Annotated in this window: 58 protein-coding genes, 1 tRNA gene and 2 riboswitches (2 of these 61 running past the window's edge); of the genes, 43 read left to right on the top strand and 16 right to left on the bottom strand. The window is 49.1% G+C overall.

The features are described 5' to 3' along the window. The 3 genes in view from ACO0K4_RS08065 to ACO0K4_RS08055 are tightly spaced (at most 39 nt apart) and all read left to right on the top strand, a layout consistent with a single transcriptional unit that may run on beyond the window. Positions 1-175, top strand: the final stretch of a protein-coding gene (locus ACO0K4_RS08065) for a Spy/CpxP family protein refolding chaperone (RefSeq protein ID WP_422956106.1). Its footprint begins 341 nt before the window's first position; 175 of the gene's 516 nt are visible here — the last part of the coding sequence; its start codon lies beyond the left edge, outside the window; its stop codon occupies positions 173-175. A gap of 39 nt (positions 176-214) precedes the next feature. Next, positions 215-961 carry a response regulator gene (locus ACO0K4_RS08060; protein WP_422956105.1) on the top strand — a complete coding sequence of 249 codons (747 nt, stop codon included), beginning with the start codon at positions 215-217 and terminating at the stop codon, positions 959-961. Beyond that, entirely contained in the window at positions 958-1,911 is a 954-nt protein-coding gene (locus tag ACO0K4_RS08055; RefSeq protein WP_422956104.1) for a sensor histidine kinase, read from the top strand. Before ACO0K4_RS08060 ends, ACO0K4_RS08055 begins: the two co-directional genes overlap by 4 nt. Before the next feature lie 93 nt (positions 1,912-2,004). Here the strand turns inward: ACO0K4_RS08055 and ACO0K4_RS08050 are convergent, their stop codons facing one another. Continuing rightward, complete coding sequence (locus ACO0K4_RS08050; RefSeq protein ID WP_422956103.1) at positions 2,005-2,781, bottom strand: IclR family transcriptional regulator; 777 nt, start codon at positions 2,779-2,781, stop codon at positions 2,005-2,007. Between the two features lie 210 nt (positions 2,782-2,991). After that, positions 2,992-3,555, bottom strand: a complete 564-nt coding sequence (locus ACO0K4_RS08045) for a DUF922 domain-containing Zn-dependent protease (protein WP_422956102.1) — start codon at positions 3,553-3,555, stop codon at positions 2,992-2,994. 293 nt (positions 3,556-3,848) lie between these two features. Here ACO0K4_RS08045 and ACO0K4_RS08040 point away from each other — a divergent pair, with 293 nt between their 5' ends. From ACO0K4_RS08040 to ACO0K4_RS07955, 18 genes are all read left to right on the top strand, one after another. Next, entirely contained in the window at positions 3,849-4,247 is a 399-nt protein-coding gene (locus tag ACO0K4_RS08040; protein WP_422956101.1) for a diacylglycerol kinase, read from the top strand. Positions 4,248-4,423: 176 nt separating this feature from the next. Further along, positions 4,424-5,470 (top strand): nicotinate-nucleotide--dimethylbenzimidazole phosphoribosyltransferase, encoded by a 1,047-nt coding sequence (gene cobT / locus ACO0K4_RS08035; protein WP_422956100.1) that lies wholly within the window; start codon positions 4,424-4,426, stop codon positions 5,468-5,470. Between the two features lie 96 nt (positions 5,471-5,566). Then, positions 5,567-6,328, top strand: coding sequence for an adenosylcobinamide-GDP ribazoletransferase (locus tag ACO0K4_RS08030; RefSeq protein WP_422956099.1), 762 nt, complete (start codon positions 5,567-5,569; stop codon positions 6,326-6,328). After that, positions 6,313-6,903 carry an alpha-ribazole phosphatase family protein gene (gene cobC, locus ACO0K4_RS08025; protein ID WP_422956098.1) on the top strand — a complete coding sequence of 197 codons (591 nt, stop codon included), beginning with the start codon at positions 6,313-6,315 and terminating at the stop codon, positions 6,901-6,903. Before ACO0K4_RS08030 ends, cobC begins: the two co-directional genes overlap by 16 nt. 62 nt (positions 6,904-6,965) lie before the next feature. Next, on the top strand, positions 6,966-7,322 hold the full coding sequence (locus tag ACO0K4_RS08020) for a PilZ domain-containing protein (RefSeq protein WP_422956097.1): 357 nt from the start codon (positions 6,966-6,968) through the stop codon (positions 7,320-7,322). A gap of 40 nt (positions 7,323-7,362) precedes the next feature. Then, positions 7,363-7,833 (top strand): tetratricopeptide repeat protein, encoded by a 471-nt coding sequence (locus ACO0K4_RS08015; protein WP_422956096.1) that lies wholly within the window; start codon positions 7,363-7,365, stop codon positions 7,831-7,833. Between the two features lie 138 nt (positions 7,834-7,971). Continuing rightward, a riboswitch (cobalamin riboswitch) is annotated at positions 7,972-8,220 on the top strand. Between the two features lie 169 nt (positions 8,221-8,389). Continuing rightward, positions 8,390-10,249, top strand: coding sequence for a TonB-dependent receptor domain-containing protein (locus ACO0K4_RS08010; protein ID WP_422956095.1), 1,860 nt, complete (start codon positions 8,390-8,392; stop codon positions 10,247-10,249). A 562-nt stretch (positions 10,250-10,811) separates the two neighbouring features. Then, the gene (locus ACO0K4_RS08005; RefSeq protein WP_422956094.1) at positions 10,812-11,882 is read left to right on the top strand and encodes a FecCD family ABC transporter permease; all 1,071 of its coding nucleotides are present in this window, start codon (positions 10,812-10,814) and stop codon (positions 11,880-11,882) included. Positions 11,883-11,947: 65 nt separating this feature from the next. After that, complete coding sequence (locus tag ACO0K4_RS08000) at positions 11,948-12,712, top strand: ABC transporter ATP-binding protein (protein WP_422956282.1); 765 nt, start codon at positions 11,948-11,950, stop codon at positions 12,710-12,712. A gap of 78 nt (positions 12,713-12,790) precedes the next feature. Beyond that, positions 12,791-13,360, top strand: a complete 570-nt coding sequence (cobO, locus tag ACO0K4_RS07995; RefSeq protein WP_422956281.1) for a cob(I)yrinic acid a,c-diamide adenosyltransferase — start codon at positions 12,791-12,793, stop codon at positions 13,358-13,360. Next, complete coding sequence (locus ACO0K4_RS07990) at positions 13,354-14,730, top strand: cobyrinate a,c-diamide synthase (RefSeq protein WP_422956093.1); 1,377 nt, start codon at positions 13,354-13,356, stop codon at positions 14,728-14,730. Before cobO ends, ACO0K4_RS07990 begins: the two co-directional genes overlap by 7 nt. Beyond that, a complete protein-coding gene (gene cobU, locus ACO0K4_RS07985) occupies positions 14,727-15,290 on the top strand; it encodes a bifunctional adenosylcobinamide kinase/adenosylcobinamide-phosphate guanylyltransferase (RefSeq protein ID WP_422956092.1) in 564 nt (187 codons plus the stop codon). The genes ACO0K4_RS07990 and cobU overlap by 4 nt, the downstream gene beginning before the upstream one ends. Before the next feature lie 36 nt (positions 15,291-15,326). Further along, positions 15,327-16,316 (top strand): adenosylcobinamide-phosphate synthase CbiB, encoded by a 990-nt coding sequence (gene cbiB, locus ACO0K4_RS07980; RefSeq protein ID WP_422956091.1) that lies wholly within the window; start codon positions 15,327-15,329, stop codon positions 16,314-16,316. A 469-nt stretch (positions 16,317-16,785) separates the two neighbouring features. Then, positions 16,786-17,811 carry a threonine-phosphate decarboxylase CobD gene (gene cobD, locus ACO0K4_RS07975; protein WP_422956090.1) on the top strand — a complete coding sequence of 342 codons (1,026 nt, stop codon included), beginning with the start codon at positions 16,786-16,788 and terminating at the stop codon, positions 17,809-17,811. A 61-nt stretch (positions 17,812-17,872) separates the two neighbouring features. Then, positions 17,873-18,787, top strand: a complete 915-nt coding sequence (locus ACO0K4_RS07970) for a cobalamin-binding protein (protein ID WP_422956089.1) — start codon at positions 17,873-17,875, stop codon at positions 18,785-18,787. Then, a complete protein-coding gene (locus ACO0K4_RS07965; protein ID WP_422956088.1) occupies positions 18,784-19,593 on the top strand; it encodes an ABC transporter substrate-binding protein in 810 nt (269 codons plus the stop codon). Before ACO0K4_RS07970 ends, ACO0K4_RS07965 begins: the two co-directional genes overlap by 4 nt. Before the next feature lie 239 nt (positions 19,594-19,832). Next, positions 19,833-21,269: a cobyric acid synthase gene (locus ACO0K4_RS07960; protein ID WP_422956280.1), complete on the top strand. Its 1,437-nt coding sequence runs from the start codon at positions 19,833-19,835 to the stop codon at positions 21,267-21,269. A 210-nt stretch (positions 21,270-21,479) separates the two neighbouring features. After that, complete coding sequence (locus ACO0K4_RS07955; protein ID WP_422956087.1) at positions 21,480-23,789, top strand: TonB-dependent receptor plug domain-containing protein; 2,310 nt, start codon at positions 21,480-21,482, stop codon at positions 23,787-23,789. A gap of 140 nt (positions 23,790-23,929) precedes the next feature. Here ACO0K4_RS07955 and ACO0K4_RS07950 read toward each other — a convergent pair whose 3' ends face one another. Next, a complete protein-coding gene (locus ACO0K4_RS07950; protein ID WP_422956086.1) occupies positions 23,930-24,301 on the bottom strand; it encodes a nuclear transport factor 2 family protein in 372 nt (123 codons plus the stop codon). Between the two features lie 25 nt (positions 24,302-24,326). Then, complete coding sequence (locus ACO0K4_RS07945) at positions 24,327-24,689, bottom strand: GFA family protein (RefSeq protein WP_422956085.1); 363 nt, start codon at positions 24,687-24,689, stop codon at positions 24,327-24,329. 485 nt (positions 24,690-25,174) lie between these two features. On the opposite strand from ACO0K4_RS07945, the gene pnuC reads away from it, so the two are divergent. The 3 genes from pnuC to ACO0K4_RS07930 all read left to right on the top strand — a co-directional run bounded on the left by pnuC (position 25,175) and on the right by ACO0K4_RS07930 (position 27,298). After that, positions 25,175-25,765 (top strand): nicotinamide riboside transporter PnuC, encoded by a 591-nt coding sequence (gene pnuC / locus ACO0K4_RS07940; protein WP_422956084.1) that lies wholly within the window; start codon positions 25,175-25,177, stop codon positions 25,763-25,765. After that, the gene (locus ACO0K4_RS07935; protein ID WP_422956083.1) at positions 25,758-26,294 is read left to right on the top strand and encodes an AAA family ATPase; all 537 of its coding nucleotides are present in this window, start codon (positions 25,758-25,760) and stop codon (positions 26,292-26,294) included. The genes pnuC and ACO0K4_RS07935 overlap by 8 nt, the downstream gene beginning before the upstream one ends. Before the next feature lie 107 nt (positions 26,295-26,401). Next, positions 26,402-27,298: an AraC family transcriptional regulator gene (locus ACO0K4_RS07930; RefSeq protein ID WP_422956082.1), complete on the top strand. Its 897-nt coding sequence runs from the start codon at positions 26,402-26,404 to the stop codon at positions 27,296-27,298. Between the two features lie 46 nt (positions 27,299-27,344). On the opposite strand, the gene ACO0K4_RS07925 is transcribed toward ACO0K4_RS07930, so the two are convergent. Beyond that, the gene (locus ACO0K4_RS07925) at positions 27,345-29,474 is read right to left on the bottom strand and encodes a TonB-dependent siderophore receptor (RefSeq protein ID WP_422956081.1); all 2,130 of its coding nucleotides are present in this window, start codon (positions 29,472-29,474) and stop codon (positions 27,345-27,347) included. A gap of 47 nt (positions 29,475-29,521) precedes the next feature. After that, positions 29,522-29,641, bottom strand: a riboswitch (TPP riboswitch). Between the two features lie 106 nt (positions 29,642-29,747). Then, entirely contained in the window at positions 29,748-30,626 is an 879-nt protein-coding gene (gene rarD / locus ACO0K4_RS07920; RefSeq protein ID WP_422956080.1) for an EamA family transporter RarD, read from the bottom strand. A gap of 238 nt (positions 30,627-30,864) precedes the next feature. Here rarD and ACO0K4_RS07915 point away from each other — a divergent pair, with 238 nt between their 5' ends. After that, on the top strand, positions 30,865-31,713 hold the full coding sequence (locus tag ACO0K4_RS07915) for a zinc-dependent peptidase (protein ID WP_422956079.1): 849 nt from the start codon (positions 30,865-30,867) through the stop codon (positions 31,711-31,713). A 95-nt stretch (positions 31,714-31,808) separates the two neighbouring features. Here ACO0K4_RS07915 and ACO0K4_RS07910 read toward each other — a convergent pair whose 3' ends face one another. The 10 genes from ACO0K4_RS07910 to ACO0K4_RS07865 form a co-directional block, all read right to left on the bottom strand. Then, positions 31,809-32,702, bottom strand: a complete 894-nt coding sequence (locus ACO0K4_RS07910; protein WP_422956078.1) for a cobalamin-binding protein — start codon at positions 32,700-32,702, stop codon at positions 31,809-31,811. Continuing rightward, the gene (panC, locus tag ACO0K4_RS07905; protein ID WP_422956077.1) at positions 32,702-33,541 is read right to left on the bottom strand and encodes a pantoate--beta-alanine ligase; all 840 of its coding nucleotides are present in this window, start codon (positions 33,539-33,541) and stop codon (positions 32,702-32,704) included. Before panC ends, ACO0K4_RS07910 begins: the two co-directional genes overlap by 1 nt. Before the next feature lie 53 nt (positions 33,542-33,594). Continuing rightward, entirely contained in the window at positions 33,595-34,452 is an 858-nt protein-coding gene (locus ACO0K4_RS07900; RefSeq protein WP_422956076.1) for a segregation and condensation protein A, read from the bottom strand. 15 nt (positions 34,453-34,467) lie between these two features. Further along, a complete protein-coding gene (locus tag ACO0K4_RS07895; RefSeq protein ID WP_422956075.1) occupies positions 34,468-34,677 on the bottom strand; it encodes a DUF3460 family protein in 210 nt (69 codons plus the stop codon). A gap of 107 nt (positions 34,678-34,784) precedes the next feature. Further along, entirely contained in the window at positions 34,785-35,366 is a 582-nt protein-coding gene (locus tag ACO0K4_RS07890; protein WP_422956279.1) for a TIGR00730 family Rossman fold protein, read from the bottom strand. A 4-nt stretch (positions 35,367-35,370) separates the two neighbouring features. Then, positions 35,371-36,039, bottom strand: coding sequence for a TetR/AcrR family transcriptional regulator (locus tag ACO0K4_RS07885; protein ID WP_262835865.1), 669 nt, complete (start codon positions 36,037-36,039; stop codon positions 35,371-35,373). Positions 36,040-36,123: 84 nt separating this feature from the next. Next, positions 36,124-36,657, bottom strand: a complete 534-nt coding sequence (locus tag ACO0K4_RS07880; protein ID WP_422956074.1) for an RDD family protein — start codon at positions 36,655-36,657, stop codon at positions 36,124-36,126. A gap of 2 nt (positions 36,658-36,659) precedes the next feature. Next, positions 36,660-37,334, bottom strand: coding sequence for a DUF3106 domain-containing protein (locus tag ACO0K4_RS07875; RefSeq protein WP_422956073.1), 675 nt, complete (start codon positions 37,332-37,334; stop codon positions 36,660-36,662). A gap of 2 nt (positions 37,335-37,336) precedes the next feature. Beyond that, complete coding sequence (locus tag ACO0K4_RS07870; RefSeq protein ID WP_422956072.1) at positions 37,337-37,753, bottom strand: DUF3619 family protein; 417 nt, start codon at positions 37,751-37,753, stop codon at positions 37,337-37,339. Then, positions 37,750-38,322, bottom strand: coding sequence for an RNA polymerase sigma factor (locus ACO0K4_RS07865; protein WP_422956071.1), 573 nt, complete (start codon positions 38,320-38,322; stop codon positions 37,750-37,752). Before ACO0K4_RS07865 ends, ACO0K4_RS07870 begins: the two co-directional genes overlap by 4 nt. A gap of 552 nt (positions 38,323-38,874) precedes the next feature. Between ACO0K4_RS07865 and ACO0K4_RS07860 the strand changes: the two genes are divergently transcribed. The 18 genes from ACO0K4_RS07860 to nuoG all read left to right on the top strand — a co-directional run. Then, positions 38,875-40,602 (top strand): acetolactate synthase 3 catalytic subunit, encoded by a 1,728-nt coding sequence (locus ACO0K4_RS07860; protein ID WP_422956070.1) that lies wholly within the window; start codon positions 38,875-38,877, stop codon positions 40,600-40,602. 1 nt (position 40,603) lies between these two features. Further along, entirely contained in the window at positions 40,604-41,095 is a 492-nt protein-coding gene (gene ilvN, locus ACO0K4_RS07855) for an acetolactate synthase small subunit (RefSeq protein WP_422956069.1), read from the top strand. Positions 41,096-41,223: 128 nt separating this feature from the next. Further along, positions 41,224-42,240: a ketol-acid reductoisomerase gene (gene ilvC / locus ACO0K4_RS07850; protein ID WP_422956068.1), complete on the top strand. Its 1,017-nt coding sequence runs from the start codon at positions 41,224-41,226 to the stop codon at positions 42,238-42,240. Between the two features lie 399 nt (positions 42,241-42,639). Beyond that, a complete protein-coding gene (gene pssA, locus ACO0K4_RS07845) occupies positions 42,640-43,500 on the top strand; it encodes a CDP-diacylglycerol--serine O-phosphatidyltransferase (protein WP_422956067.1) in 861 nt (286 codons plus the stop codon). Between the two features lie 363 nt (positions 43,501-43,863). Beyond that, positions 43,864-45,402 carry a 2-isopropylmalate synthase gene (locus ACO0K4_RS07840; RefSeq protein ID WP_422956066.1) on the top strand — a complete coding sequence of 513 codons (1,539 nt, stop codon included), beginning with the start codon at positions 43,864-43,866 and terminating at the stop codon, positions 45,400-45,402. A 149-nt stretch (positions 45,403-45,551) separates the two neighbouring features. Next, positions 45,552-45,821, top strand: coding sequence for a 30S ribosomal protein S15 (gene rpsO, locus ACO0K4_RS07835; RefSeq protein WP_322119452.1), 270 nt, complete (start codon positions 45,552-45,554; stop codon positions 45,819-45,821). Positions 45,822-46,027: 206 nt separating this feature from the next. Next, positions 46,028-48,160, top strand: a complete 2,133-nt coding sequence (gene pnp / locus ACO0K4_RS07830; protein WP_422956065.1) for a polyribonucleotide nucleotidyltransferase — start codon at positions 46,028-46,030, stop codon at positions 48,158-48,160. A 129-nt stretch (positions 48,161-48,289) separates the two neighbouring features. Beyond that, the gene (locus tag ACO0K4_RS07825; RefSeq protein WP_422956064.1) at positions 48,290-49,276 is read left to right on the top strand and encodes an NAD(P)H-quinone oxidoreductase; all 987 of its coding nucleotides are present in this window, start codon (positions 48,290-48,292) and stop codon (positions 49,274-49,276) included. Between the two features lie 256 nt (positions 49,277-49,532). After that, on the top strand, positions 49,533-50,282 hold the full coding sequence (tpiA, locus tag ACO0K4_RS07820; RefSeq protein ID WP_422956063.1) for a triose-phosphate isomerase: 750 nt from the start codon (positions 49,533-49,535) through the stop codon (positions 50,280-50,282). Between the two features lie 110 nt (positions 50,283-50,392). After that, entirely contained in the window at positions 50,393-50,764 is a 372-nt protein-coding gene (gene secG, locus ACO0K4_RS07815; protein ID WP_422956062.1) for a preprotein translocase subunit SecG, read from the top strand. Positions 50,765-50,849: 85 nt separating this feature from the next. Continuing rightward, positions 50,850-50,934 (top strand) — tRNA-Leu (locus tag ACO0K4_RS07810). Between the two features lie 112 nt (positions 50,935-51,046). Beyond that, positions 51,047-51,406, top strand: coding sequence for an NADH-quinone oxidoreductase subunit A (locus ACO0K4_RS07805; protein WP_422956061.1), 360 nt, complete (start codon positions 51,047-51,049; stop codon positions 51,404-51,406). A 6-nt stretch (positions 51,407-51,412) separates the two neighbouring features. Then, complete coding sequence (locus ACO0K4_RS07800) at positions 51,413-51,889, top strand: NuoB/complex I 20 kDa subunit family protein (RefSeq protein ID WP_262835880.1); 477 nt, start codon at positions 51,413-51,415, stop codon at positions 51,887-51,889. A gap of 39 nt (positions 51,890-51,928) precedes the next feature. Next, complete coding sequence (locus tag ACO0K4_RS07795; protein ID WP_422956060.1) at positions 51,929-52,525, top strand: NADH-quinone oxidoreductase subunit C; 597 nt, start codon at positions 51,929-51,931, stop codon at positions 52,523-52,525. Beyond that, positions 52,525-53,778: an NADH-quinone oxidoreductase subunit D gene (locus ACO0K4_RS07790; protein ID WP_422956059.1), complete on the top strand. Its 1,254-nt coding sequence runs from the start codon at positions 52,525-52,527 to the stop codon at positions 53,776-53,778. The genes ACO0K4_RS07795 and ACO0K4_RS07790 overlap by 1 nt, the downstream gene beginning before the upstream one ends. Positions 53,779-53,818: 40 nt before the next feature. Then, positions 53,819-54,307: an NADH-quinone oxidoreductase subunit NuoE gene (gene nuoE, locus ACO0K4_RS07785; RefSeq protein ID WP_422956058.1), complete on the top strand. Its 489-nt coding sequence runs from the start codon at positions 53,819-53,821 to the stop codon at positions 54,305-54,307. After that, positions 54,307-55,602: an NADH-quinone oxidoreductase subunit NuoF gene (gene nuoF, locus ACO0K4_RS07780; RefSeq protein ID WP_422956057.1), complete on the top strand. Its 1,296-nt coding sequence runs from the start codon at positions 54,307-54,309 to the stop codon at positions 55,600-55,602. Before nuoE ends, nuoF begins: the two co-directional genes overlap by 1 nt. Before the next feature lie 32 nt (positions 55,603-55,634). Beyond that, on the top strand, positions 55,635-57,454 hold the 5' portion of the coding sequence (gene nuoG, locus ACO0K4_RS07775; RefSeq protein ID WP_422956056.1) for an NADH-quinone oxidoreductase subunit NuoG. 508 nt of this gene lie beyond the right edge of the window; 1,820 of the gene's 2,328 nt are visible here — the first part of the coding sequence; its start codon is at positions 55,635-55,637; its stop codon lies beyond the right edge, outside the window.

The raw sequence follows: 57,454 nt of genomic DNA, 5'->3' as shown, positions 1-57,454 counted from the left end.
ACAGGAAAAAATAGACGAGCAGGCGATCGAACGTTTGCGCAGCGAACAGCTGTCTATCGCAGATCAGGGATCGCGTCGTGTCACGCAGTTGATGGTGGATTTGAGTAAGTTATTAACACCGGAGCAGCGGCAGCGTTTCAGCAAGGCAGCCAGTCGTCATGGCAGTCATGGCTGATCTTCGTCACCCGCATATCATGATCAGCAGACATTTGACATGAATTCACGGATTCTGCTGGTCGAGGACGATGTCCGTCTGGCTGAAATGCTCTCTGAGTATTTGGGTGAAATGCATTTCCAGGTTGATGTTGCCGGTACCGGAACAGAGGCACTGGCGCGGCTTGCCGAAGAGCCGTTTGATCTGGTTGTACTTGATCTGATGTTGCCGGATCTGGATGGTCTTGAGGTATGTCGCCGCTTGCGTCGTCATAGTGATGTACCGCTGTTGATGCTGACCGCTCGTGGCGACGCTACTGATCGTATCGTTGGGCTGGAGCTTGGTGCTGATGACTATTTGCCTAAGCCGTTTGAACCCCGTGAATTACTTGCCAGACTATCGGCTATTCTGAGGCGACAGCGACGGGTAGCTGAGTTGCTTGATAATAAAGGTGCCGGAGATGTCTCGATTGATGTTGATTCATCGAAACAGCCGGATCGTCACTGGTACTTTGGCTGCCTGGAAATTGACCCTGATGCGCGTTGCCTGAAAAAGCACGGCAATATACAAGCGCTCACCTCGTATCAATTTGATTTGCTCTTGGTATTGGCTGAAAATGCCGGTTGTGTATTGACGCGCGACTTCTTGCTGGATCGTGTTAAAGGTGAAAAATTAGAGGCCTTTGATCGTTCGATTGATGTCCATATTTCTCGTATTCGCATGGCAATTGAGGACGATACGAAGTATCCGCGACGGATTATCACGGTCAGAGGTGCGGGCTATGTATTTGCAAAGGTACAGGAATGAAATCACGTCTTTATCTCCGCTTTTATCTTACCCTGCTTGCATGCCTGGCGGTCTATACCGTTAGCGGAATGGCGCTACGTCATGGCATTGACAATGGCCTTCCGCTTTATGCCTGGTCGTTTGTGTTTGGCGGACTGGCATTGATCGTCAGTATTGGTGCGTATCCCTTTTTCAGGCGCCTGACATTGCGCCTTGAGCGATTGCAACAAGGTGTGGAATCGCTGGGCGAAGGTGATTTGACAGCACGCGTGATGGTCGAGGGTAGCGATGAGGTTGCACAACTTGCTCATTCTTTCAATCGCGCCGCAGAAAAAATAGAATCGCTGGTCGTAGCACATAAATCCTTGTTGTCTAATGCGTCGCATGAATTGCGTACGCCATTGACGCGAATTCGTTTGACTGTGACCTTGATGAAAGAAAGTGCCGAGCCGAAGCGACGTGCGGAACTGGAGCAAGACATTGCCGAGTTAGATGATTTGCTGGATGAGATTTTGTTAGCCAGTCGTCTGGAAGTGCCGATTGAGCAGGATAAGATGGAGGAAGTCGATTTGCTGGGATTACTGGCCGAAGAGTGCGCACGCTATGACGATGTTGAACTCGACGGCAGTCCTCTCGTCTTGCAAGGACATTCGCGCTTACTGCGGCGCTTAATCCGGAATTTATTAGAGAACGCCAGACGCTACGGTAAACCGCCGACGACGGTCACATTACGCAGTATGGATGAGGGGGCAGAGTTGATCGTAAGCGATCATGGACCCGGTGTCGCGGCGGAACATTTAGAACGTGTTTTTGAACCGTTTTTTCGTAGCCCGCATATTTTGACGAACACCGGTTTTGGTCTTGGGTTGGCCTTGGTGAGGCAAATTGCCAGACGTCATGGCGGGGAGGCGCGTTGCGAGCTGAGGTCGACTGGTGGCAGCCAGTTTGTCGTGCGTCTGGCTCGCCTTTAAGTCTTCAATATTAAGTCTTCAATATGAAGTCTTCACTAAGTCGCGACTAAACCAGAGGTATCTCGGACGGTCCTGTTACAAAGCTGCGGCGGCTCAGGATGGCACATAGCCTAGCGTTTCAGAAATCTGTTCTGCAGTAGAGATCAGATCCTCCAGCCACTCTTCTTGCAAGCGATCTGCCGGTGCTGAAATCGATAAACCGGCAATCATCTTGCCGCTATCATCGCGTATGCCAGCCGCCATGCAACGGACACCAAGTTCCAGTTCCTCGTTGTCGCGTGCAAAGCCATGTTCACGGACCTCGGCGAGTTCTTTTTCCAGTTTGTGCAGATCGGTGATTGAGTTTTTATTGTGGCCTGCCAGTCCCGTGCGGGTAGCATAGGCACGGATCGCTTTCGGTTCGTCTAGGGATAAAAATAACTTACCGGTCGAGGTCAGGTGTAAAGGCGCACGACCACCAATCGCTCGCACGACTTGCATGCCTGAGCGTTCTGAAAAAGCCCGGTCAATGTACACAATTTCATCGCCTTGACGCACTGATAAATTAATAGTCTGGTGAGTCTGACGGTGCAGGGTGCGCATGAATTCCAGCGCGGCCTCGCGTACGTTCAGGCGACTTTTCACAATATTGCCCAGTTCCAGCAAGCGCATGCCTAACCGGTAGGAGCCAGCCTCGGCACGGTCAACAAAGCGGGTTGTAACCAGGTCGTTCAGGATGCGGTGCGCGGTGGATGGGTGCAGTCCCGTCACGATGGCGAGTTCTTTCAAGCTGACGGGATCCTGATAGCGTGACAGGGCATCTAGCAGGGAAACCAGTCGTTCGATTACCTGTATGGAGGTTTTGTCGGAATTCGTGGTGTCGTTTTTCATATGATGGTTGGTGCATTGCAATATCTTCTTTATACCACAATGTGAAACGCCCGTCAGCTTGTTGGTGACAAAAATAGAGCTAAATTGATCATGATGCTGAAATTATTTAGCCCTTGCAGCGCCGGTCTGTTTTCTTGTTTTTGTTGGATGCGGCTTCTTCAGGCTTATGCCTGATTTCTACTAAATTCTGCTAAGAAAATGAGGCATGAATTAATTCAAACGTGCACCTTGAGTTTTTCCGTGACTTGTTGCGTCATCGTATTGACGATCTTTCTGGTTATATTCCTTGAGAATTTGCATGCCAGTCTTGTTTGCCTGCGATTCAAGCTGCTCGCAGTTCGGCATGCCGGGTAAATGGAGTATCGCTTGCTCTACTGTGTTGGCAGCCTGTTTTCCATTGTTGTAGTGTCCCAGTTCATGTGTTTTGAGTGCCGCAGCATATGGATCAAATTGCGATTGCTGCGCGCTGGAAGGCCTGCCAGCTAATTTGGGCAGAGTAATCGTTGCGGATAAATCGACTTTCACTCTACTCATCGTGCATTCGCCACTCGCGGCTTTTTGCCACCAGAAATGCCATTGCACCCACCATTTGGTATAACCATGAAAGACATTGCCGTTCTCTCGTATGGGGGATGCTCTATTTAAAATCACGTTAAGCGGAAGTTGAGTATCGACTGTCGCCGGATAATCAATATAGTCGAGACGTTCTGTCACTTCAGCATGAGCTGCGCTCGATACCGACAGAATGAGAAGGCAAAATACTATTTTATTCATGGGCTAGTGAATGCAAAAATTGGAAGAGGTCGCGAAGCGAATCCGCAGCATTGCGCAGTGCTGTAATGACGTAGTATCGTAATTTAATTGTCAAGTCAGGGGAATTTTATTTTGTCGAACTCATTAGAATCGTAGGCTATCGCTAAGTTGATCGCAGAATTAACCGCAGAATTATTACTTATCCTGCTCCAGGTCATATATTTATAACTCGGGACTGTTAAAATCGGCGCCATTAATGAAGTTATCAATGCCGTTACAAGTAATTTATTCAATATCTATTTCAGGAATGTCACATGAGTGATCAGGAACAAGCTGTCAGCGAGTTTAAAAGTAAGAGTGGTGTTAAGCGTATTTTTTCTGCGTTTTTTTATTCGATTGATGGTTTTAAATCTGCCTGGAAAAACGAACATGCTTTTCGGCAGGAATTGATTTTAGTCGTGATTGGAGCCATTGCTGCATTGGCCTTGCCGGTCTCGTCTTTTGAAAAGCTGATGATGATTGCCAGCTTGTTGCTGATTCTGGTTGTGGAGCTGATTAACTCGGCAATCGAAGCGGTTGTTGACAGGGTCTCGCTTGAGCGTCATAGCTTATCAAAAAATGCGAAAGATTTCGGGAGTGCTGCGGTGTTACTGACGTTGTTGATTTCGCTGGCAACCTGGGGTGTGATTTTATTTAACCGCTTCTATTATTGATGATAAGTTTCGGCGCTGTGCCAGTGCACACCGGCTGAGTTGCAGGTGACAGTAAATTGATGGCATTGGCATATATCCCCCCCGCTATTTTTTCATAAAAGCTACCTGGTCCGCACTCTTGATAAGGTATCGATTTTTATTTCTTATTTCCCTAATTTCCTACTCTCTTTCATATCATGACAACACCAGTTTCCGTTGCTCCCATTATTGCGCCTACCTTTGATGCTGCTTTATCCGATGCGCTGATTGCTTGCGTCAATAATAAAACCAAACCTTTGGGGAGTCTCGGTTTGCTGGAGGGTATCGCGAAACAAATTGGCCTGATCCAGCGTACCACTAAGCCCATACTGAGTCAGCCGGCGATTATGGTCTTCGCCGGTGATCACGGCGTGGTTGCTGAGGGTATATCTGCTTATCCTCAAGATGTCACATGGCAGATGGTAGAAAACTTCCTGGCCGAAGGTGCGGCGATCAATGTGTTTGCCCGTCAAAATGGCTTGGTATTACACATTGTTGATGCCGGCGTGAATCATGATTTTGGTGTGCGTGATGGTTTGCTCGACCGTAAAATTGCAGGCAGTACCCGTAACTTTGCAAGCGAGCCAGCGATGTCGGCAGCGCAGTGTGAGACGGCGCTACAAAACGGTAAAGATCTGGTGGCGGCTCTGCCAGGCAATGTGCTCGGCTTCGGTGAAATGGGTATCGGCAACACAACGTCCGCCGCCGCATTGATGCATAAATTAACCGGGGTCGCCGTGGCGGATTGTGTTGGCGCGGGCACAGGCCTCGATGCCGCCGGTATACTGCGCAAGCAAAAAGTGATTGAAGACGCAGTGAGTCTGCATGCTGCGGTCAACGATCCGTTGGCCGTCTTAGCCTGCTTTGGCGGTTTTGAAATCGCGACTATGGTTGGGGCGATGCTGGCTGCTGCCGAGCGTCGTATGGTGTTGTTGATTGATGGATTTATTGTGACCAGCGCCTTACTGGTGGCAGCAAAATTACAGCCGTCGATTCTTGACTATTGCATCTTCGCGCATTGCTCGGACGAGAGTGGTCACGCAAAGATGCTGACTGCTCTGGGTGCCCGTCCTGTGCTGCAATTGGATTTGCGTCTGGGTGAGGGCACGGGCGCTGCGCTGGTGTATCCGCTTGTACAGGCAGCAGTGAATTTTATGAATCAGATGGCGACGTTTGAGTCCGCACATGTTAGTGAAAAATCCTAGGGCACTAATGTCGGTGAGTGTCACGGTGCTTATTATTGCAATTTAATTGTTGATTGAATTCGCCTGCTATTTTTTCGACTATTCCTGACAAGAGCTATGCACCAGATCCGCTTGTTTTTTATCGCATTGCAGTTTTTTACGCGTATCCCTATTCCATCTTGGGTCGGGTTCGAGGCGGCGTGGTTGCATCAGGCATCACGTTATTTTCCGGCGGTCGGCTGGGTCGTTGCGCTGGTGACGGCGCTTGTCTTTTGGTTGGCGCATCTATTGCTGCCGCAAGCGGTGGCGGTCATCTTGTCGACCGCTGCAGGGATTTATCTGACCGGCGCATTTCATGAAGATGGCTTCGCCGATGTCTGTGACGGTTTCGGTGGTGGCATGACCCCGGAACGAGTGCTGGACATCATGAAGGACTCGCGGGTTGGTGCGTATGGCGCAATCGGAATTAATCTCATGTTGCTGGGTAAGCTGACAGTGCTGGCGAGTATGCCGGTGCAAACTGTGATTCCAGCTTTATTGATCGCACATCCTTTGTCGAGGCTGGCTTCTTGTAGCCTGATTTATACCCTCGACTACGCCCGTCTTGAAGGCAAGGCGAAACCTCTGGCGCAACACATGTCGGGCGCTGAATTCCTGATTGCAGGCTTGACAGTATTGGTACCTGTTACAGGCCTGATGTACTGCGGACTGGTGCCGCTCAATAATCTTATTCTTGCTACCGTCTTGCTGGTTCTTGCGAGCTGGTGGATGGCAAGGATGTTTGTGCGCAGGATTGGCGGTTACACCGGCGATTGTCTGGGTGCTGTGCAGCAGTTATCCGAGTTTGTGTTCTATGTCGGCTTATGCAGCTCTATCTGATCCGGCACCCCAGACCTGAGATTGCGCCGGGGATTTGCTACGGACAATCCGATATACCGAGTAGTGAGGCGCAGTGCCAGCTGTTACTGCCCTCCTTGTTGCCCGCATTGCGCAGTATGTTGCCAGCAGATCACATTGCGCAGACGGCTATTTATTCCAGTCCCTTGCAACGCTGTCGCCTGCTCGCAACGCATCTTGCTACCGGCCTGCAAGTACAAACGCAATTTGATCCTCGTTTGATGGAAATGAATTTTGGTCGCTGGGAATTGCAGAACTGGGATCAGATTCCACGTGTTGAAGTTGATGCTTGGGCTGCTGATGTCAGCGGATATCGTCCCGGTGGCGCTGAAAATGTACTCGACATGGCAGCGCGGATTATCGAATTTTTAGAAGAGCTTGTTGCGCAGGACGAGAATAAAAAAAAGAATGTTCTGATCGTCAGTCATGCTGGCTCGATGCGCCTGATGCTTGCTTATCAAGTGGGCATCAGCCCAGAGGCAATGGCGCACAAGCTTGTCGCCGATCATCAGGTGATAGATTTTGGAGAGTGTCGGCAGTTGCAATTAAAAATATAGCAATGTTATTATTGTCGAAGAGGTAATTTTCAGAGGCGCAGCAGAACTGAGAGAGCAAGCCTATGATAGAACTAAGAAAAACTCCGCGTATTCAGGTGATCTGGCGTGCGGCAGTCAAACTCAGCGACGGTAGTCTGGTCGCAACCAAAATTGTTAATCTGTCTGTCGGTGGCGTGCTCATGCAATGTCCGCAGAGTCTGGAAGTCAATCGGGAATATCAGATCATGATGGAAGTGCCTGGCATTGTGGGAGGCGCTGATCAGCAATTCAAAGTGGCGTGTAAAGCCTTTGTTCAGCACTGCATACTGGCAGAAGATCATTATCGGATCGGCGTAAAATTTCATGGTCTCTCAGATCTGCATCAAAATTTAATCGATGCCTGGATCTCCAAAGCAAGCAAAGCAGATCAGGCTGCGTAGACGCCATGTAGCGGAAACAAATACAGACTAGGTTCTTTCATTGCAGACTATTCATGATGTAGAGTTTCAAGCCCATGAGGCTTGGGAGCGCGGTGACCTCCAGCGCGCCTTTTATTGTTTTTTAGCTGGCGCTGAACTGGATCTGCCCGGATGCATGACAAACCTGGGATATTTTTATGACGCAGGCCTGGCAATCCGCGCAGATAAATCAAAGGCAATGTATTGGTACAAAAGAGCGTATCGCCTGGGATCGGCTTCTGCTGCGGCAAATCTTGCCATGCTTCATCGCGAGCGTCGCCGGTTTCGCTTAATGTGCCGATGCCTGTATTTGTCGGCAGCATTAGGAGATGGTGATGCGCAGCTTGATTTGGGAAAATGCTATCTGACAGGGCAGGGTGTCAGCAAGTCACGACGGATGGCACGACGCTGTTTTCTTCAGGCACTCAAATCAGATCAGATCACTCCCGCAGGACGTGCTGACGCACAAAAATTATTACACAGAATGCGTTGATCCTTGCTTGCCTCGTATAGGCTTAGTATCAATTCCTTGTTAGTTTCTTATTAGCTTCGAATTCATTGTCAACATCATCCTAGCCCCGCTGATCCAGGGGCGTGTCCGGGTTTAACTTGCTGCAAAGCGGCTCTGGCTTTAGAATGGCGGAGTTTTGGTGCTCGTGGACATGTTCATGTCCGCGGTTAAACGGGAAACACCAGGTGAAATAGGTTTATTTCGCAAAGGTGTGCTGCCCCCGCAACGGTGTACAAGTGCGGTAGTGAGTGGGTCTTTAAAGATTCTATCGCTGCTGCAGTCTTCTGCAAATACCACTATGCCTAGGCATGGGAAGGTCGGAAGATGACGCTTGTCAGCCCGGATACCGGCCAGAATAAGTGAAGTGCTACCGACACCCTCAGGGGATATTTCATTGGCGGTCAATTCAGCTGTTATTTGTGTCCTGCACACGATAGCGGTGTAATTGATGTGTTTGTGTGTAATAAAGTTGTGGTGGCACTTTGTATTCATGCAGCCTGCGGGGACGTTGGCTGCTTGCCCCTTTTTCATTGTGATCATGACTTTTTCATTCAAACCGCTTGCCATCAGCGTTGCTGTGGCTGCTATTTTCCCTTCTATTTCTGTCTTTGCCCAAACGGCTGCAACATCATCTGGTGCGCAAAACGTCGTCATTACTGCCGGTCGTCAGGTGCAGGCTGCCAAAGATGTGCTGGCCGATAACGTTGTCATTACTGCTGACGAAATCGCTAAATCCGGTGCCGCCTCTATCGTTGATTTGTTGCAGCAACAGCGCGGCATCGAGATCGCACGTAACGGTGGTCCAGGCTCTAATGCTTCGGTATTTATCCGCGGCGGCTCTAATGCCCAAAACGTTGTACTGGTTGACGGTATCCGGATTGGATCCTCGACCTCAGGCGGCGCTACCTGGGCAACCATTCCTCTGGCTCAGATTGAACGCATCGAAATCGTCTATGGCCCTCTAAGCAGCTTATATGGCGCGGACGCAGTCGGCGGTGTCGTACAAATTTTTACTAAAAAAGGTAGTGGCGTTATTACTCCGACTGCGTCCGTTGGTCTGGGTAGTTATGGCTTGCGCAAAATTGCCGCTGGTGTATCCGGTTCGACAGATGGTAGCTTCAGCTTTGCGCTGAATGCTGGTCACGAAGAAGCTGACGGCTTCTCAGCGACGCGTCCGACTGCCGGCCCGTACTCGTACAATGCCGACAAAGATGGCTACACGCTGGATAGCGTCAGTGGTCGCCTTGGTTACGAAATTGCCAAAGGTCACGATCTCGGCATCAACTTTTTGCAAAGCCGTTTGAATGCCCAGTTTGATGCAGGTCCTGGCTATGACGACCGCAATATCCAGAAACTGGAAACGCTGGCGATCTTTAGCAAAAACCGCTTTGCCAGCAACTGGCTCAGCACAGTACAAATTGCAGAAACCGCTGATAAAGGTTTTTCTGATGCATCCTATGGCAAGAGCCAATTCGATACCAAACAGACTAGCCTGAACTGGCAGAACGATATCAGCCTCGGCAAGGATGTCTTGCAATTGGTGTACGAGCATCGTGAAGAAAAAGTCGAATCGACAACGAAAGAATTGATTGGCAAACGTACGACCAATTCCCTCGCAGGTTCTTATGTCTTCAAACAAGACGCACATCTGGCCAGCGCCAGTGCCCGTTACGACGACAGCTCGCAGTATGGCTCTAAGGTAACTGGCAGTGTCGCTTATGGCTATCGCCTGAGCGATGCCTTGCGTGTCAATGCCAGCTACGGTACCAGCTTCCGTGCGCCGACTTTCAATGAGCTGTACTACCCGAGTTACGGCATTTCTACCAATAAGCCTGAGAAGGCAAAAAATGCTGAAATCGGTATCTACTACGAAGATGGCGTGAGTCAGTTGAGTGCGGTGTACTACTCGAACAAGGCAACGGATTTGCTAGTCACGGCGAATGTCTGCCCGGTAGAACAAGCTAGTCATAAGTACGGTTGCGCTTACAACGTCAACAAGGCGACCTTGTCCGGCCTGACGCTTGGTGGTTCTACGCATTTGGGCGATCTGACTTTGCGCGGTTCTCTGGATATTCAGGATCCGAAAGATGATACAACCGGTTTGCGTCTGGCGCGTCGTAGCAAGCAACACGGTAGCCTGGCTGCAGAGTATGCAATTGCCAAAGCTAAAGTCGGCGTAGAAACAGTATTTTCCGGTGATCGTTTTGATGATGTCACTAACAAAAAATCCTTGGGCGGCTATAGTTTATTGAATCTGTATGCGACTTATGATGTTGCCGCGAACTGGTCTGTGATCGGTCGCTGGAACAATGCCTTGAACAAGGACTATGAGCTTGCAAAGAACTATACAACGATGGGGTCGAATGTCTTTGTTGGTTTGAATTACGGCTTTAAATAAATTGGTGATATTCCCTCAACTATCAACTAATCCTTCCGCCTCAATCAAGATGTGTCAAGTGTAGATGTTAGTTCCTTAACCCTCTCCCGCTCGCGGGAGAGGGAGCTAAGGGGGAAATTGATGACGTCGCGATTTCAATCAACATCAGCTTTTTATTCGGCCGCTTTCGTTTTATATAGGACTTACGCAAAAACCAAGACCTCTCGCCACAGAGGCACGGAGACATAGAGAAAAGGCAGGGGTAAGCCACTCCATGGAAGATCGATAAAAGTTTGTTAGAAGTTCCCTCTAACGACTGCGCAAGCGGTATGCGCCTGCTGGCACGAAATGCCCTTGAAAGCCTCATCCAGCCTGCGGGTTCAAGGTGGGGGTGTTTTTCATCAGTCTTGTTACATCAGTTTTGTTTTAGTTTTATTCTTAGTTTTATTAATTCGTGAATTCAGATGTTCTGATTTCTTTTCTAACGCATTCATATCCGGTGATCAAGGATACGACAAGGATATGAATGCGTTAGAAAAGAAATGACAGGTCATCTATGTCAAATTTTCTCATAAGGCGGATCGTGTCTTTAGCTACTTCTTCAGGCTCCGGTATCACCGCTACGGCGCTGGTGAGCAGGCATCGCTCCTTGCGCGCTTCTCGCATCATTCTTGTATTAATCCTCGCCTCATTCGGCAGTATTGCGATTGCCTGCTTAACAGGATCGGTATCACTGTCGTTTACCGAATTATTTCATGGTCTGCTTGAGCTATTACACGGCAAACCCTCGACACTGGCTGCGACCTTACTTGAGCTGCGTTTAGGTCGTGCTTTATTGGGTTTCGTCACGGGGGCAACGCTGGCTCTGGCGGGTGTCATGATGCAGGCTTTACTACGCAATCCTCTGGCGGATCCTTATGTGCTGGGTATTTCCGGCGGTGCCTCGGTCGGTGCTCTGGCGGTGATTTTACTGGTCGGTATGGGCTGGCTGGTGGATCTGGCCGCGTTTGGCGGTGCTATTACAGTTGCGATTTTGCTGTTTGCTCTGGCGTATCGCGATTTTCGCGGTAGCGGCAGCTCGGATGGCAGCGCACCGCTTTTATTATTGACCGGCGTCATCGTGCAGGCAGGCTGCGGTGCTCTGATCACGCTGATGTTGTCGATTGCTCCTGACAGCCGTTTGCGCGGTATGGTGTTCTGGATGATCGGTGATTTATCGAATGCAGATTCTCGTGTGCTGCCCTGGATACTATGGAGCGTCATTCTGGTGTTGGCATTACGTATGGCGCGATCCATCAATGTCGCTGCCATGCATGCCGATAACGCACTCAGCCTGGGTGTGAATATCGGTCGGTTACGACAAACTTTGTTTATCTGCTCGGCTTTACTGACGGCGAGTGCGGTCAGCAGTGCTGGCAGTATCGGCTTTGTCGGACTGATTATTCCGCATGCCTGCCGCTTTGCCTGGGGCCCGGATCATCGCTTGCTGATTCCTGCGGCCACCCTCGCCGGAGGCAGTTTTCTGGTGCTGGCAGACACGCTGGCGCGCACGGTAGTCGCACCACAGCAATTACCGGTTGGTGTGATTACGGCGATGATTGGCGTCCCTTTATTTTTGCTGCAATTACATCAGTTGAGAAAGCAGGGGCGCTGATGACTACACTCGCACAGGATGGTTTGCAGCTCCGCTTATCCGGCTCTGAATTACTGAGCTCTAATTTGTTACGTATCAGCGATCTGAATTTATCCGTTGGCAAAAGGGTTTTACTCAATGCCTTGCAATGGCAAGTCCATCCCGGTGAATGCTGGTGCGTGATCGGTCGCAATGGCGCGGGTAAGAGCACATTGCTGCGTACTCTCGCAGGGATGCGTCCTGTCGAGAGCGGTACGATTCTGATCAGGGATAAAAAGCTTCAGCAATGGGCACTTGGCGAGCTGGCCAGAGAGCGCTCTTTTTTACCGCAGGGCAGAGTTGATGCCTTTGGTTACCGTGCGATTGAAACGGTATTGAGTGCGCGCCACCCTTATCACGATACGCATTATTGGGAATCATCAGACGACCTGGAGCTGGCATATGCGGCTTTACAAGAATTAGATGTTATGGAGATGGCTGAACGCGATGTGCGCAGCCTGTCCGGTGGTGAGCGTCAGCGTGTGGCAATTGCCGCTTTGCTGGCACAAGATGCCGCGCTGATGCTGCTGGACGAGCCTGCCAACGCGCTCGATCTTGCGCATCAGGTCAGTGTGATGCAACTGCTCTCCCGTTTATGTCGCGACCACAACAAGGCTGTGGTCATGGTCAGTCACGACCTCAATCTCGCCCACCGTATTGCTACCCATGCCTTGCTCCTGATGGGAGATGGCCGCTGGGAGGCCGGTCCGGTTGATCAGGTCATGACAGCGGACAAACTCAGTCTCTGTCTGGGACATCCTTTAGAGCTGATACAACATGGCGGGCAAACTCTTTTTTTACCAGGACACTAGAACGTGAATACACCGACAGACACCACTTTGGTTGAGCCGCTCATTGAAGACAACATCAATACGCGCCATCAACGCCGCATGCAGCGTAAAAAAGCAATGATGGATCAAAAGATCGAGGCTGCCCAGCGCAAGACGGGTGTTCTGGTCATCAACGCCGGTAATGGCAAGGGCAAAAGTTCCAGTGGTTTCGGGATGGTGATGCGCGCAATGGGACATGGCATGCAAGTCGGTGTGGTGCAGTTCATTAAAGGCGCGATGTCCACTGGCGAAGAGATTTTTTTACGCCGTTTTCCTGATGAGGTCAGCTTTCATGCCATGGGGGAGGGCTATACCTGGGAAACCCAGAATCGTGAACGTGATATTGAAAAAGCGCAGCTAGCCTGGCAAAAAGCCAAAGAGTTTTTAAGCGATCCCAAGATCGGCATGGTCTTGCTTGATGAGCTGAATATTGCGCTCAAATATCACTATCTTGATGTGCAGCAGGTGATTGCAGACCTTGATGCACGGCCAGAGATGCAGCATGTGATCATCACCGGGCGAGGTGCTTTGCCCGAGTTGATCGAGGTCGCTGACACTGTAACGGAGATGCAGGTCGTCAAACATGCCTTTAAAGACGGCATCGTCGCACAAGCCGGGATCGAATGGTAATGCGTCCATCAGCCGCCCGCGTCGTACTGATTTCTGCGATCGCCTCAGGTCAGGGCAAAACCACCGTAACAGCAGCATTGGCACGCAAACTGACTACGCTCGGGCAGCGTGTTCGTGTATTCAAAACAGGTCCCGATTTTATTGATCCCATGATGCTGGAACGTGCCAGCGGTGCGCCGGTATTGTCGTTGGATTTATGGATGGTTGGTCTGGAGGCGTCACGCGCCCTGCTGGCGCAAGCGGCGGCTGACGTCGATGTGATGTTGATTGAAGGCGTGATGGGTTTGTATGATGGTAATCCCTCATCTGCCGATCTGGCACGGGCTTTTGGTGTGCCGGTACTAGCCGTGGTCGATGCGTCCGCGATGGCGCAAACCGTCGGTGCTGTCGTCACCGGCTTACGTGATTTCGGCCCGGTATCGATGGCAGGCGTTATCGCGAACCGGATTGCTTCAGCAGGTCATGCGCGTATGGTCGCCGATGCTATGCAAAAAGTCCCTGTCAATCCCATTCCCTTACTGGCGAGTTTGCCGCGTCAGGAACAAGGTTTACCTGAGCGTCATCTGGGCTTGGTATTGCCGGACGAGGTTGCGCAGTTAGAGCATATTCTGGCTACACAGGCCGGACAGTTAGCGCTGGACATGGATGCATGGAACGCCTTGCCACTGACGCAATTTGAATCCCTTGAATCCGCAGAATCCGCAGAATCCGCAGAAAATATCAGAGAAAAAAAACCTGAGTTATTGAAAGGAAAGACAATTGCGATTGCCCGTGATGCGGCGTTCGCTTTTATTTATCCTGCGAATATTCTGTGCCTGAAAGCACTTGGTGCGCAGATCCAATTTTTTTCTCCGCTGGCAGATGAACCTGTACCGGACCAGGCTGACGCCGTATATTTACCGGGCGGATATCCTGAGCTGCATGCGGAGATTCTTAGTCAGGCGCAGCAATGGCAAGCATCGATACGCGCTGCGCATACGCTAGGTTTGCCTATTCTCGCTGAATGCGGTGGCATGATGGCGCTGACCGACAGTCTGATTGATCAGCAAGACGCTAGCTGGCCGATGGCCGGTATTTTGTCTGGTCGTGTGATCATGCAAAAACGTCTGGCGGCTCTGGGCGGACAAGCATGGTTGGGCAATGCCGGTGAGCTGCGCGGACATACTTTTCATTACTCCCGTTTTGAGACTAGTTTAAGGCCGTATCACCATACGCACAAACATACTCAAAAACAATCATCACATAATGCAAGCGACGAGCAGGGTGAGGCAATTTATCGCGACGGCAATTTACATGCTTCGTATTTTCATGCGTACTTTCCATCGAATCCTGTCGCGGTCGCCCGCTTGTTTTCAGGAGAGACGCTATGACGCGCACTCTGGTGTTTGGCGGTGCCCGTTCCGGTAAAAGTGCTTATGCCGAAGGTCTCGCTATCGCGTCCGGCAAGCCGGTGATTTATCTTGCGACAGCGCAGGCCGGAGATGCTGAGATGCAGAGCCGTATTGCGCATCATCAGGCCCGGCGTCCCGCAGAATGGCTCTCCGTTGAGCAACCATTGGCGCTGGCGGATGCTATCGCACAATACAGTAGACCGGACAATGTGATTCTGCTTGATTGCCTGACTTTGTGGCTATCGAATTTACTGTTTTCCGAACACATAGAGATGCCGGATATTGGTGCGATTACACCGCCAGCGATATTTACAGAGCAGCGTAATTTATTGTTGCAGGCACTGGCATCTTGTCACGGCGATCTCGTGATGGTGTCCAACGAAGTGGGGATGGGCATCATTCCGCAGGGGGCGATTTCGCGCTGGTTTGTCGATGAAGCCGGACGCCTGAATCAGGCTGTCGCGGCGCAGTGCGAACAAGTCGTCTGGGTCGCGGCAGGATTGCCTTTGTATCTGAAGTCACCTGCCTCATTCTCTTGATCGGAAGCGCATGACGTTCTCATTGCCGGTACCTCTATGTTCCTACTGACTCCCGCTCTGGTCCTGCTCTGCGTTGTGCTCGGCCTGGTGTGGGATCGCGGCTTTGGCGAAGTGCGTCACTGGCATCCTTTAGTTGGTGTCGGCTGGCTGGCAAATCGTATCGAAAGTAGTCTGAATCATGATCAGCATAACGATCAGCATCGTGACCAAAATACCGAGCCTGATTCTACCTGTCGTATGAGTTATCTGAAGGGCGCGCTTGCCTGGTGTGTCGTGGTTTTACCCATCGTCGTGCTGACACAGATGGTGCTGATCTGGTGTACGCATGTGAATCTCTGGCTGGCGGTTTTTGCGCATGCGGGTTTGCTATATTTTTGTCTGGGTTTGCAAAGTCTGCGTGAGCATGCTGAACCTATTTTTCGGGCATTGGAGCGGGGCGATCTGGCGGAGGCGCGACGTCGCACTTCGTATATTGTCAGTCGTGATACTGCTCAGGCGACTGAGCAGGATTTGTCGAAAGCCGCAGTGGAATCCGTTCTGGAAAATGGCTGCGATGCGGTATTCGCCGCACTGTTCTGGTTTGTGTTGCTGGGCGGTGCTGGCGCTGTGCTCTATCGCTTGTCAAATACACTGGATGCGATGTGGGGCTATCGCTCACTGCGGTTTTTGTACTTTGGCCGCCTTGCGGCACGGGTTGATGATGGTTTGAATTGGGTGCCGGCGCGAATGACGGCGATCTCTTATGCCGTCCTGGGCAATACGCGCCTGGCCTTGCAATGCTGGCGTCAACAGGCCCCGGCGTGGCCTAGTCCCAATGCAGGCCCGGTGATGGCTGCCGGTGCCGGTGCGCTGGAACTTTCTTTAGGCGGTGTCGCCATGTATGACGGCGTTGCGGAGCAGCGTCCGGTGTTGGGTGCAGGGCCGTTACCAGTTGCCATGGACATACAAAGAGCGTGGCGTCTGGTGCGGAATACCAGCTTGTTATGGCTGGGTTGTCTGGCGGTGATGCTGATTCCTTTTATGTAGGATTTGTAAAAAAATGGAAAGTGGTTTGTGGTTATTCATAGGGAGTTTCTAACAATCTCTAAATTGAAAAATCACATCGACGGCGTTACACAAAAAAATAAGACCTTTCACCACAGAGACACAGAGACACAGAGGAAAGGCAGGAGCAAGCGGTTCCATGGAATATCGATATCAAAGAATCCCCAGGCAGAATGCGCCTGTTGGCTTGAAATACCTTGGAAAGTCGCACCGAGCCTGCGGATTGATCATGGAAAATTTCTAAAAAACCTTTAATCGAAATTTCATGGAGCCGCTTGCTCTCAGCTCTTGCCTTTCTCCGTGTCACCGTGTCTCTGTGGTGAGCGGCCTTGGTTTTTGCGTAAGGCTTGTAACCTAATGAGCTAAAAATCGAATAAGTGCTGGCGGGCAGTTAGTGTGTAATCGGTATGCAATCAGTGTGTGATGAAGGTAACAAAAAACGGAGTTCTGTATGCTTGAGCATGGTGGTAATTTGCGTGATGCGCTGGTGCGCTATGGTCGTCCCGCCGCAGACTGGCTGGATTTGTCTACAGGGATTAATCCCCATTTTTATACGGTCTCGCCAGATTTTTTGCAGCCGAATGCCTGGCATCGTCTGCCAGAAAAATCATTTGTCCTCAGTCAGGCGGCACAGGATTTTTATGGTGCACCAACGATGCTGGCTGTAGCAGGTACGCAAGCGGCAATACAGACTTTGCCCTGTTTGCGTCCCACCTCAAAAGTCGTGGTGTCCGCCCCGTCATATGCCGAGCATGCCTATCAGTGGCGGCAGCATCAGCACCAGGTCCGTGAAGTCGCGTATGACGCATTGGCAAGCGCTATACCAGACGCCGATGTGGTGGTTGTCTGCAACCCGAATAATCCTACCGGCGCGTTCATTGAGCCGGATGTGTTGCTGAATTGGGCTGCACAACTCGCGCGTAGAGATGGCTGGCTGATTGTTGATGAAGCCTTTGCCGATACCATGACTGAACTGAGTGTTGCGGCATATACCAATCGTCCTGGCCTGATCGTCTTACGGTCGGTCGGGAAGTTTTTTGGACTGGCAGGTCTGCGTCTGGGATTTGTCGCTGCTCAGGCTGAGTTGCTGGAGCGTCTGGAAATTCATCTGGGTCCGTGGACCATCAGCGGTCCGGCGCAGCAAATTGCGACTAAGGCGCTCAGGGACACTGACTGGCAGCAGACGATGTGTGTCGAACTGGCTGGGCAGGGTGAACGACTGCGACAACTTTTGCTGGTGCATGGACTGCGTAGCTCAGGTACGGATTTATTTCAGTGGTGCAGCGAGCAGGGTTTGCACTGTGATGCCGAACTGTTCTGGCAGCACATGGCGGAGCAAGGTATCTGGCTGCGGCTATTTCGTCAGGCCGCGCGTGGTGTGCGCTTTGGCTTGCCACCGGATGAGCCGGGCTGGCAAAAACTGACGCAGGCATTGACGCTATGGCGTGTTCGTCAGTCCATCCTGGCGGCGGCTTAGGTTCGAGCCGGTTTCTGTATTTGATGTGTTTTAGTTCCCCCTTTCATTTGATAGATCTGCGATGACTTTATTACGTATTTCACATTGGACGATGCTGGCAGTCACAGCAATGCTGTCACTCACCGCTACCACCCCAGTTCAGGCTGCCATCAGTGTGACGGATGATCTGGGTAATATCATTACACTGGCTCGTCCGGCGCAACGCATTATCAGTTTGTCGCCGCATGTGACTGAGCTGGTGTTCGCCGCCGGTGCAGGTGAGCAGTTGATCGGTACCGTCAAATATAGCGATTACCCCGCTGCGGCCAAGGCCATTCCTCGTGTCGGAGATAACCGGCAATTAGATATAGAGCGCATCATCGCCATGAAGCCGGATTTGCTGGTGGTCTGGATGCATGGCGCATTCGAACGTCAACTGGAGCCGTTGCGCAAATCCGGTATTCCGTATTATTTTAGCGAGCCACAGAAGCTCGAAGAAATTCCCACGACATTGCTCAAGCTTGGTCAGTTATTTGGTACTGAAAAACAGGCGCACATTGCTGCGGATGAATTTCGCCAGCAACTCCAGCAACTGACTGCGCGTTATCAGAACAAGCCCGTAGTCAGAACCTTTTATCAAGTCTGGGGTAAGCCGATTTACACCTTGAATGATAAGAGTATTGTCAGCGATGCGATCCGTATTTGCGGCGGCGAAAATATTTTTGGACGATTATCTCCGGCAGCGCCAGTGGTCGGGCTGGAGTCGGTGATTCAGGAAAATCCCGAAGTGATTTTGACTGGCGATAGCAAGACGCAGACGACCAGCGGTATTGAACAATGGAAGGGCATCAGTAATCTGCTAGCGGTAAAAAATAATAATCTGATTGTGATCGACGGTGATCAGTTAAATCGTGCCGGGCCGCGGATTATCGAAGGTGCGAAGGCAGTGTGCGAGGCGCTGGATCAAGCCAGAAACAGACGCGGAGGCAAGCCATGAGTCTCTATCAGCGTATTGCCTGCCTTTCTACCGAGGCGGTAGAAACTTTATATGCGCTGGGTGCCGAAGACTGTATCGCTGGTATTTCTGGTTACACCACACGACCAGCCCGGGCGCGCGAAGAGAAAATTAAGATTAGTGGATTTTCCTCTGCAAAAATAGACCGCATTCTCGCAGTGGAGCCTGATCTGGTTATCGGCTATTCGAATATGCAGGCGGAGATGTGTCGCGAATTAATTTCAGCCGGTATTGAGGTACATGTTTTTAATCAGCATACGCTTGCAGGTATCTTGCGCATGATTGCTGTACTTGCCAATCTGGTCGATAAACAGGAGCAGGGCGCTCAACTGATTGCGACATTGCAGGCGCAGATTGATCTGGTTCAGCAGCAAGCAGCGCAATGGACACGCAGGCCCAAAGTTTATTTTGAAGAATGGAACGAGCCGCTGATGTCCGGTATCGGCTGGGTTTCGGAGTTGATTGATCTGGCAGGTGGCGACGATATATTTAGCGACCTTGCTCAGCATCACAGCGCAAGACAAAGAATTATCGCCGATCCGGCCGAAGTCATCCGTCGTGCGCCGGACATCATCATCGGATCGTGGTGCGGGAAAAAATTCAGACCAGAAACGGTATTGGAGCGCGATGGCTGGCGACAAATACCTGCCTGCCAGCATGCAATGGTTGCCGAGATTAAATCGGCAGATATTTTATCGCCAGGACCATCCGCCATTCTGCATGGTTTGCCGCAGCTACATCAATTGATTGGCATATGGCAAAGCAAATACACCGATGATTTGTCGTGATCAGAGATGTCCTGATCCGTAGAATGGGACATCACCAGCATTTGCCATAGCTGAGTGCAAAACGCGGAATAGCATTTTTTGTAGTTGATATCCATATCTGTTTTTTATGGAGAAATTAATATACTCCACCTGTTTTTTAAAAAAATCTCCTTGTTCCGCACATAAATGTTGTGGTTTGTAATAATACTGCTACCAGTATCTTATTTTAGTAAGGTAATCTCATGAAAATCACGACCTTAATGGTGCAGGGCACGACCTCTGATGCGGGTAAAAGCACCGTGGTTGCCGCACTATGTCGTCTGCTCAAAAGACAAGGCGTGGCAGTCGTGCCGATGAAGCCGCAAAACATGGCGCTGAATAGTGCTGTGACGATAGACGGTGGCGAGATCGGGCGCGCTCAGGCCTTGCAGGCGGTCGCCGCGGGTTTGCCTGCACACACCGATATGAATCCGGTTTTGTTGAAACCCTCGTCGGATACCGGCGCGCAGATCATCATCCATGGCAAAGTGCGTGCCGATATGAATGCGCGTGATTACGATCAATATAAAACCGTTGCCATGCAAGCCGTCCTGGAGTCGTATGCTCGCCTGCAGCAGCAATACGAGAGCATCATTGTTGAAGGAGCAGGCAGCCCGGCAGAAGTGAATCTGCGTGAGCGAGATATTGCGAATATGGGATTCGCCGAGGCAGTCGATTGCCCTGTGATTCTGGTAGCGGATATTGATCGCGGCGGGGTATTTGCCCATTTTCTCGGTACGCTGGCCTGTTTGTCAGAGTCAGAGCAAAACCGTATCGTTGGTTTTGTCATCAATCGCTTTCGAGGGGATATTAGCCTTCTGGAACCCGGTCTCCGTTGGCTTGAAGAAAAAACCGGCAAGCCTGTACTCGCCGTTTTACCTTATCTGCACGGCCTGATGCTGGATGCTGAAGATGCAATCCAATCGAGTCAATCCGGCAAGGGTAAATTTCGCATTATTGTTCCGGCGATTCCCCGTATTTCTAATCATACCGATTTTGATGCCTTACGTGCCCACCCTGAGGTCGATATGCAATTCATCGGGCCTGGCAGGGCGATTCCCCCGGCTGATCTGATTATTCTGCCGGGCAGCAAAAATACCCGTGCTGATCTGGCGTTTTTAATGCAACAAGGCTGGCAGCCCGTGCTGGAAAAACATCTGCGCTACGGCGGCAAGATTGTCGGTATTTGTGGCGGCTATCAGATGCTGGGGCATGTCGTCAGCGATCCTCACGGAGTCGAAGGTACGCCGGGCGATTCAGCCGGGCTTGGTTTATTGGATATCACTACCGAGCTGACACAAGATAAACGTCTGCAGCAGGTAACGGGCCGCTGCCTGTTCGGCAATGATGGCGCGGTAGCCAAGGTCAGTGGCTACGAAATTCATATGGGGATCACTTACGCAAGTAATGAGACGCAAGCCGTTTTTGAACTTGATAACGATAGCAAAGAACTGGAAGGAAGTCGCTCACCAGATGATCTGATTCTAGGCACTTATCTGCACGGCTTGTTCGACCATCCGGAGGCCTGTGCCGCCTTACTGGCCTGGGCGGGGTTGCGCAGTGAGGTCAACGTCGATTTGGCGGCACTGCGTGAAAATAGTATTGATCGTGTTGCAGATGCTTGTCAGCCTCTGCTGGCTGCGTTGCAGGCACTCTAAGAAGAGAGATTTAGATCAAGAGCGGTTCATTCATCAAATTGGCGGGACAAAAAATCCAACGAAAAAAAGCTGAAACAGTATGAAACAGTTTGAGAAAGGGTGAAATAAGCCGAATCAGACTTAATGAGATAATGGGAACTTGTAGCGTAGCTATCTTGTCCAAGCAGCGACCTGACTAGTAACCCATTATTTACTCACCTTAGCGATCTCATGCCATCAAATTTGTTCTCGTCTCGCCGTGCCATTTTGCCCTTAGCCGTATTTTTGGCCTATAGCCCGATCAGCTACGCGCAACAGGCTGTTCCCGCCGACACTGATAAAACTCCACTTGTACCAGCTAAGCCTGTCCCAGCTAAATCTCAAGCATCCCCGACAGCTCCGGCAGTTCCAGCAGTGGCCGGTGAAAAGCTACAAAAAGTAGAAATCAGCGGCGCTAAAGGCTATGACGAACGTCGTCAGGATACCGCAACCAAGATTGTGGTTACGCAGGAAGACATCGTGCGTTATGGCGATTCCACCGTCGCAGATGTACTCAAGCGCCTGCCAGGCGTGACGATTGGCGGCGTGCAAGGACGCGGTGGCGATATCCGTATGCGTGGCCTGGGTTCTGGTTATACGCAGATTTTGTTAAACGGTGAGCCTAGCCCACCGGGATTTTCTCTGGATTCTATTTCGCCAGATCTGATTGAGCGCATCGAAGTCATTCGTGCCGCAACAGCGGAATTTAGTACGCAGGCCATCGCTGGCGCGATCAACATCGTATTAAAGCGCACCGTACAGACCGCACAGCGAGAACTTAAAATCGGTGCGCAGGAGGATGGTGGTAAATTCGGCGAAAACCTCAATTATCAAATATCCGATAAAGCCGGCAAAATTTCTTATTCAATTTCTGGCTCGATCAATCACGGCCAATATGAGCGCCCGTCCTGGATGGATGAAGTCGGTACCGATGCCACTGGCAAAGTGAATTTGCTGCGACGCACGGACTCGCTGAACTGGGGAACGTTTAACGGTATTGGATTTTCTCCTCGCATCAATGTCAATCTGGAAAATGGCGATACCTTGACGACTCAGAGTTTTGTCAATGCAAACCGGTTTTCTGGCCATAGCAATGACCATGCAAGCGCGCCGCTGGTGAGTTATCTGCCGACCTATGCGAGTGACCTGACGCAGATTAACTCTGAGTTTGGCATGATTCGTACTAATCTGAACTGGATTCATAAATTAGCCGATAGCGCCAAGCTTGATATCAAACTCGGTGCCAACTACAACCGCCGTAGCTCGGATGTAAATACGCAAGGGTATGATGCCAGCAATAATCAAACACTGGACCGTAAAAATAGCTCAGGTGCCAGCGACAAAGGCTTAACCTGGGGTGGCAAATATACCGCGCCGTTTATCGAAGACCACGCACTGGTGATTGGCTGGGATGGCGCTTACAGCAAGCGTAATGAGAGCCGCAAGCAGACTGATGTCGTTACTGCGAATCTGTGTACAACACCACCGGATCTGACCAGTACTACCTGCATTAAACCGATCAACCTGAATGAAGATTTTGATGCGACTGTGAGTCGTCTGGCATTGTTTGTTCAGGACGAATGGAATGTCACGAAACGCTGGTCAGTCTATGCCGGTATGCGCTGGGAAGGGCTGGATACGCGTAGTGAGGGCAATACTTATGACAAAGTGCATAATCGTTCCAGTGTCTGGAGTCCGATTCTGCAAACCTTGTGGAAACTGCCAGACAGTAAAAACGATCAGGTCCGTCTCGGCCTGACCCGTACCTACAAAGCGCCGGATACCAGCAGTCTCATTCCTCGACGGTTTGTCTCCAACAACAATAGTCCGACCAGTCCGGATAGCATCGGTAACCCCAACCTGAAACCTGAACTGGCATGGGGACTGGATGCCGCATTTGAGCACTATCTCAACGATGGCGGCATGATGAGTATCAGCGTTTTTATGCGTCGCATTGACGATATTACGCGTACGGATTTATCGCTGATCAATGGACGCTGGACTAATATGCCAATCAATGCCGGACAGGCAACGACACGCGGTATCGAGATGGAAGCGAAGTTCCCCCTGCGTTCAGTCATGAAGGATGCGCCAGCGATTGATTTCCGTGCGAATGCCTCATTCAACTGGTCGAATCTGGAAACCGTCCCCGGACCGAATAACCGTCTGGATTCGCAAACACCTATCAGCGCTAATCTCGGTCTTGATTACAAACTCGATAAAATTCCGCTGACTTTCGGCGGCAATTTGAGTTTCCAAGATGGTGGCCCAGTGACCTTGTCAGCAAACAAGACTGCTTATTCGGTACCGAAGCGTCAGTTAGATTTGTATGGTTTATGGAAATTCAGCCCGAAGACAAATTTGCGCGTTTCTCTGGCGAACACGCTGCATCAGGATAATATCTCTGCATCGACCTATACGGATGCAACAGGCTCCCTGAAACAGACTACCACGACACCAACGACGGTTGCGGTACGTGCAATGCTGGAGATGAAAATTTAAGTGAGTTTTTAGTGGCAGTGTTATGAGTGTCAAGGCTATTAGTCTCAACGCGAAAAAAAGCGGACTGGATATTGATATTCAGCCCGCTTTTTTACTAAGTTATTTTCGCCAGGATTATTTTTTTCTTGTTTTAGAAAAAATTAGCTTTGATCCAAGGTTTTAGTCCCAAATAAAAACGAACCTGACTGGATTTTACCTTTTGCAATCTGATAGATCGCAACTAGACGTATGGTACCCGTACCTTCAGGAAAGGTACGGGTAACTTCTTCATGATCGATCACCATATTCTCCATCACACTGCGCTGAATCAGGCGGGCATGTAGATTGGGTTCCTGGAAGCGCAGCCTGCTGCGCTCACGAATTGCGGCCTTGCCGCTGGCAACTAATTTGCCAGGATGTTCGAACTGCTGCGCGTCGTCGGCATAGGTCGCCAGCCATGCTTCGAGATCACGTGCGTTATACGCATCAAGCTGTTGCTGAACAACTGCTTCTGGCGATAAAGTATGGGTCATCTGAATTCAATCCTCTAAAAAACTGTCATAGCAAAGTCTGAGATGCACCATCTCCCACTGCAATACCGGTGAGCTGAAACGGATCAACGCCCTCAATGCATGCCACATTAAATCCAAATTGCGTCGGATTGCTACGTCGCTGATGATGTGTATAGATACCGCATATTTTACAAAAATAATGCTTTGCCGTATTCGTATTCCATTGATACAGCGTCAGCATGTCTGCACCTTTGACAACGCGTAAACCCTCAATGGGAACGCTGGCGATAATGGATCCTTTACGGCGGCATAATGAACAATTACAACGTCGCAGATTTTCTAGCCCGTTTGTCAGGCTAACTTCAAATTCCACGGCACCGCAATGGCAATGTCCTTTTTTAGTTTCCATATGTTTTTTTGTAAGTTGATGAAGGGGATCAATTGATCATCTCCCATTCTTTCTGACGGGTCAAATTATTGCAGGTGTACCAGATAAATTTTCTTATGACGGATTCATAGTTTATTTAAAAATTAAATCTAATCAGATTAGCGGATGTACTGACACCGTCATTGCCTTTGCCACATACGTCAGAGAAAATTGCAAAAGATGAGCCAGGCGGTGTTGTGAATACGGGAATATAGTAAAACTTACAGTTGAGCGTACCAAGTTGTTTTATTACGCGCCTTAAATCTGGTGATACCGATGTATATTTTGTACCAGGTATGATGTCGATTACAGCGGCGTCAGAAACTCCCCGTAATAAAGAGAATAGAACTACTGGCTGTGCGCAGTGACCATGGGGACGATGTTATTGCGATGCCGTTGTGACAGCGCGATGTTGATCAGTGATAATGCTGATCTTGCTATGAAAGTTTTTTTACCTCTATGTTTGTATGAACGATCCTATCCCTTTGCTCGGTTTCAGCACGACCCTCCTGGAGCTGATTTCTTTTATCCTCGCAGTACTGACCGTCGCATTAAATATCCGGCAAATCCACTGGGCATGGCTCTTTTCCATTGTCTCTTCTGCCTTGTACGGCATTGTATTTTTTGATGCCAGGTTGTATGGCGATATGAGCTTGCAACTGGTATTTGTGCTGGTGTCGGTCTGGGGATGGGCGCAATGGTTGCGGAAAGGCGATGCTGGCAGTAGCGCGCTGCAGGTTTCGCGATTGACCATATTGCAGCGAACCGTATCCGTCATCGGCTGGCTGGCAGGATTTGTCGTGTTGTCGGTATTTTTAAAAAATTATACGGACACGGATGTAGCGTATGCCGATGGTTTTTTGACGGCGGGTAGTTTGCTGGGACAGCTTTTACTGTCTCGTAAAAAATGGGAAAACTGGCATGTCTGGATTATTGTGGATGTTTTATACGTCGGCCTGTATGTCTATAAAGGACTGATGCTGACGGCTATTTTGTATGCCATTTTTGTGTTGATGGCGATCATAGGTCTGCGCGCCTGGAGTAAAAGCAATGTCTGAATCAACTGTAGCCGTGCACCGTATGGCGATTCTCGGAGCAGAGTCTTCAGGTAAATCTTTGCTCGCCGAGGCGCTGGCAAGACGTTACCAAAGTGTTTGGGTGCCCGAATACCTGCGTGAGTTTGTCGATACCCATCAGCGCGTGCCGACAGAAGCAGAGCAAATCCTGATTGCGCGTACGCAGCTTAAGCGGGAGCTTGCATTATTCCCTGATGCAAAAGACTGGTTATTTTGCGATACATCTCCGCTCATGACGGCGCTGTATAGCCGTCATTATTTTGGCAGGGTAGATGCAGAATTGGATGCCCTCGAAAAGCAGCACCAGTATGATTTTATCGTGGTCACGGCGCCTGATTTTCCATGGACGCCAGATGGTTTGCAACGCGAGTCACCTGCCGTGCGTCAGCAGATACACGAGCAATTGCTGGATTTGCTAGATGAGCGGGAAATTCCCTTTTTAATGGTTACCGGTAGCTTGCCGGATAGAGTAGAGCAGGTAGATTTTGCCTTGTCTTTTTTACTGAGTTAGTCGGCTGAGATGTATGGTTTCATACAACAGCGATCAACTCAGCAAGTTTGGTCAGGTCTTTAGTGGAGAAGGGCAGTAATCTTCTGATCATCAGGGAGTAAATATTGATGAACGTGATGAACAAGGCTGCTGAGACAAAATACTTATCGCGATTTCGTCAGGTGTTTGATTATATTGATCAGCATCTGGATGAAGATCTGTCCGTCGAAACATTGAGTGCTGTTGCTGTATTTTCTCACTATCATTTTCACAGACAATTCTCAGAAATATTTGGCATCAGCGTACATAAATATGTGCAGCTGGTTCGCCTGAAACGCGCTACGCATACGCTGGCTTTCCGGGATCACGGACGTATCATTGATCTGGCTCTGGCGTGTGGATATGAGGGGCCAGAGGCTTTTTCTCGCGCGTTCAGAAAGATGCTGGGGCAATCACCTTCTGCATTTAAAGACGATCCGCTGTGGACTTCCTGGTATTCAAGCTATCAAGCAGTTCACACTATAAGGATCAAGCATATGCAACTCGAACATACTGTAGAGAGTGTCCAGATTCTCGACGTGGCTCCAATCAAGATCGCGGTATTAGAGCATCATGGTGCGCCAGATCGTATCAGCGATTCGATACGGCAGTTTATAGACTGGCGCAGGCAACATCGCTTACCGCCTGGCGTGAGTGCGACATTTAATATTTTTTATTCAGATCCACACCAGACTCGTCCTGCCGATTACCGTCTCGATCTGTGTGCTGCAGTGACCTGTGATATTGCAGAAGATAATGAGTTTGGTATTGTGAACAGGACAATCCCGGGCGGTCGCTGCGCTGTATTACGACATGTGGGTTCTGATGACAATCTGGAGCAGACGATCCGGTTCATTTATGCAGAATGGCTGCCTCAGAGCGGAGAGGCGTTAAGAGATTTTCCCCTGTATGTTCAGCGCGTCAAATTTTTTCCTGATGTCCCCGAACATGAGGTGATCATTGATGTTTTTCTCCCCATTCAATAGAGGGCCTTGAATGGAGAGGTCATGGATAGGTGATCGGTGACCTTGATCAGAAATCAAATTGCGCGGAGACTTTAGCTACTCTGGGGGCACCGGGAAACAGATAGCCGCCCAATGATTGTGTGACATCGCGCCAGTAGAACTTATCAGTCACGTTATCAATGTTAAAGCGCAATGTTGTGATAACACCGGCTACCCTGGTGTTATAGCGTGCACCCAGATTAAATACGCTATATCCGTGCACCATCACGCTGTTATCTGGCTGAAACGCTTTATTTCCTGCGTAATTCCAACTGCCGTTGACACTCAGTCCGGGTAAATCGGCAATCATATAATCGAGATATACAACAGATTTTAGTGCGGGGACATTGGTGACGCGTTGACCGTCAAGGCCGCTGATGCCCGTGCCGGATTGACGCGCATCGAGCGCTGTGAAGCTGACACCGGATGATAATGCGGGTGTCAGACGGGCCTGGAGTGTTAATTCCAATCCTTTATGTATGGCGATGCCATTGCTGACATAGACATTGCCGGTGTTCGTATATTCAAGTGGTTTCTTGATACGGAAGGCCGCCGCGCTGATGCTGAAATCACGGGTCAGATCGGCTTTGATACCGACTTCGACTTGTTTTGATTTAGCCGGATTCAGCATCTGGTTTTCATTGGCGGTGCCAAATGGAGCGATGCCGCCGTGTTCCAGACCTTCGCTGAAAGATCCGTAGATACTGATTGTAGATTGCGGTTTAAATACCAATGCCAGACTCGGTAACTCGTAGCTACGATCGTAGCCAGGATTGTCTGCCTGGTGACGCTCGATGGCGATGTGACGCAGGCCTGCATGGAGCTTCCACGCATCGTTGATATCGATAATGTCTTGTGCAAACAAAGACCATTCTTTATCCGTTCTGCGCAATGATACCGGTCCTGTTACATTGCTGGACGGCGGTACGACGACGGGATGAAACACATTGCTGGCGCCAGCATAGTCATAGACGTAATCGCCAAAGCGGTCGCGTCTCTGGAAGCTTGAAAAACCCAGGGCAAGATGGTGTAGTACCGCGCCGGTCGCCAATTTACCGTTCAGTATCGCTTGTGTGGCAACCGGTGATTTGGATTCATTCACGCTCTGGTAGTCGTACACATCATAGTCACCGTTTGCGCAATAGCCGGGATAGAGGTTGGCAGCCGAGCAGCCATATGGAAATGCGGTGTAATCATCACGTTTGAAATCATGGCGGTTCGCAGAGAAACTCGCACGCCAGTCGTCATTGAACTGATACTCAAAACGCAAGCCGATATTGCTGCTCCGTGTCAATACCGGTCTTGCCCACGGCTGGTCGTTGAGCATCGTATCGGGATTAATCCCGCGTGGCAGGTCGGTGCCGTTAAACAGCTGATAGCCAGGAACTGTGAGCTGCGATTTGCGTTGATAGTCGAGATCGAGTTGAAGCAGCGCTTTTGGTGTGATGTGCCAGTCAAATGCACCTGAGATAAATTGACGATCGCCATTCGCACCTTTGACATAAGAGCGGATTTTTTCTGCAGCAGCATTGATACGGTAACCAAATTGTCCGTCGTCCGACTGAGCACCCAGATCCGCTGTGCCGTATAAGGTACCGCGTTCACTAGCCTCTACGGTAACTGAGCGCAATGGCGTGACAGTAGGGCGCTTTACGACGTAATTGATAATGCCGCCTGGTGTGGCGAAGCCTGCCTGGAAACCCGCTAAGCCTTTAAGAATCTCGATGCGCTCTTTATTTTCTAGCGGAATCGAGGCATCCCCCGGGATTGCAAGCCCGTCTTTACGATAGCTACTGGTGTTATCAAGAGCAAAGCCGCGAATCGAAAATTGCTCTGCATAACCAATAGCGTTATACGCATCATTGACACTCGCATCAAACTTCATCGCATCTGTACTGCTGCGGATGCGTAAGTCTTGGATTTGCTGCTGAGAGAATACGGTAACGGAGACTGGAATGTCCTGCAATGGAGCATCGACAAATCCTGCAACCGTATTGGTAAGCGGTTTTTCTTTCAACTGTTTATTCGCGCTGATAACGACCTCAGGCAATACTTTGTCGCTGCTTTGCGCATAGGCTGAAGGCATGGCAATACAGGTCTGCGCGATTGCTGATGCAAGTAGCGTCAGGCGCAGGGAAGGTGATGTTAGTTTTTGCATAGTTTGCTCTTTTTTGCGAAGTCAGCGCAGGAGCAAACAAAGAGACGGAAGGAGACTTTGCGCTTCCCTACGCTGGCATTATCCAGATCAGGTTCAAGGGTATTTCTCACCTGCAAGAGACGATCTGAACATATCATTATCGTCAAACAGGACCCCTAGCGAGGCCATCATTTTACTACGAATCCAGATAGTCGCCGGATTCAGGTACAGGCCGGCATGCTAATTCCAGTGTTCTGCGTATTTGAGATGCGCAATTCAGATGTCAGGCGGCTGTCAGGCAGGTTGTCGTTTGAAGGTATGACGTAATCCTTCGACGGAGTACACGACCAAGGCAGTCCAGATCGCAATAAAGCCAATTAATCTGTCGCCGCTGAAAGGCTCATGATAAAGATAGACGCCAAGCACTAATTGAATTGACGGCGCGATGTACTGCAATAAGCCCAGGGTTGCCATCGGTATGCGGCGTGCACCGGCAGCAAACATCAGGAGAGGAATCGCCGTAATCGGTCCTGCGGCCAGCAATAAGGATTGAGTGCTTGTTGTGCCACTGAGAAAAGCATTATGCCCTTGTAGGGTGAGGTAGCTGAGGTAAGCAAATGCAAACGGAAATAAAATAAAAGTTTCCAGCGATAACCCCTCTAATGCACCTAGCGCAGCGGTCTTGCGCAACAAGCCATAAATACCAAAACTGATTGCCAGAGACAAGCCGATAACCGGTGGATGCCCTGCTTGCACCGTCAGCCAGATGACGCCGCAGGCAGCGAGTGCGACAGCGATCCATTGACCTATACGCAGCCGTTCACGCAGTAGTACAAAGCCGAGTAAGACATTTACTAGAGGCGTCATGAAATACCCGAGGCTGGCATCGACGACTCGGTCGTTATTGATTGCCCATATGTAGATAAGCCAATTTACGGAGAGCAGTAAGGCACTTGCCGCAAATCCTGCAATCAGTTTCGGCTGGCTCAATAAGTTGCTTAGCCATGACCATTGTTTGCGAACTGCCAGTACTGTGACGAGAAATACTAAAGACCATAGCATTCGGTGCAACAGGATTTCCAGAGCAGGAACGCCATGTAATGATTTGAAATAAACCGGAAATAAGCCCCAGATGATATAAGCGGATGCTGCTAAGAGTATGCCTTTGCGCATGAATGTACGATCAAGTGAGGAGATTGCAGTGTCCAAAACCAGGAGGCAGAGCGCTGCAGTATCCAAAACTCTGGACAATTGCGATGACACCGAAGAGTTGACATTATCGCAGCAATTCGGGGAGCGTGTCCTGATCTCAGTCAATTCAGCGGTGCACTCTTGCGTTTACCCGCTTTGTCCCAACTTGGAACTTAGTTGGAAATCACTATGTTGGTGAATCGCTGTTGCCGGATCCGTTATGGCACCGCGCTATCAGGAGTATGTTGTGAATGCCTTACCTTTAATCTTTTTTCTGGCGTTGCTGGCTATTACCATGTTGGCCGCAGTATATTTGCCTGCGTATTTGTTAAAGCGCGCAGTACAGCAGCCGTTTCCATCGCATTATGCGAAGATTTTGCGTAAAAATATTCCGGTGTACTCGCGCATGCCGGCGGATGTCCAGCTGCAATTGAAGCGACTGATCAAGCAATTTTTATATCAGAAAAAATTTATTGCCTGTGACGGCCTGCAGATGTCGGACGAGATTAAAGTCACGATAGCGGGCAGGGCATGCATGCTGCTGCTTAATCGCTCGACGCCAGTTTATCCGGCGTTAAAAACAGTATTAGTCTATCCGGGCCCATTTGTCGTACCTCGACTCGAAACGGGTATTGGCGGCGTGGTCACCCATGCTCATCAAAGTTTGTCGGGAGAATCGTGGAGTGACGGACGTGTGATTGTGGCGTGGGATCATGTACAGCGTCGCGGAGGTGAGCAGGCCGAAGGTCACGATGTCGTACTGCATGAATTTGCGCATCAGCTGGACAGCGAGACAGGGGTAACGAATGGCGCTCCTGCTTTGGGCAGCAAGGCTAAATATGAGAGGTGGTCAAGAATTTTGTCTGAAGAGTTTGCGGCTTTACAGCAGGCGCTTGCGCTGGGTGAGGATACGGTGATTGATCCCTATGGTGCGACTAATCCGGCTGAATTTTTTGCGGTCGTTACAGAAACATTTTTTGAGAAACCTTGGGCAATGGCACGTCGCCATACGGCTTTATTTGAACAGTTCAGGGCGTATTATCAGGTTGATCCGCGCGACTGGAGTTAAGTAAGTGTGATGACGCTTGTATAGCTGCATAGTTCCGCTTCGCATGCTATTCATTTGTAAGAAGCATCGATGAGCAGAGAATGTGCAGCAGAGATTTATTTTGTTCGTGCAGTCGCCAGATGTTTGCAGAGCATTTCGGTGCCATCCAGAATACGAGGACCCGAGCGATTCAGCCAGTCGCCTTTGACTGTGAATAAATGATCCTTCTTGATAGCGGTCATATTGCTAAATTGACGCCAATCTGCAAATACATCTTGCTTGTCGCTGCTGCCGGTAATGATGACATCGGGATTCGCGACCAGTACAGCCTCAGCAGTGACGGTGGGGCTGATTTCTTTGAGTGAACCAAAAATATTTTGCCCGCCGCATAAGCGGATTGCAGCCGACACCATGTGCTGATCATTGAGCGTCATCAGTGGCTTTCGAGCGATCTGGTAAAACACACTGACGGTTTTTTGTTTTTCCGTGAGCAGATAAGTTTGACGTAGTTTTTCTAGCCTGTGCCTAAATTTTTCTGCCGCGATTTTTCCGGTTTCTGCATTACCTGTCAGGATTGCCAGGCGCTCTATCGAGCTGGCGATATCTTCATAATGATGTGGTTCGCTTTCAAATACCGGTATGGCGGTGTCACGTAGTTTATTTGCTAGCGTCTTTGCGTTGCCAGTGCCCCATATCACGATCAGGTCAGGCCTTAAAGCAATGATACGTTCCAGATCGAGTGCAAATACATTACCGATAGGCACGATCTTTTTTGCGGCTTCGGGATAGTCGCTGTAGTCGCTGACGCCGACTATTAATGCGCCTGCACCTGCTTCAAATAGTAATTCTGTTGTGTGTGGTGCCAGACTGATGATGCGCTGAGCTGGCTTGGTCAGCGTAATTTTGCGTTGAGCATCATCGGTTACGCTTACTGAGGCGTGGCTGAACTGGGTGGCCAGCAGTAATGTAAGTCCAGCGATCTTACAGAAGACCCAGTTTGCTCTGGTCATCAGACTTCCAGATTGTCGATTAAGCGTGTATTGCCTAGCTTAGCAGCGGCGACGACAACTAATTCGGCTTTTTGTGCAATGTCACCTGCCGATGGTGGTTGTAAGTCGGCACGTTTGCGCACAGAGATGTAATCAGGTTTCCAGTGGCGATTTGCCAGTTTTGCCATTGCTTGTTTTTCGAGTTCAAAAATATCCAGATGACCCGCACGGATTTCCTGAGCGACCTCATTCAGCGTTTGATACAAAACGGGCGCTTCAGCACGTTCTGATTCTGATAAATAACCATTGCGTGATGACAATGCCAGGCCATCTTCGGCGCGCCAGGTTTCGGCAGCGATGATTTCTGTCGGTAATGCAAATTGCTTCGCCATGTTGCGGATGATCATCAATTGCTGATAATCTTTTTTACCGAAAACGGCGACACGTGGCTGTACACAAGAAAATAGTTTTAGGACGACCGTGGTTACACCGGTAAAAAAGCCCGGACGGAATTCACCTTCCAGAATATTGCCTAAGTCGTCTGGCGGACGCACGCGATATTCTTGCGGCTCTGGATACAGATCTCTTTCAGTGGGCGCGAATAAAACATAGACACCCTCTTTTTCCAGCTTCTCGACGTCAGCTTGAAATGTTCTGGGGTATTTATCAAAATCTTCATTTGGGCCAAATTGCAAACGATTTACAAAAATGGATGCAACAACCGGATCACCATGTTTCTTCGCCAGGCGCATCAGTGATAAATGACCTTCGTGCAAATTGCCCATCGTAGGAACGAAAGCGGTACGTAATTGGCCGCGCAACTGGTCGCGTAATTCTTCAATGGAGGAGATAATTTTCATTGGATGAAGATGTGATATGAGTTGTGAGATGTCTGGATTCTTACCCGTGCCGTTTAGGCAGGAGAGTATGAGAGACGGACATAAATTGGCGCAAATGCTTCAGCCTGCGTGATTTCGATCAGGGTTTCTTTCGCTAATTCGAGAAGCGCAACAAAATTGACGACCAATACCGGTGCGCCTTTTGCAGGATCAAACAATTCTGAAAATTCAACAAATTTGGCTGACTGGAGTTTACGTAAAATCCCCGTCATGTGCTCGCGCACGGAGAGTTCTTCGCGACTGATTTTATGATGCGCAACCAGCGTCGCCCGTTTGAGCACGTCAGCCCAGGCGGCTTGCAGATCGGCGACTTCTACATGTGGCCAGTGCAGCACGGTGTTTTGCTCGATAAATACTTGCGCGTGCAAAAAATCACGACCTAGCTGAGGTACCGCATTCAGATCATAGGCGGCTAGTTTCATTTGCTCGTATTCAAGCAGGCGCCTTACCAGTTCTGCACGCGGATCTTCGGCCTCTTCACCTTGTTGACTCTTGGTACTTGGCAGTAGCATACGAGATTTGATCTCGATCAGCATTGCTGCCATCAACAGGTATTCTGCGGCCAGTTCCAGATTGTTTTTGCGGATTTGCTCCACGTATTCCAGATATTGCAGTGTGACTTGCGCCATCGGGATATCGAGAATATTGAAGTTTTGTTTGCGTATTAAATACAGCAATAAATCCAGCGGCCCTTCGAAGGCCTCTAAAAAAATCTCAAGCGCATCAGGCGGGATATACAGATCATTGGGCAGCTTAAACAGTGGCTCACCATACAATTTAGCAAACGCGAGGCCGTCAACGACATTGGGTGTGCTGTCATTGTCGCCTACGAGAGGTAAATCGGTTGCGGGTAATGTGGCGCTTGCTGTCACAGCATGTCGGGCTTCTTAGCCCTTGTTTTGGTAGACGTAAGCTTGTTGCTCGATGCGCGATTCTTTACTGCGTTGCTGCGTATCCAGGTCTGTCGGTGCTTTATCCCATAGCAGGGCGCGGCCATCACGCTGACTCTGCTCTAAAGCAGGATTTGCCTGCTTGAGGCTTTTGATGAATTGCGTAGCTTCGGATTCGTAGAGCGAAAATTGTTTGGAAAACTTCATGATGTCGCGATCAGCAGGTAAATGAACAATCAAAACCGCATTTTACCCTGTAATCAAGGCGAATTTTGCTTGTTGCGTTGGAATAAGCGGTGATTCTTACTGGGGCATCAAAGATCGTCTTGATGAATCCATTTGGTCAAATGCGGAGGGCGTGCTTGCTGGAGTGCGTCCAGCAATGTCAACGGATCAGCCTCATTGTGCAGCAGAGCGAGATGTTCTTGCTTTAAAAAGCCAGCATTTACGGTGTGCTGCAAAAAATCGACTAAGCTGTCATAGAACCCATGGATATTTAGCAGGCCTAGCGGTTTTTCATGGAAGCCCAACTGTGACCAGGTGAACATTTCAAAAAGCTCTTCGAGCGTGCCGATGCCACCGGGCATGGCGATAAAGCCATCGGACAGTTCCGCCATCATCGCTTTGCGCTCATGCATATTGCTGACAATATGCAATTGGCTCAAACCTGTATGCCCGACTTCCTTGTCCATCAGGGCTTGCGGAATGACGCCGGTAACGTTGCCGCCTAGGCGTAGCACTTCATCTGCAATGATGCCCATTAAACCGACATTGCCGCCACCATAGACCAGTGCAATGTTGCGAGCCACCATCGCTGCGGCTAGTTGCTTTGCCCCTTTTGCATACTCATCCGCCGTCCCGGCAGATGAGCCGCAATAAACGCATAAAGACTGGATCAACCTAGGCATTAATTTTTTTCAGATATTCTTGCGACAGTTTTTCAAAAACATTTTTGGTTTCACCACGCAGATAAGGGCTGATCAGGACGATGACTTGATAGCATCCGCGTGCCAGTGACTCAGACATGGTCTGTAATTCCGTATATTTGCGGGGGTTGCGTACGTATTCGTAAGATAGCCAGTAGGTCGCAACTACCACCATATTCGTCGCGAGGGCATCAATTTCTATGTCGCCAGCTTCAAACTCACCGTCCGCACGTAAACCGTAACAAAGTTCAGTCGCCACCTTGATTTTATGCGTCAGAATTTGTTTGAAATTCAACTCCAGTTTCCGATTTCTTGACAGCAGATCATTCAGGTCGCGATAGAAAAAACGGTAGCGCCAGACGAGTTCAAACGTCAGGTGCAAATAGGTCCAGATGTCCTGAATATTGGCTTTGCGTCCTTCGGGGAAGGCGAGTTTTTTATTAATTTCCTCTTCAAACTGGACGAAAATCGAGTTGACAATGTCGTCTTTATTGCGGAAGTGATAATACAGATTGCCCGGAGAGATATTCATCTCTTCAGCAATGACTGTCGTAGTGATATTGGGCTCGCCAAATTCATTGAATAAGCGCAGCGATAAATCCAGGATGCGTTCCCGGGTGCGACGAGGAGCTTTGTGTTGCATGCCGACTCTCTAAAATTATTTTTTAATAGAATAACATTGAACCGGCAAAGCACAAAAAAATGCGTCAGATTTCTCTATGGGGAATTAATTAGCCTGTCGTGTGTCGGTGCTTAATTTGACTTCCACATGAATCAGGCACGTTTTTGCAAGCTTGTCGTGCAGAAATTGGCCATTTTTATCGAGTTTGATTGTTAGCGCCCATAGAATCACGTTGATTGTGACCGCAGCAACTGCGTACCAGGCTTTCAGTTCAAGCTGATAAGCAATAGCTAAACCCGGTAAAAACCACATCCATGCCAGGCAATAGCGTACGATTGCCTTTATCAGAGGTAACTTAGGCCGTGTGTCGTCGATGACTTTGATGCTCCAGGTTTTCATGGCCAGAGTCTGGCCACTTCTTGACCAGAAAAACGCAAAATACGCGCCGAGAACAAAAAACAGCCAGGCTTCCCGGGCATGTCGCAGAGTCAGTGCATGTCTGCTTTGAGTCCACACATCAAAGATCATTCCCGCTACAAACACTACGCCAAACAGTAGCATTGCCTCATACACCATACAAATAAGGCGGCGACGCAGTGCCGGGGCTGCGGTGGCAGCGGTAGCATTTAGTTGAATCACTTTTATTTAACCGCAGCTTGAGATGCAGGCGCGCTTATCGCCGGAGTTGGCGCGATCTGGCTGACGACCTGTGCGGCTGGCGGGGCTATGACTGCTGGCTGAGGCAAAATCGTTGGTGCTGGTTTCTGAGCAGCTTTGATCGGTGCCAGAGTAGGCGCCTTTCTTTGTGCTTCAGGAGGTAGATTGGTGACACTCTTTTTCTTGTTTGCTTCAGCAGCCAATTGTTTTTTCTGATCTTCGCTGAGTTGCTGATATTGCTGCCATTGAGCGGATTTTTGCTCTGGCTTCAATTGTGTTGTGCGGGCAAAGTTTTCCCGCGCTTCCATCCTCTGTTCCGGAGATAATTTAACCCAGGCGCGCATACGCTCTTGTACACGAACCTGCTCATCTGGCTTCATGAGTGCATATTTATTGGCGATTTCCAGCCATTTTTTTTTGCCCGCTTCGCCCATCTTCGCCCACTCAGGTGACAGCGGCGCCAGAGCTAGTTTTTGAGCGGGAGTGAGTTCTTGCCAGACGGGTTTGCTAGTCGCTACCGGCGTTGTAACTTTATTCGCAGTGACGGGGGGGGCACTTGTAACAGAAGCACCGCCAGCCAAGGCCAGCGGTGACAATATTGCTAATACGAAAGCAAATAGCGACAATTTTTTTGAAACAACCACAGCGGAAAAAGACACTACTACTCCTCTGCTTTGTTTAAATAGGCGCTAAAACCGGTATCCAGGTAGGCATCGGGAGGCAGCTCATCTGCCAGCACGGCAACATCGATGTCGGCGAGATCGCTGATACGACGTTGTTGCTCATATTCATAGATACCCATTAAACCCACAATCAATACCAGCATCGGTAAAGCGACACCGAGTTTGCCTAACCAGGAGTTAGGGCCGCCGAATGAAAATCCGTGAGCGCCTGCCAAAACGCCACCAAAAGCCAATACGGCACTAGGGGAGGATTGCTTTTTGCGTGACATGGCAATTTTTCGTGCATTTGCCAGCCGGTCTAAGGTCGGTGCCGGGAGTCGTTCTGCGGATTCGTTTAATGCATGCCTTACTTTGTAGGCAAAATCCAGATCCTGGGCTTCTCTAGAGTAGTTCATAGTGTTATTCCTTTTGCCTTGAGCGATGCTGCCAGTGCGTGTGTCGCACGCGAACAGTGCGTTTTGACACTGCCTTCCGAGCAACCCATTGCGGCTGCCGTTTCTGCTACATCCATATCTTCCCAATAACGCATGAGGAAGGCTTCTCGTTGACGTGCTGGAAGTTTTTGTATTTCACCATCGATTAAGTTGAGAACTTGCTCGCGCTCTATTTTATCAGCACTGGACTCAGATGCCTCTGTTCCTTCTTCAGAAGCGTAGCTTTCTAGCAAGTCAAAATTATCATCATCCTGATTATTATTTGGTGTAATGCTAGAAAACAGGCTGACCCAGGTATTTCGTACTTTTTCCCTGCGGAAAAAATCGAGGATGGTATTTTGCAGAATACGCTGGAATAAAAGGGGAAGTTCGGCAGCAGGTTTGTCGCCGTATTTTTCGGCAAGCTTGATCATCGACTCTTGTACGATGTCTAATGCAGATTCTTCATTACGCACTGTATACACTGCGTGTTTATAAGCGCGACGTTCTACGCCTTCAAGGAAACTCGATAATTCTTTGTCTGTGGCCATTTCTTGGCAGTAATGATAGGTAACTTTGATAAGGTGATGCTATGACAAAGGAAATTCCTGTGGCAATCTGTTCTTAATTTGGGAAAATGCCGTGAAGTAGTGCGGTTTTTCTCTTTAAAAGTGCGCCCATGCTAGCAAAAAACCTTTTCCATGTCCTGCTATTTTGCAGGAAACCTCTGATTTGCAAGCATTTTATGCTCAAAAACATGGAATTTGTCTTGACCAAAATGGTGCGACGCAGTACCGTATCAGTCCGCCTCACGATCTCGAGGCAATCAATACCTGTTCGAACCGGCTCACAATGCCGTCCTCAACAGGTGCTCTAATGAAGCTGTTTGTTCTGACCCATGCCACAAGCGTGAGAAGTTGTCGTAGTAAAGCCTAAACACTGACTGAACGAGTGCTATAAGCCTCATCTGGAAATATGTCCAACGGATGTACCAAGGATGGCGTGACCGCACAAAAAGGAATGCCAGCTTAAAGCCTAGCCTCGCAAGTTCGACAGGAAAGAACATCCGATCAATCTCCTATGGACCTTGAAAGGAAACGAAAATGAGTTCAGAAACAAATGCAGAAATAACCGGTGCAGAGATATTAGTTAAATGTCTGGCCGAAGAGGGTGTTGAGCATGTGTTCGGATATCCGGGCGGTGCCGTACTCTATATCTACGACGCAATTTTTAATCAGGACAAGTTTCAACATATTCTTGTTCGCCATGAGCAGGCGGCGATTCACGCGGCTGATGCTTATTCCCGTTCCTCACAAAAAGTCGGTGTTGCGTTAGTGACATCCGGCCCTGGCGTTACCAATGCGGTAACTGGCCTGGCGACGGCTTACATGGATTCGATCCCGATGGTGATCATTTCCGGCCAAGTCCCAAGTCACGCAATTGGTCAGGATGCTTTCCAGGAATGCGATACCGTTGGTATTACACGTCCTTGCGTCAAGCATAATTTTTTGGTGAAAGACGTCAGAGATTTAGCGACGACCATTAAAAAGGCATTTTTTATCGCCACAACGGGTCGTCCCGGTCCTGTGTTAGTCGATATTCCTAAAGATATCAGCATGCACAAGACCACCTACTTCTATCCAAAAGAAGTTGAAATGCGCTCCTACAAGCCTGTAGACAAAGGTCACTCTGGCCAGATCCGCAAGGCGGTACAGCTATTGTTACAAGCAGAACGGCCAATGATTTATACCGGCGGTGGCGTAATTCTGGCCAACGCTGCGCCAGAATTAAACAAACTGGTGAATCATCTCGGCTTCCCCTGCACTAACACCCTGATGGGCTTGGGCGCTTTCCCTGCTTCGGATGAAAAATTTGTCGGTATGCCGGGCATGCACGGCACTTACGAAGCCAATATGGCGATGCAACACTGCGACGTGCTGATCGCGATCGGCGCACGTTTTGATGATCGTGTGATTGGTAACCCAAAACATTTTGCGTCAAATCCGCGCAAGATCATCCATATTGATATCGACCCATCGTCGATTTCCAAGCGCGTCAAAGTCGATATCCCTATTGTTGGTAACGTCAAAGACGTATTGCAAGAGTTCTTATCGCAACTCAGCACGGTCGAAACCAAGTCAAACCCGAAAGCGCTGGCCGATTGGTGGAAGCAGATCAATGAGTGGCGTAAGCGCGAATGCCTGAAGTTCCCGACCTCAACTGAGCTCATCAAGCCGCAGTCGGTTGTGCAAAAAGTCTGGGAAATCACCAAGGGTGATGCCTTCATTACGTCCGACGTTGGTCAGCATCAAATGTGGGCTGCACAGTATTACGGATTTGATAAACCGCGTCGCTGGATCAATTCTGGCGGTCTGGGCACCATGGGCGTTGGTTTGCCTTATGCAATGGGTGTGCAAATGGCAAACCCTGATGCGACCGTTGCCTGTATTACCGGTGAAGCGTCAATACAAATGTGTATCCAGGAGCTGGCAACTTGCAAGCAATATCATTTGACGCCAAAAATTATTTTGCTGAATAACCGCTTCCTCGGCATGGTCAGGCAGTGGCAGCAAATTGATTATGGTTCACGTTACTCCGAGTCTTATATGGATTCCTTGCCTGACTTTACTAAACTGGTTGAGTCGTATGGCCATGTCGGCATGAAGATCGAAAACCCTGCGGATATCGATGGCGCATTGAAAGATGCATTCGCCATGAAAGATCGCCTGGTATTTATGAACTTCATTACGGATCAGACCGAAAACGTCTGGCCTATGGTCAAGGCGGGCGCTGGCCTGACTGAAATGTTGCTCGGTTCGGAGGATCTGTAACATGAGACATATCATTTCTGTTTTGCTGGAAAACGAAGCCGGTGCCTTATCACGTGTGGTCGGTCTGTTCTCAGCCCGTGGTTATAACATTGAAACCTTGACGGTAGCGCCGACAGAAGATGCGACCTTGTCGCGGATGACGATCGTCACTACCGGCTCCGATGACATCATCGAGCAAATTACCAAGCATCTGAATCGCCTGATCGAAGTCGTCAAGGTCGTTGATTTGACCGAGGGTGCCCACATCGAACGTGAACTGATGCTGATCAAAGTCAGGGCTGTGGGTAAAGAGCGTGAAGAGATGAAGCGCACGGCGGATATTTTCCGTGGACGTATCATTGATGTCACTGAAAAAACTTATACCATCGAACTGACTGGCAACAAAGGCAAGCTGGATGCCTTTATCGACTCTATCGACCGTACGGCAATCTTGGAAACGGTACGTACCGGTGGTTCAGGCATTGGTCGTGGTGAACGAATTTTAAAAGTCTAAAGCATCAAAAAATAAAGTAACACGCAATATCGACGGGCTTCTCCGGGCGAAAACGTGCCGCAAGGCGCATGAATAGTGCGGATGCTGTTTCAAATAACGGAATTAAATTCAATAATTAAGGATACAAAATGAAAGTTTTCTACGATAAAGATTGTGATCTGTCCCTGATCAAAGGCAAAAACGTAGCGATCATCGGTTACGGTTCGCAAGGCCACGCGCATGCGCAGAACTTGAATGATTCCGGCTGTAAAGTGACTGTCGCCCTGCGTAAAGGCGGTGCCTCATGGGACAAGGCAAAAAATGCCGGCCTGAATGTAGCTGAAGTCAATGACGCAGTCAAAGCTGCTGACGTCATCATGATCTTGCTGCCAGATGAAAACATCGCTCAGGTGTACGCTGAAAACGTCGCCCCTCACGCCAAACAAGGCGCCGTACTGGCATTTGCTCACGGCTTCAATGTTCACTACGGTCAAGTCGTACCACGCGCTGATCTGGACGTCATCATGATCGCCCCTAAGGCACCAGGCCATACAGTTCGTGGTACTTACAGCCAGGGTGGTGGCGTGCCTCACCTGATCGCTGTGTATCAGGACAAATCCGGTTCTGCCCGTGACATCGCCCTGTCTTATGCCATGGCTAACGGCGGCGGCCGTGCCGGTATCATCGAAACCAACTTCCGTGAAGAAACAGAGACTGATTTGTTCGGTGAACAAGCAGTTCTGTGCGGTGGTGCAGTTGAACTGATCAAAGCAGGTTTTGAGACCTTAGTTGAAGCTGGTTATGCACCAGAAATGGCTTACTTTGAATGTCTGCACGAATTAAAATTGATCGTCGATCTGATCTATGAAGGCGGTATCGCCAACATGAATTACTCGATCTCCAACAACGCAGAATATGGCGAATATGTGACTGGTCCTAAGGTCGTAACATCCGCAACCAAAGATGCAATGCGCCAATGTCTGAAAGATATCCAAACAGGCGAATACGCAAAGAGTTTTATCCTGGAAAACAAAGCGGGCGCACCTACTTTGATTTCTCGTCGTCGTTTGACAGCAGAACATCAGATCGAAGAAGTCGGCGCGAAATTGCGTGCCATGATGCCTTGGATTGCTAAGAACAAACTGGTTGATCAATCTAAGAACTAATTCCTGAGATTACTGAATATCATTCAGCATGTGCTCTTAGGCGCATGTAGCTCGAAGACTAAAAATCGCCCGCAGGGGCGATTTTTTTTATTTCTTCAAATCCACCTGAATCGAAAAAATTTACGTGGACGATTTTTAGAGCGCGTTGACATCCCGGATGTTACGCAGCAGTCTTGCATTGGCGTGCATGTTAAAAATTGTCCGGTAATTCGGTCCTGATGAATTTTTATCGCCTGACGCAGATGAATTTCTAGTTAATAGCTGGATTCTCTATGTAACTTCTGACCTGATATTGGAGTAATTTCAGAGGAATACCGGATTTTGGCAGTGTGAAATGGATTTAATTGAGGTCTAATCGCGGTTATACTTTCAGCTTACTTTTATTTTATCGATTAACGCATGTCCTCTTTTAAACGACGTAAGCCCAAGGGTAGTTTTAAGCTTTTTCCACGTGGCGCACGCAAAAATCAACAAACAGAGTCGGGCGGGGCGGAGCAGTCCTATCCTGTTAAAAGAAGGCGCGGCATCTATCTCCTGCCGAATGCTTTTACGACGGCGGCATTATTCTGCGGTTTTTATGCCATTGTGATGGCGATGAATTTACGCTTTGATCAATCTGCATTCGCTATTTTTGCTGCCATGGTGCTGGATAGTCTTGACGGTCGCGTAGCGAGGATGACGAATACACAAAGTGAATTCGGTGCTCAGTACGATAGTTTGTCCGATATGATTTCCTTCGGCGCAGCCCCTGCGTTGGTGGCGTATGAATGGTCGCTCAGGGGGATGGGGAAGCTTGGCTGGCTTGCCGCGTTTGTTTATTGTGCCGGCGCTGCTTTGCGTCTGGCTCGCTTCAACACCAATATAGCCGTTGTGGACAAACGCTATTTTCAAGGCTTGCCAAGTCCTGCCGCCGCCGCATTGGTAGCAGGTTTTGTATTGCTGATGACGGACTTGAATTTCAAAGGAAGTGATTTGAGCTGGAGCGCCTGGTGCATTACTTTGTTTGCCGGATTAACGATGGTGACGAATGTACCTTTTTACAGTTTTAAGGATGTAAATTTACGCCGCTCAGTGCCATTTATTGCGCCATTTCTGATTGTTCTGGCGTATGTTGCTGTCGTCAGTGACCCGCCTAAGGTGTTGTTTGGATTGTTCGTTTTGTATGGATTGTCTGGTTATGTAGTCTTGTTATGGCGCTGGCGCAAGGGGCGTCCCGTGAGTCTGGTGCAGACCACCGTTGAGTCTCACGAAGAAAAATAAATCAGAATATATAGGCAAGAAATAAGCGAGCTGCGCAGTAGGAATACTGCGTAGCTTTTTTCATTTTTATGGAGAGAAACGCCAAGAATTTTTTTAAAGAATAAGAGCCATAAAATCTTGCGCTTTGGGGTAATCGCGCTTATAGTCGTCCGCAGGTATTTACTGCTCAAATTTTTAGCAATGTGGTCTCTTGCGGATCTATCAGATTTGCCAGCTTCATGACTGGTGCGCTGACACCATAGCGTACTCATAACTCCACCTCACAATTTGCGTAGCTCTCATCCATGTGTACGGCAAGGGTGAACGAAAAGCATTGGCAGTATTGAAATCAGATAATCACATTTAAAAAATCAGGAGCAGATCATGGGCGATAAGCTGATCATATTTGACACGACTTTGCGTGACGGCGAGCAGTCACCCGGCGCGTCGATGACCAAGGATGAAAAAATTCGCATAGCGCGACAATTGGAGCGTTTAAAAGTTGATGTCATTGAGGCTGGTTTTGCAGCAGCATCGCAGGGTGATTTTGAGGCGATTCAGGCAATTTCTGCTGCGGTCAGAGAGCCGATCATTTGTTCTTTGTCGCGCGCTAATGATAGGGATATTTCCCGCGCAGCAGAGGCGCTCAAATCTGCGCAAAGAAAACGGATTCATACCTTCATTGCGACCTCACCCTTGCACATGGAAAAGAAGCTGCGTATGACGCCGGATCAGGTGTTTGAGCAAGCGAAACAGGCAGTACGTTTTGCACGTCAATTTACTGATGATGTTGAATTTAGTCCGGAAGATGGTAGTCGCTCGGATATGGATTTTTTATGCCGCGTGATTGAAGCGGTGATCAATGAGGGTGCGACGACGATTAATTTTGCTGACACGGTTGGCTATGGTGTTCCGGGCTTGTACGGCAATATGCTGAAGTCTCTGCGTGAACGTATCCCTAATTCTGATAAAGCGATCTGGTCGGTGCATTGTCATAACGATCTTGGTATGGCAGTAGCAAATTCGCTGGCCGGCGTGATGATTGGCGGTGCGCGTCAAGTGGAATGTACGATCAATGGTTTGGGTGAGCGCGCTGGCAATACGGCGCTTGAAGAAATCGTCATGGCGGTGAAAACTCGTCGCGACCATTTCAATCTGGATTTTGGCATCGATACGACACAGATTGTGGCAACCTCTAAGCTGGTATCGCAAATCACCGGATTTGCCGTGCAGCCGAATAAGGCCGTCGTCGGCGCAAACGCATTTGCGCATGCTTCCGGCATTCATCAGGACGGTATCTTAAAGGCTCGTGATACTTACGAAATCATGCGTGCGGAAGATGTAGGCTGGAGCGCAAATAAGATCGTTCTTGGTAAATTATCCGGTCGTAATGCATTTAAGCAGCGTCTCGAAGAACTCGGTATCAAACTCGATTCTGAGGCGGATATCAATGCCGCATTTGCGCGCTTCAAAGAATTGGCTGACCGTAAGTCTGAAATTTTTGACGAAGACATCATGTCGCTCGTGTCAGATGAGGAGCATTCTCACGATAATGAATACTATCGTTTCGTTTCTCTGGCGCAGCACTCGGAGACAGGGGAGCGACCAGCGGCAAAAATCGTATTTGCGATTGATTCCAAGGAGGTTACTTGCGATGGACATGGCAATGGGCCGGTTGACGCCATCGTTAACGCAATCGAGTCGAAAACCCAGAGCGGCTCTGAGTTGTTGCTATTTTCAGTCAATGCCATTACGACCGGAACGCAGTCGCAAGGCGAGGTCACGATGCGCCTATCCAAGGCTGGACGTATTGTGAATGGCGTAGGGGCAGACCCGGACATCGTTGTGGCGTCGGCAAAGGCGTATTTGTCTGCCTTGAATAAGCTGCATTCCAAAGTGGAAAAACTGAATCCTCAGATTTAAGCTGCGGTTTTGTCTGGTTTTGTGATCAAGCGTGGCTTTGATTGCTGAATAAATCTATGCTATAGTCACGCGGCTTACCGTTTTGGTGAGATTATTGTTATCACGATGTTAAGGGTTTGCTCTCTTTGCATCGCATGTTAAGGAAAATCATGACTTTCGAAAAAAGTACTAAAGCCGCTATCGTTGCGGACAACGCCCGTGGCGTAAATGACACAGGCTCCCCAGAAGTGCAAGTCGCTTTGTTGACTGCACGTATCAATGACTTGAACGGTCACTTCAAGGCACACGCTAAAGATCACCACTCACGTCGTGGTTTGATCATGATGGTTAATCGTCGTAAAAGCTTGTTGTCCTACCTGAAGGGTAAAGACTTGAACCGTTATCGTTCATTGATCGAAAAACTCGGCTTGCGTAAGTAATTCGTTGCTATATATTTATTACATAGCAAAAGTGTTGTAGCAGAAAGCCTGCCTCAGTTCGCTGTCGCAGGCTTTTTGTTGTTTGTAGCGGTTGTTTTGAAAATTTTTAGTAGTTGCAACTTGTAGTAAAGCGAATGAATTATTCGCTCGCGGTGAGGTGAACGACAGCGCCTGAAAATCTGTCGGCAAAATAGAAAGGACACATTGTGTTTAATAAAGTTACGAAAACCTTCCAGTATGGTCAGCATCAAGTGACGCTGGAAACAGGCGAGATCGCTCGTCAAGCTTCTGGTGCGGTCATGGTGTCGATTGAAGATACTGTGGTGCTGGCAACCGTTGTTGCGAAAAAAGATGCAAAACCAGGTCAGGATTTCTTTCCATTGACTGTTGATTACCTCGAAAAAACCTATGCTGCTGGCCGTATTCCTGGTGGTTTTTTCAAGCGAGAAGGTCGTCCGTCTGAAAAAGAAACACTGACTTCCCGTTTGATCGACAGACCTATTCGTCCTTTGTTCCCAGAAGGCTATCTGAACGAAGTTCAGGTGATTGTGCATGTTTTGTCCGTTAACCCTGAAATTGATCCAGATATTGCTGCCATGATTGGCGCATCCGCTGCGATCTGCGTTTCCGGTATTCCATTCAGTGGTCCTGTCGGTGCGGCGCGCGTCGGTTACATTGACGGCCAATACGTACTGAATCCAACAGCAACTCAGTTAAAAACATCGGCAATGGATCTGGTAGTTGCTGGTACTGAGCAAGCTGTCTTGATGGTCGAATCTGAAGCGCAGCAATTGTCCGAAGAGGTCATGCTGGGCGCAGTGGTTTACGGCCACGATCAAATGAAGGCTGTGATCGATGCAATTCACGAATTGGTTCGTGATGGTGGCAAGCCTGAAGTTGAATGGGCGCCAGCCGCTAAGAATGAGCCTCTGATTGCTGCTGTCAGCACAGTCGCAGAGCCATTATTGCGCGCTGCCTATCAGACAAAAGAAAAACAAGCACGTACGCAATTGCTGAAAGACGCAACAACGATAGTGAATGCGTCTTTGGCTGAGCAAGCTGCAGCTAAGGGTGAGTCAGCTCCTGATTCGTCTGAAGTTGGTAATATCCTGTTCGACCTCGAAGCGAAAATCGTTCGTTCCCAGATCCTCGAAGGCGAGCCTCGTATCGACGGTCGTGATACACGCACAGTGCGTCCTATCTCGATCCGTACCGGCGTACTCCCACGTACTCATGGCACGGCTTTGTTCACCCGCGGTGAGACACAAGCACTGGTGATCGCTACTTTGGGCACGGCACGTGATGAGCAAAAAATTGATGCGTTGATGGGCGAGTACTCGGATCGCTTCATGTTGCATTACAACATGCCTCCGTTTGCTACTGGCGAAACAGGTCGTGTCGGTACGCCTAAGCGTCGCGAAATCGGCCATGGTCGTTTGGCTAAACGTGCTTTGCAAGCAGCATTGCCGTCACCGGAAGATTTTAGCTACTCCGTACGTCTGGTGTCTGAAATTACAGAATCCAATGGATCTTCTTCCATGGCGTCTGTATGTGGCGGCTGCCTGGCTTTGCTGGATGCAGGTGTGCCGATGAAGGCGCATGTTGCTGGTATCGCGATGGGTTTGATTAAAGACGGTAATAAATTTGCCGTGCTGACCGATATCCTGGGTGATGAGGATCACCTTGGTGATATGGACTTCAAAGTGGCTGGTACTGCTGAAGGTATTACGGCCTTGCAAATGGACATCAAAATCCAGGGTATTACAAAAGAAATCATGCAGGTCGCTTTGGCGCAAGCTAAAGAAGGTCGCGTGCATATCCTCGCAAAAATGCAAGAGGCGGTACCTCATGGTAAAGCTGAATTGTCCGACTTCGCACCACGTCTGATCACAGTTAAAATCAATCCTGAAAAAATCCGTGATGTCATCGGTAAGGGTGGTGCGGTAATTCGTGCCTTGACTGAAGAGACCGGAACTCAAATCGATATCAGTGATGAAGGCGTCGTTACTATCGCTTCTGTAGATGCAGCAGCAGGTCAAGAAGCCAAGCGTCGCATTGAAGAATTGACGGCGGAAGTTGAAGTTGGCAAGGTCTATGATGGCACAGTATTGAAGCTGCTGGATTTTGGCGCGATCGTTCAGATTATGCCAGGTAAAGACGGTTTGCTGCACATCAGTCAGATCGCTAATGAGCGCGTGAATGCAGTTGCTGATTACCTCAAAGAAGGTCAGCAAGTACGCGTTAAAGTGCTAGAGACGGATGATCGTGGTCGTTTTAAATTATCCATGAAAGCCGCCGTTGCTGAGGGTGAGCAGCCGCAACAGCAACAACAGCAATAAATTAGTCAAACTCGTTTGACCTGCAAAAAGCCTGTGTGAAAACGCAGGCTTTTTTTATCGGCTTACAATCATGCATCATGCAATTGTATGAATTTTAGGCGGATCAAATTTCACGAAAATGGAGTAGTCATGCGAGCAATTCAAATTACGCAATACGGTAAGCCAGAAGTATTGCAGTTATGCGAGAGACCTGTTCCGGAGCCGAAGGCCGGTGAGGTATTGATCCGCGTACAGGCAGCGGGTATTAACCGTCCTGATGTGTTGCAGCGCCTCGGTCACTATCCGGTGCCGGCAGGGGCTTCTGATTTGCCAGGGCTGGAAGTTGCCGGTGAGATCGTCGGCGGGGATTTGCATGACTCAGGTTTTGTTATTGGTGATAGCGTGTGCGCACTGGTGCAGGGTGGCGGTTACGCAGAATACTGTGTTGCGCCAGCCTTGCAGTGTTTGCCTGTTCCTGTTGGGTTAAGTCCGCTTGAGGCTGCATCATTACCTGAAACTTATTTTACGGTATGGAGTAATGTATTTGATCGGGCCAGGTTAAGTGCGGGCGAGAGTTTGTTGGTTCAGGGAGGTACGTCGGGCATTGGAGTGACGGCGATACAGATGGCTGTCGCTCTGGGGCATCGGGTATTCGCCACTGCGGGCTCGGACGATAAATGCAGGGTCACGGAGCGGTTGGGTGCCGAGAGGGGTATTAATTATCGTACCGAAGACTTTGCAGAGATACTGAAATCTTTGACTGCTGGTCGCGGTGTGGATGTGATCCTCGATATGGTGGCCGGGGATTATGTACCGCGTGAGATTAGTTGTCTCGCCGACGATGGCCGTCTGGCAATTATTGCCTTGCTTGGCGGTGCCAAAACTGAAGTGGATTTGGCTCAGGTGTTGCGACGCCGATTGACCGTGACGGGATCTACGCTGCGACCGCGTTCTGTGGCATTTAAGGGGGCAATTGCAGCTAGTTTACGGAAAAAAATCTGGCCTTTGCTGGGATCCGGTCAAATAAAGCCTGTAATTCATCAGATTTTTCCTCTCTCTGATGCGGCTGCCGCACATGCTTTAATGGAGACCAGTTCGCATGTCGGGAAAATTATGTTGCAAGTTTCAGATGTGTGATATTTCCGGGACGGAAAAACAAGATACTCCCAGGATTTTTTATAGAAAATTGCCTGAGCGCGCTTAATAATAGGATGGTTTGAAAAAATACTAGTGGGTAGTATCCATTTAATCGATGACTTCGAAGATTGTTGACGGCGCTGCTTGGTAGCTCTTCGATAAATTTAATGTTGTAGTCTTCATTTGTCTCGGTATAGGTTTGCCCCTTGTGCATAGAAGGGCTACAATAGACGGTTTATTAAATTTTTGGGCTGCTATGCGACGTAAATTGATTGCTGGTAACTGGAAAATGAATGGCAGTTTTGCTTCGAATAAAGCGCTGTTGTCGGAATTGCGTGCTGGCTTAAGTGCTGGCGTGGCTTGCGATGTTTTGGTTTGCGCGCCGTCACCTTATCTGATGCAATGTGCGAATTTGTTATCTGGTAGCGATATTGGCTGGGGTGCGCAGGATGTTTCTGTACATCTTTCGGGAGCTTATACTGGTGAGATTTCTGCGCCGATGCTGGCAGACTGCTCTTGTACTTATGTCATTGTTGGTCACTCTGAGCGTCGTGCTTATCATGGTGACACGGATGAGTTGGTGGCGCAAAAAACCTTGAGGTTACTTGCGTCTGGGTTAAAGCCGATTGTTTGTGTGGGTGAGACGCTGGAGCAGCGAGAATTGGGGCAAACCAATTCAGTCGTTTCTGCGCAATTGCAGGCAGTGTTGGATGTCATTGATGTCGATGCGCTGACAAACCTGGTGGTTGCCTATGAGCCAGTCTGGGCAATTGGTACCGGTAAGACGGCGACGCCGCAAATGGCGCAGGATGTTCATGCGGTGTTGCGTCAGCAACTGGCGCTGAAAAATGCTCCGGTAGCGGAAAAAGTACAGATTCTGTATGGCGGCAGTATGAAACCCGATAATGCACAAGAGTTGCTGGCGATGCCGGATATTGATGGTGGCTTGATCGGTGGTGCGGCATTAAAGGCGGTGGATTTCCTGGCAATTATTCAAGCGGCTTAATTCTTTTGCTGCTTGCCGGGGTTGGTTTGTTGGTTGATGTGATTAATGATGGGTTGGCATTTTTGCTGACTTATATTTAGTTTTAAAATTAATTAATTTAGGTGTTTTGAATGCATACTTTGTTTACGGTGGTTGTGGTTGTACAGGTTTTGTCCGCGCTGGCAATTATTGGTCTGGTGCTTTTGCAGCACGGCAAAGGTGCTGATATGGGTGCTTCATTTGGCTCTGGTGCTTCCGGTAGTTTGTTTGGTGCGACGGGCTCGTCTAACTTTTTATCTAAATCGACAGGCATCGCTGCTGCAGTATTTTTTGGCGCGACCCTTGCTCTGGCATTCATAGGTGGCAATCGTACTAGTACTGGTGGTGTGCTGGATAACTTGCCTGCGGCGGCAAAAGTGGTGCCTGCACCGGTGGCTGCTTCGGCCAGTTCGGTTGCAGCTCCTGCTAGTGCAGCGGGTCAAGCTAATCAAATCCCGAAATAAAACGGTTTTACTCTGCAAAAAACGTTGAATGTCTGCAATTGTGCGTTGAACAATTGCGTCAGACATAGTAGAATGCAGGGCTTAAGCCGACGTGGTGAAATTGGTAGACACGCTATCTTGAGGGGGTAGTGGCGAAAGCTGTACGAGTTCGAGTCTCGTCGTCGGCACCAAAAAAATACGACCAGTTTTCTTTGCTGGTCTGGTCGGAGGGGTGGTGGTAATGCTCCTCTTGCTCTTAGAGTGAATCACTTCAATGTGGCGTTCAAATACAGGTAGCCTAACGTGAACCTCGAAAATTATTTCCCTGTTCTTCTCTTCATTCTGGTTGGTATTGCGGTTGGTATAATTCCGCAAATTCTTGGTCGCATTCTTGCCCCATTTAAACCAGATAGTCAAAAAACATCTCCATACGAATGTGGCTTTGAGGCCTTCGAAGATGCACGTATGAAATTTGATGTGCGTTATTACCTGGTTGCGATTCTGTTTATCCTGTTTGATCTTGAGACAGCTTTCTTTTTTCCTTGGGGCGTAGCAATGCGCGACTTGGGTTGGTCTGGTTTCTTGATTATGCTGGGTTTTATCTTGGAATTCGCGGTTGGTTTTTGGTACATCTGGAAAAAGGGTGCCCTGGATTGGGAGTGATCGATTATGGCAATTGAAGGCGTATTGAGCGAAGGCTTCGTCACGACGACAGCTGACAAGCTAATTAACTGGACGCGCACAGGTTCGATGTGGCCAATGACTTTTGGTCTCGCTTGTTGTGCGGTCGAAATGATGCATGCAGGTGCGTCACGATATGATTTGGATCGTTTTGGTGTGGTGTTTCGCCCATCGCCACGCCAGTCGGATGTGATGATTGTGGCTGGGACGCTGTGTAATAAAATGGCGCCTGCTTTGCGTAAAGTATACGATCAGATGGCTGAGCCTCGTTGGGTCATTTCCATGGGATCTTGTGCCAATGGCGGTGGTTATTATCACTACTCTTACTCTGTGGTGCGCGGTTGTGATCGTATTGTGCCAGTTGATATTTATGTGCCAGGTTGTCCGCCAACTGCAGAGGCTCTGTTGTACGGCATTATTCAGTTGCAAAACAAGATCAAACGTACCAACACGATTGCGCGCTAATCTGTTCAGTTCAAGCGAATTTAGGGCAGCACTTACACTATGACTACAAAATTAGAAATCCTCGAGGCAGCGGTAAAAGATGTCTTGGGCGATCGTTTGCTGCAATCCACTCTTGCTTTGGGTGAGTTGACCGTTGTGGTCGCGGCTCAGGCCTACTTGCAGGTGATGCAGGATCTGCGTGATCATCCTTCAACTTCTTTTGAAGAATTGATTGATTTGTGCGGCGTTGATTATTCAGCGTATGGTGATGGTGTCTGGACTGGCAGACGTTTTGCTGCCGTGTCTCACTTGCTGTCGATTAAACATAACTGGCGTTTGCGCGTCCGGGTATTTGCTGCTGATGATGAAATGCCAGTTTTGCCGTCCGTAATCGACGTCTGGAATGCCGCAAACTGGTATGAGCGCGAAGCATTTGATTTCTTTGGTATTTTGTTCGACGGTCACAATGATTTGCGTCGCATTTTGACTGATTATGGTTTTATCGGTCATCCTTTCCGCAAAGATTTTCCTGTATCTGGTTATGTTGAAATGCGTTATGACTCCGAGCAAAAGCGCGTTGTCTATCAGCCCGTCACGATAGATCCGCGTGAAAATGTGCCGCGTATCATTCGCGAAGAGCACTACGGAGTGAAATAATGGCTGAGATTAAAAATTACACACTGAACTTTGGTCCTCAACATCCTGCTGCTCACGGTGTTTTGCGTCTGGTGCTGGAGTTGGATGGTGAAGTGATTCAGCGTGCCGATCCGCATATTGGTCTGTTGCATCGTGCAACCGAGAAGTTGGCTGAGCAAAAAACTTTTCTGCAATCGGTTCCGTACATGGATCGTCTCGACTATGTGTCGATGATGGCCAATGAGCACGCCTACGTCATGGCGATCGAAAAGATGCTTGGTTTGGAAGTGCCTTTGCGCGCGCAATACATCCGCGTAATGTTCGATGAAATCACACGGTTGCTGAATCATTTGCTGTGGATCGGTGCACATGCATTGGACGTGGGTGCGATGGCAGTATTTTTATATGCATTTCGTGAACGTGAAGATTTGATGGACTGTTATGAGGCAGTGTCTGGCGCGCGTTTGCATGCTGCTTACTATCGTCCGGGCGGTGTTTATCGCGATTTGCCAGAGCAAATGCCGAAGTTCACAACATCGCAATTAAAGAACGATAAAGCAATGCGAGCTCTGAACGAAAATCGTCAGGGTTCTCTGCTAGATTTTATCGAGGATTTTACAAACCGCTTTCCAACCTATGTCGATGAGTACGAGACTTTGCTGACGGACAATCGTATCTGGAAGCAGCGACTGGTAGGTATTGGTGTCGTTTCTCCTGAACGTGCTAAAGCAATGGGGTTTACTGGCCCGATGTTGCGTGGTTCCGGCATTGAGTGGGATCTGCGTAAAAAACAGCCGTATGAAGTTTACGATTTATTGGATTTCGATATTCCTGTTGGTGTTAACGGTGATAGTTATGATCGTTATCTGGTGCGTGTTGAAGAGATGCGTCAGTCAAATCGTATCATTAAGCAATGTGTCGAATGGCTGCGCAATAATGCTGGTCCGGTGATTACGACAAATCACAAAGTCGCACCGCCTTCACGTGTAAATATGAAGTCCAATATGGAAGAATTGATCCATCACTTCAAATTGTTTACCGAAGGATTCCATGTCCCCGCTGGAGAAGCTTATGCGGCGGTGGAACATCCAAAAGGCGAGTTCGGTATTTATCTCATGTCTGACGGTGCGAACAAACCGTACCGCCTGAAAATTCGTGCTCCTGGATTTGCACATTTGCAGGGATTGGATGAGATGGCAAAGGGTCATATGATTGCCGATGCGGTGACGATTATCGGTACGCAAGATATTGTGTTTGGTGAGATTGACCGCTAGATTAATTAATCAAGGCGTGTCAACAATAGAGGCAAAAGCTATGGTGTTATCAGAGCAGGCATTTAAAAAAATTGACCGGGAATTGGCAAAGTTCCCTGGTGACCAGCGTCAGTCTGCTGTCATGGCAGCATTGGCGATTGCACAGGATGAAACTGGTTGGATCTCGCCCGAAGTGATGCAAACTTTGGCCGATTACATCGGTATGCCCGCAGTTGCGGTGCAAGAAGTTGCGACCTTTTACAATATGTACAATATCAAACCAGTTGGTAAATTCAAAATTTCAGTTTGTACGAATTTGCCATGTGCCTTGTCTGGTGGTGAGCGCGCAGCGCATCATCTCAAAGCAAAATTAGGTCTTGATTACAAAGATACCAGCCCTGATGGTTTGTTCACACTTGTTGAGGGTGAATGTATGGGGGCATGCGGTGATGCACCTGTCATGCTTGTGAATAATAAGCGTATGTGCAGCTTTATGTCGAACGACAAAATCGACTCGCTGGTAACAGAACTCACAGAGGCGGGCAAATAATGACGAGTCTGCATAATCGCCATATTAAGCCTTTAATTCTTGCTGGCTTGGACGGCAAAAACTGGCACCTGCAAGACTATGTTGCACGCGGTGGCTACCAGTCTTTAAAACGTATTCTTGACGAAAAAATCCCGCCTGAGCAGGTCATTGCTGAGCTGAAAGCATCTTCTTTGCGCGGTCGCGGTGGTGCAGGTTTTCCGACGGGTTTGAAGTGGAGCTTCATGCCACGTCAATATCCCGGGCAAAAATATTTGGTCTGCAATACTGACGAAGGCGAGCCGGGTACGTTTAAAGATCGCGACATTATTCGCTATAACCCACATGCCTTGATTGAAGGCATGGCAATCGGTGCCTATGCGATGGGTATTACGGTCGGTTATAACTATATCCACGGTGAAATTTTTGCTGATTATGATCGCTTCGAAGAGGCGATTGAAGAAGCACGTGCCGCCGGTATGCTTGGTGACAAAATTCATGGTTCTGAATTCTCTTTCCAGTTGCATGCATTTCATGGTTATGGTGCGTATATCTGTGGTGAAGAGACTGCCTTGCTGGAATCTTTGGAAGGTAAAAAAGGCCAGCCGCGCTTTAAGCCGCCTTTCCCTGCGAGCTTTGGTCTGTATGGCAAACCAACCACCATCAATAATACTGAAACGTTTGCGGCAGTCCCGTTTGTTTTTGCTATGGGCGGAGAGAAATACGCCGCTTTGGGTAAGCCAAACAATGGCGGCACTAAAATTTTCTCCATGTCTGGTGACGTGGCCAAACCGGGTAACTACGAGGTTCCGCTGGGTACGCCGTTTGCAACTTTGTTGGAACTCGCGGGTGGCATGCGTGATGGCAAGAAAATCAAAGCGGTTATTCCCGGTGGTTCATCAATGCCAGTATTGACTGGTGACGTGATGATGGCGACAGATATGGACTATGACTCGATCGCTAAAGCAGGTTCGATGCTGGGTTCAGGTGCCGTTATCGTAATGGATGAAACCCGTTGTATGGTCAAGTCATTGCTGCGTTTGTCTTACTTCTATTTTGAAGAGTCTTGTGGGCAATGTACACCTTGTCGTGAAGGTACGGGCTGGCTATATCGTATGGTACATCGCATCGAACACGGACAGGGCAGGGCAGATGATCTCGACATGCTGAATTCGATTGCAGACAATATTCAGGGACGTACTATTTGTGCCTTGGGTGATGCTGCTGCGATGCCGGTACGCGCCTTCATCAAGAATTTCCGCGAAGAATTTGAATATCACATCGAGCATAAACATTGCTTGGTTCCCGCTTACATTTAAGCCAGCTCAGGTAGCGTACTTCAGAGTAAACCATGGTTGAAATCGAAATAGACGGCAAAAAAGTTGAAGTGCAAGAAGGCAGCATGGTAATGGATGCTGCCAACAAACTTGGCACATATATTCCGCATTTTTGCTATCACAAAAAATTATCCATTGCGGCGAACTGCCGTATGTGTCTGGTCGAAGTGGAGAAGGCACCTAAGCCTTTGCCTGCTTGCGCGACTCCTGTGACGGCCGGCATGATCGTGCGATCCAATAGCGACAAGGCGGTTAAAGCACAAAAAGGCGTGATGGAATTCCTGTTGATTAATCACCCTCTGGATTGCCCGATTTGCGATCAGGGTGGTGAATGTCAACTGCAGGATCTGGCAGTCGGATATGGTTCCACCAGCTCACGTTACGAAGAAGAAAAACGGGTAGTTTTTCATAAAAATGTCGGCCCATTGATTTCTATGGAAGAAATGAGCCGTTGCATCCACTGCACCCGCTGTGTCCGTTTCGGCCAGGAAATTGCCGGTGTGATGGAGCTGGGCATGCTGGGTCGCGGCGAGCATTCCGAGATCACTTCTTTCGTTGGCAAGACCGTAGATTCGGAATTGTCCGGCAATATGATTGATCTTTGTCCGGTTGGTGCATTGACATCCAAGCCTTTCCGTTATTCAGCACGTACTTGGGAATTATCCCGTCGTAAGTCGATTAGTGCACATGATGGCCTAGGGGCCAATTTGATTGTTCAGGTGAAGAACAACAAAGTGATGCGTGTCGTACCTTTGGAAAACGAAGCGGTCAATGAATGCTGGATTTCCGATAAAGATCGCTTTGCTTATGAAGGTTTGAACAGCGAAGAACGCCTGACTAAGCCAATGATTAAACAAGGTGGCCAGTGGCAGGAAACTGACTGGCAAACAGCCCTGGAATATGTGGCACATGGCTTGCGCAATATTAAACATGAACATGGTGCTGCTGCTATTGCGGCAGCAGCTACGCCAAGTTCGACCCTGGAAGAGCTTAGCTTGCTACAAAAGGTCGTTCGTGGTCTTGGTTCCGATAATGTGGACTTCCGCCTGCGTCAATCTGATTTCTCGTTAGATAGCAAGGTTATGCCTTGGCTGGGCATGTCGATTGTTGATTTTGCACAATTGAAGAGTGTTTTCGTCATTGGCTCCTTCTTACGTAAGGATCACCCGCTGCTGGCTGCGCGTTTGCGTCAATCGGTCAAAATGGGCGCCAAGTTGAGTATCCTGCATGCAACAGACGATGAGTTGCTGATCAAATTAGCAAACAATGCCGTACTAGCACCGTCTGCCTGGTTGAATTTCCTTGCAGAGATTGCAGTTGCTGTTGCGGTTAAAAAAGAAATCTCAAAACCTGCTGGCTTTGAACAAGTCCAAGTATCTGAAAAAGCAGCATTGATTGCCGATGGTATCTTGAAAGCTAATGCGGGGATATTTTTGGGTAACGCCGCCGCGCAACATCCTGATGCTGCAAAACTACACGCTTTGTCGCAATGGATTGCACAGAATGCTGGTGCAAGTTTCGGTTATCTGACCGAAGCCGCGAATACGGTGGGTGGATATCTTGCCGGCGCTGTGCCAAGTAATGCAGCAAATGCGCAAAACTTATTTGCACAGGCAAAAAAAGCATACGTGCTTTTGCATGCAGAACCTGAATTAGATTGCGCTAATCCCCAGCAAGCAAGGTCTGCCCTGGATCAGGCTGAAATGGTTGTTTCTTTGTCTGCCTACAAACACGGTTTAGATTACGCTGATGTGTTGCTACCAGTGTCGCCTTTTACAGAAACTGCCGGTACTTTCATTAACTGTGAAGGTCGCGTACAAAGTTTCCATGGCGT

The sequence above is a fragment of the Undibacterium sp. RuTC16W genome (assembly GCF_049339445.1).
Taxonomy (GTDB): Bacteria; Pseudomonadota; Gammaproteobacteria; order Burkholderiales; family Burkholderiaceae_D; genus Undibacterium.
Note: the sequence above shows the minus strand (reverse complement) of the source record. Positions and strands in the feature narration are given on the sequence as shown.

Excerpts from the sequence above, each read along its gene's own strand:
- ACO0K4_RS08060 (WP_422956105.1), top strand. The coding sequence starts at position 215 with ATGAATTCACGGATTCTGCTGGTCGAGGACGATGTCCGTCTGGCTGAA.
- ACO0K4_RS08055 (WP_422956104.1), top strand. The coding sequence starts at position 958 with ATGAAATCACGTCTTTATCTCCGCTTTTATCTTACCCTGCTTGCATGC.
- ACO0K4_RS08050 (WP_422956103.1), bottom strand. The coding sequence starts at position 2,781 with ATGAAAAACGACACCACGAATTCCGACAAAACCTCCATACAGGTAATC.
- ACO0K4_RS08045 (WP_422956102.1), bottom strand. The coding sequence starts at position 3,555 with ATGAATAAAATAGTATTTTGCCTTCTCATTCTGTCGGTATCGAGCGCA.
- ACO0K4_RS08040 (WP_422956101.1), top strand. The coding sequence starts at position 3,849 with ATGAGTGATCAGGAACAAGCTGTCAGCGAGTTTAAAAGTAAGAGTGGT.
- cobT (WP_422956100.1), top strand. The coding sequence starts at position 4,424 with ATGACAACACCAGTTTCCGTTGCTCCCATTATTGCGCCTACCTTTGAT.
- ACO0K4_RS08030 (WP_422956099.1), top strand. The coding sequence starts at position 5,567 with ATGCACCAGATCCGCTTGTTTTTTATCGCATTGCAGTTTTTTACGCGT.
- cobC (WP_422956098.1), top strand. The coding sequence starts at position 6,313 with ATGCAGCTCTATCTGATCCGGCACCCCAGACCTGAGATTGCGCCGGGG.
- ACO0K4_RS08020 (WP_422956097.1), top strand. The coding sequence starts at position 6,966 with ATGATAGAACTAAGAAAAACTCCGCGTATTCAGGTGATCTGGCGTGCG.
- ACO0K4_RS08010 (WP_422956095.1), top strand. The coding sequence starts at position 8,390 with ATGACTTTTTCATTCAAACCGCTTGCCATCAGCGTTGCTGTGGCTGCT.
- cobO (WP_422956281.1), top strand. The coding sequence starts at position 12,791 with ATGCAGCGTAAAAAAGCAATGATGGATCAAAAGATCGAGGCTGCCCAG.
- ACO0K4_RS07990 (WP_422956093.1), top strand. The coding sequence starts at position 13,354 with ATGGTAATGCGTCCATCAGCCGCCCGCGTCGTACTGATTTCTGCGATC.
- cobU (WP_422956092.1), top strand. The coding sequence starts at position 14,727 with ATGACGCGCACTCTGGTGTTTGGCGGTGCCCGTTCCGGTAAAAGTGCT.
- cbiB (WP_422956091.1), top strand. The coding sequence starts at position 15,327 with ATGTTCCTACTGACTCCCGCTCTGGTCCTGCTCTGCGTTGTGCTCGGC.
- cobD (WP_422956090.1), top strand. The coding sequence starts at position 16,786 with ATGCTTGAGCATGGTGGTAATTTGCGTGATGCGCTGGTGCGCTATGGT.
- ACO0K4_RS07970 (WP_422956089.1), top strand. The coding sequence starts at position 17,873 with ATGACTTTATTACGTATTTCACATTGGACGATGCTGGCAGTCACAGCA.
- ACO0K4_RS07965 (WP_422956088.1), top strand. The coding sequence starts at position 18,784 with ATGAGTCTCTATCAGCGTATTGCCTGCCTTTCTACCGAGGCGGTAGAA.
- ACO0K4_RS07960 (WP_422956280.1), top strand. The coding sequence starts at position 19,833 with ATGGTGCAGGGCACGACCTCTGATGCGGGTAAAAGCACCGTGGTTGCC.
- ACO0K4_RS07955 (WP_422956087.1), top strand. The coding sequence starts at position 21,480 with ATGCCATCAAATTTGTTCTCGTCTCGCCGTGCCATTTTGCCCTTAGCC.
- ACO0K4_RS07950 (WP_422956086.1), bottom strand. The coding sequence starts at position 24,301 with ATGACCCATACTTTATCGCCAGAAGCAGTTGTTCAGCAACAGCTTGAT.
- ACO0K4_RS07945 (WP_422956085.1), bottom strand. The coding sequence starts at position 24,689 with ATGGAAACTAAAAAAGGACATTGCCATTGCGGTGCCGTGGAATTTGAA.
- pnuC (WP_422956084.1), top strand. The coding sequence starts at position 25,175 with ATGAACGATCCTATCCCTTTGCTCGGTTTCAGCACGACCCTCCTGGAG.
- ACO0K4_RS07935 (WP_422956083.1), top strand. The coding sequence starts at position 25,758 with ATGTCTGAATCAACTGTAGCCGTGCACCGTATGGCGATTCTCGGAGCA.
- ACO0K4_RS07930 (WP_422956082.1), top strand. The coding sequence starts at position 26,402 with ATGAACGTGATGAACAAGGCTGCTGAGACAAAATACTTATCGCGATTT.
- ACO0K4_RS07925 (WP_422956081.1), bottom strand. The coding sequence starts at position 29,474 with ATGCAAAAACTAACATCACCTTCCCTGCGCCTGACGCTACTTGCATCA.
- rarD (WP_422956080.1), bottom strand. The coding sequence starts at position 30,626 with ATGCGCAAAGGCATACTCTTAGCAGCATCCGCTTATATCATCTGGGGC.
- ACO0K4_RS07915 (WP_422956079.1), top strand. The coding sequence starts at position 30,865 with ATGGCACCGCGCTATCAGGAGTATGTTGTGAATGCCTTACCTTTAATC.
- ACO0K4_RS07910 (WP_422956078.1), bottom strand. The coding sequence starts at position 32,702 with ATGACCAGAGCAAACTGGGTCTTCTGTAAGATCGCTGGACTTACATTA.
- panC (WP_422956077.1), bottom strand. The coding sequence starts at position 33,541 with ATGAAAATTATCTCCTCCATTGAAGAATTACGCGACCAGTTGCGCGGC.
- ACO0K4_RS07895 (WP_422956075.1), bottom strand. The coding sequence starts at position 34,677 with ATGAAGTTTTCCAAACAATTTTCGCTCTACGAATCCGAAGCTACGCAA.
- ACO0K4_RS07885 (WP_262835865.1), bottom strand. The coding sequence starts at position 36,039 with ATGCAACACAAAGCTCCTCGTCGCACCCGGGAACGCATCCTGGATTTA.
- ACO0K4_RS07870 (WP_422956072.1), bottom strand. The coding sequence starts at position 37,753 with ATGAACTACTCTAGAGAAGCCCAGGATCTGGATTTTGCCTACAAAGTA.
- ACO0K4_RS07865 (WP_422956071.1), bottom strand. The coding sequence starts at position 38,322 with ATGGCCACAGACAAAGAATTATCGAGTTTCCTTGAAGGCGTAGAACGT.
- ACO0K4_RS07860 (WP_422956070.1), top strand. The coding sequence starts at position 38,875 with ATGAGTTCAGAAACAAATGCAGAAATAACCGGTGCAGAGATATTAGTT.
- ilvN (WP_422956069.1), top strand. The coding sequence starts at position 40,604 with ATGAGACATATCATTTCTGTTTTGCTGGAAAACGAAGCCGGTGCCTTA.
- ilvC (WP_422956068.1), top strand. The coding sequence starts at position 41,224 with ATGAAAGTTTTCTACGATAAAGATTGTGATCTGTCCCTGATCAAAGGC.
- pssA (WP_422956067.1), top strand. The coding sequence starts at position 42,640 with ATGTCCTCTTTTAAACGACGTAAGCCCAAGGGTAGTTTTAAGCTTTTT.
- ACO0K4_RS07840 (WP_422956066.1), top strand. The coding sequence starts at position 43,864 with ATGGGCGATAAGCTGATCATATTTGACACGACTTTGCGTGACGGCGAG.
- rpsO (WP_322119452.1), top strand. The coding sequence starts at position 45,552 with ATGACTTTCGAAAAAAGTACTAAAGCCGCTATCGTTGCGGACAACGCC.
- ACO0K4_RS07825 (WP_422956064.1), top strand. The coding sequence starts at position 48,290 with ATGCGAGCAATTCAAATTACGCAATACGGTAAGCCAGAAGTATTGCAG.
- tpiA (WP_422956063.1), top strand. The coding sequence starts at position 49,533 with ATGCGACGTAAATTGATTGCTGGTAACTGGAAAATGAATGGCAGTTTT.
- secG (WP_422956062.1), top strand. The coding sequence starts at position 50,393 with ATGCATACTTTGTTTACGGTGGTTGTGGTTGTACAGGTTTTGTCCGCG.
- ACO0K4_RS07800 (WP_262835880.1), top strand. The coding sequence starts at position 51,413 with ATGGCAATTGAAGGCGTATTGAGCGAAGGCTTCGTCACGACGACAGCT.
- ACO0K4_RS07795 (WP_422956060.1), top strand. The coding sequence starts at position 51,929 with ATGACTACAAAATTAGAAATCCTCGAGGCAGCGGTAAAAGATGTCTTG.
- ACO0K4_RS07790 (WP_422956059.1), top strand. The coding sequence starts at position 52,525 with ATGGCTGAGATTAAAAATTACACACTGAACTTTGGTCCTCAACATCCT.
- nuoE (WP_422956058.1), top strand. The coding sequence starts at position 53,819 with ATGGTGTTATCAGAGCAGGCATTTAAAAAAATTGACCGGGAATTGGCA.
- nuoF (WP_422956057.1), top strand. The coding sequence starts at position 54,307 with ATGACGAGTCTGCATAATCGCCATATTAAGCCTTTAATTCTTGCTGGC.